Origin of the sequence: Bacillus sp. L_1B0_5, assembly GCF_000836715.1 — a bacterium.
GTDB classification, from domain to species: Bacteria; Bacillota; Bacilli; order Bacillales; family Bacillaceae_G; genus Bacillus_A; species Bacillus_A thuringiensis_S.
In genome coordinates, this window is record NZ_JXIS01000012.1 from 1 (window position 1) to 57,671 (window position 57,671).

The window sequence follows — 57,671 nt, forward strand, 5'->3', positions numbered from 1 at the left end:
TGCCACCAGAGCCGTTGCCACCAGAGCCGTTGCCACCGGAACCACTGCCGTCAGAGCCATTGCCGCCAGAGCCATTACCGCCGGAACCACTGCCACCAGAACCGTTACCGCCGGAACCGTTACCACCAGAGCCATTACCGCCGGAACCACTGCCGTCAGAGCCACTGCCACCAGAACCACTATCGTCCTGAGAACCGTTATTTCCTGGAGGTTTATTATTATCCTTTAAATTTCCTTCTGCAAAATGATCGCTATTTTGTACAATAGCGTTTGTTAATGGTTGGAAGTTTTCAGTTGCAGCATTACCGATATTTAAACCGCTAAAAAAAGATAAAGAGAGTGTTGATGCTAAAATGAAGATTTTCGTCATGGTTTTCCTCCTAAGAAATTAATATTCCATCTAAAATACATCCCTTTGTAATATTTCTTAGGAAAAAGAGTTTTATGCAAAAAAAACTATATATAGAAAAAGGTGGTGTATTTGTCAAAGCAGAAAAGAGTTAATGTAGATTTCCTACAAATAGTAGAGGCGGAGAATTTACATTCATAACGGTAGAGGAAGTGGCAGTAGATGAAAGAGTACATAGCGTTTGATATTGGCGGTACGCAAATTAAGTATGGCATTGTTTCAGAAATAGGGAGAGTATTAAAGTGTAAAACAGTTGCAACAGAAATTCATTTAGGCGGAGAACAAATTATTCAAAAACTTATATATGTATCCAAAAAAATAATGAATGAACATACTATTGCAGGAATTGGTATTAGCACTGCGGGAATTGTTGATATTAATAAAGGAATTGTGACGGGAGGTGCGGATCATATTCCGGGATATAGTACTATTCCTATTATTGATAGGTTGCAAGAGATATTAAAAGTTCCAGTATCGATTGACAATGATGTGAATTGTGCAGCGTTTGGAGAAAAGTGGAATGGTAGTGGAAGAGAGAAAGCGAACTTTATTATGCTCACCCTTGGAACAGGGATTGGGGGAGCGATTTTTATAGATGGAGAATTGTACCGAGGCCATTCATTTAGTGCTGGTGAATGGGGGAATATGTTAATAGAAGGAAAACCGTTTGAAGAGGTTTCCTCGATTTCAGGATTAATTCGTCTTGTCAGAAAATATAAAGGCAAAGGCGAGTGGAATGGGAAAAGAATTTTCGAGTTGTATGATAAAGGAGATCGGGAAGTTGCTCAAGCAGTTGGGATCTTCTTTAAACATTTGGCAATCGGAATTAGTAATCTTGCTTATATTTTCAATCCAGAAACGATTATTATTGGTGGAGGAATTACTGATAGAGGAAATGAGTTTTTAAAAGAAGTAAAAGAAGAGATCAGTAAATACTTAAATCAAGAGATTTATAATAATTGTGAGATTGAACTTGCACAAAACGGTAATTGTGCAGGAATGATTGGTGCTATTTACCACTTCTTACATCATCATAAGTAAATTATATGAATGTTTTCATATAACTGAGAATTTATCCTTTTTATCGCTAGGTAAATAATGCTACAATATAAGAGAAGAATACAATATTTTCCGATTTGGAAAATGCTTTGTAGAAAGGGAGAAACTTCATGCCTATTATTTTAGAAAAAGGTCAAAAGATCGATTTAACGAAAGGACAACCAAAAGTAGCAAAACTACAGGTTGGCTTAGGCTGGGATCCAATTGGGCAATCAGGTGGATTTCTGTCTTCATTATTTGGAAGTAAACCAAATGTAGATTGTGATGCATCTGTTGTTATGTTAGAAGGAGATCGTTTTTTAAACAAAAATGATTTAGTTTACTTCGGAAATAAACTTTCTACTTGTGGTAGTATTATTCATTCAGGAGATAATTTAACAGGCGAAGGCGCTGGTGATGACGAAACAATTTTCGTAGAATTACATAAAGTTCCAAGCCGTATTAATCGTTTAGTATTCGTTGTAAATATTTATGACTGTGTAAATCGTCGTCAAGATTTCGGGATGATTCGTAATGCATATATTCGTATTCAAAACCCGCAAACTGGTGAAGAATTAGCACGCTATAATTTATCGGATAATTATGCTGGCAAAACGACTCTAATTGCAGGTGAAATGTATCGTCACGGAAGTGAATGGAAGTTTTCAGCAGTTGGAGAAGGAACACAAGATAAAAACTTAAGTGAGATTGTATCACGTTATCAATAAAATAACCGAGGAGGAATTGTATATGGCATCAATTTCATTGAAAAAAGGACAAAAGGTAGACTTAACAAAAACGAATCCAGGTCTTTCGAAAGTTCTTGTAGGACTTGGTTGGGATACGAATCGTTATGACGGACAAAACGATTTCGACTTAGATGTTAGTATTTTCTTAGTAGGTGCGAATGGTAAAGTTTCAGGAGCTGAAGATTTCGTCTTCTATAATAATCCAAAAGGTGCGAATGGTTCTGTAGAGCATTTAGGAGATAACCGCACTGGCGAAGGTGAAGGCGATGACGAAGCGATTAAAGTAGATTTGAAAAATGTTCCTGCTCACATCGAACGTATTTGTTTTACAATTACAATTTATGATGGAGAAGGCCGTAGCCAAAACTTCGGACAAGTTTCTAATTCTTTCGTACGTATTCTTGATGAAGAAAAGAATGCAGAATTAATTCGTTACGATTTAGGAGAAGATTTCTCTATTGAAACAGCCGTAGTAGTAGGTGAATTATACCGTCATGCAGGTGACTGGAAATTCAATGCAATCGGAAGTGGATTCCAAGGTGGATTAGCGTCTCTATGTAATAACTTTGGTTTAGATGTAGAGTAATAGATTTGATTTATATATCCATCGGTGAAATGCGTGTTTACCGATGGATATATTTTTAAAGATAAAAATATAGAGGTGAATATAGATGGTTATTCAATTACAAAAAGGACAGAAAATCGATTTAGGCAAGACAAGCCCTGGTTTAACAAAAGCAGTAATTGGTCTTGGATGGGATATTAAATCTTATGACGGTGGATCAGATTTCGATTTAGATGCATCTGCCTTTTTATTAGATGCAAACGGAAAATGTACGAAGGAAACTGATTTTATTTTCTATAATAATTTACAGTCTCCTTGTGGATCTGTTTTACATACAGGAGATAACCGTACAGGCGAAGGCGAAGGCGACGATGAGCAACTTGTTGTAGATTTGAAGAAGGTTCCAGCAGACGTTCATAAAATTGCTATTACAGTTACGATTTATGATGCAGAAGGCCGTAGTCAAAACTTTGGGCAAGTAGGAAATGCATTTGTTCGTTTAGCAAATGAAGAGACGAATGAAGAAGTTCTTCGTTTTGATTTAGGGGAAGATTTCTCCATCGAAACAGCAGTTGTCTTTTGTGAATTATACCGTCATAATGGACAGTGGAAGTTTAATGCAGTAGGAAGTGGATTCCAAGGTGGTTTAGGTGCGCTTGTAAGAGCGTATGGCTTGGATGCATAGAAAGGAAACGATATTCGTTTCCTTTTTTTGACCTTTCTATAAATCTAGCAAAGAATAGGGGATAAAGGTAAGATGAGTATTTTGCAAGGAATCCTTGATACGTATGCTCAGTTTTTCGACTTGGACATGTGGATTAAAGTGTTGCAAGATCCAGTATCTTGGGGATTAATAGGTACACTTGTTGTACTTGAAGGGTTGTTATCTGCTGATAACGCACTTGTGTTAGCGGTAATGGTAAAACACCTTCCGGAAGAAAAACGTAAAAAAGCATTATTCTATGGACTTATTGGAGCTTATGTGTTCCGCTTTATTGCGATTGGAATCGGGATGTTCTTAATTAAATTAGCATGGGTAAAAGTGTTAGGTGCACTTTACTTAGCGTGGCTTTCAGTTAAATACTTCATTGATAAAAGAAAAGGTAATGCAGAAGAAGAGGAATCTCATGGTATGAACCAAAATAGTATTCTCTTCAGAATGTTCGGTGTCTTCTGGGGAACAGTTGCGATGGTTGAATTAATGGATATCGCATTCTCTGTAGATAGCGTACTTGCTGCATTTGGTGTATCTAATGAAGTTTGGATTTTACTATTAGGCGGAATGCTAGGTATTTTAATGATGCGTGGTATCGCTGGTGTATTCTTAAAATTGTTAGAGCGTATTCCAGAACTTGAAACGACAGCATATATTTTAATTTTAATTATTGCAGCAAAAATGTTATTGTCTGTTATTCATATTGAAATAAGCCATACAGTGTTCTTCATTATTTTAGTTGTAGCATTTGGAGCAACATTTATACTTCACTACATGAAGAATTCTGGACAAGCTAAAGAAGAAGTTGCAGTTACTAAAGAAGACAATAAATAATTGAAATGGGTTTGCTCGTTTTGCGAGCGCCCATTTTTTATAACCAAAAATAGTTTATAATAGAAGAAGGACTTAGAAAAAACGTAAATGTTTTTGGAGGTGAACTGTTGTGTTTTCACGTTTTACACTTCAACCATATGCATTAAAAGATGAATCAGATTTAAAGCAATTTGAAGCGCTTTTAGAAAAACGCCCACAATATGAGCTGACAGAGAATGAGATGAAATTTAGTTGTATAGCATGTCGAATCCTTGGCGTTCCTAATGATGTAGATGAATATTTTAATGAACTGTTTGATTATAGTGAAGCGAAAGGAATCGAAGTTTTACACGAACAAAATTTAAACAAAGTGATTGATTCAGAAAAGCTTCGTCATATTCAAGAAGTGTTCGTATTACATCAAGAAGCACCAAATGGTCTGACAGTAAATAGGTTAGTTGCACACTTATCTGGGAAACAACTTTTACCGAAAGTAGACAATCCTGATTTACAGCATTACATACATACGACGTTTATTTCAGTATTGAAATTATATGAGAAACAACATAATCAGTCGTTAAAGACAGAAGGCTTCCGTCGTTTCTTAATCGACATAATTAAACTAAGCGAAAATTACGTAGCGAAGTGGTTTTCTACGATTAATTATAAGAAACAGATGCCGCGTATCGTTTGGTATGGTGATGCACAGGAAAGCCGTATATATTTCTTATATTTTCTTATTATGCTCGGTTGTGATGTGCTTTATTATCACCCCGAAGGAAAAGATGGATTTGAAAATATTGATGAAGAGGGAAGAACTTTTATTGTGTCTCATCCGGGTCGCATTTCTCTTGAACCATTCCCTGATCGCCGCCGCGAGCGTGTTGCAACAGTAGCGTATCAAGCTTCGAAAGAAATTGAACAAGTACTTCACCACGATAATTCACTATTATATAAACCGTGGCAATTCCGTTCGTATACACCTGTAGCACGTACGTTAAAAACGACATATGATGAACTCTTTTTAATTACGAAAGAAAAGGCATTTGTACGTCCAACATTCTTTGTTGAAAATAAACATATTTATATTCCTTCTTTATTTGCGAAAATATCAGGCGTTTCAAAGAATGATAAAGAATATTTTCAACGATTAAAGGCTGTTACATCATTTGATAATAGTTTATTAATTAATACATTCCCGTTTACGAAAGAGCAGAAAGCAAATTTCCAATATCATTATCGAGATGCATTGGACCGAGCTGGGAAATTACATCCTGATCTAATTATGAATAGCCATTGGTGGCCGCATAAGCGTTTACCGGAAGGTTTACAACATGGGATTGCAGAGGCGATTATCCATACGTGCGAAAGTGAAATGTGCAAACCAATTGCGAAAGAAACGAAACAAGAGGTAGCGCTGTATGTTTTTGCACAACTTTCTCAAATACCACCCAATATTTTAGAACAGCTTGAGAAATTTGATTATTCACAAGATGTACCGAAAATTGTTATATTTAATAATGAGAAGAGCGGAGAATTAACTCGTTCTGACGCTGTTTTATTACTATTTTTGAATCAAATTGGAGTAGATGTATTCCATTTCAATCCTACGGGCAGAAACGATATTGAACCGTATGTTGAAGCAGGAGCATTTGATTCCCATTGGCTTGAAGAAGTTAATTTCGATCTTGAGTTTCATGGTTCATCAGCCTATAAAAATTTATCACAAACAATAAAAGGACTATTTCGTCCATTTTTATAAGGAAAGGGAGAATACCATATGAATAACCCAGTCGTACTAGATTCGAAAACTGAATTGAATGAGCAAACCGCACAAGATGTTCGCTTGCAACTTAGACAAGATGCAGATGTGCAACGTATTTATAACGCAGTAGATATTAAAGATCAACTGGAATTAATTGAACTTGGAAAAGAACCTTCTATGGAAATTTCACGTTTCGCTGATCAAATTTTACATACAATGTCTCTATCAAAGATAGAAGATTCTGGTGAATTGTTAAAGCAACTTGGTAAAATTATGGACAGATTTGATAGTAAAGACTTTGCGGAAGAGAAAAGTGGTTTCTTCTCGCGCATGTTCAAAAAAGCGGATAAAATGATAGAACAAATCTTTAGTAAATATCAAACGATGGGCCGCGAAATTGATAAAGTTTATGTGGAAATTACGAAGTACCAAGATGAGATGAAAAAATCAATTGGTACGTTAGATGGCTTATATGAGCAAAACTTAAAATATTATTTAGACTTAGAGAAGTACGTAGTAGCAGGAGAAATGTTATTAGAGCGTTTAAATACAGAATTAGTTCCGATGTATGAAGAACGCGTGCGTAATAATGATCAATTAGCAGGTATTGAATTAGAGTCGCTTAAAAACTCGGTTGAAATTTTAGAGCAACGTATTGATGATTTAGAAAAAGCACGTATGGTTGCGCTACTTACAGCGCCGCAAATTCGCATGATTCAACGTGGAAATAATAAATTAATTGGTAAAATCAATACAGCATTTATTACGACGATTCCTATCTTTAAAAATGGTATCATTCAAGCAGTAAATGCGAAACGTCAAAAGCTTGTTGCAGATTCTATGGCTGAACTTGATCGCCGTACAAATGAATTACTTAAGAAAAATGCACAAAATATCGCAACGCAAAGTGTAGAAGTAGCGAGATTATCAGGTTCTTCTAGTATTAAAATGGAAACACTTGAGGAAACTTGGAACATTATTTCAAGAGGTATGCAAGAAACACAACAAATTGAAGAACAAAATAAACGTGAGCGTGAAGAAAGCCGCAAGCGTATGGCTACATTAACAGAGAATATCAAAAAAGAATTACAAGGATAAATGAAAAGGCAATGAGGAATAGTCCTCATTGCCTTTTAGTTTCTCTTCACTAATTTAATAATCTCATTGACAACAAGTGGAATGATACTTAATAAGAGAACGAATCCCCAATCTCGCATTGTTAATGCATGTACACCGAATATATTTGCAAGGGGCGGGATGGAGATGATACAAACTTGCATAAGAACACCGATAAGAAGGGAGAAGACTAAATATTTATTTGTAAAGATCCCAATTGAAAAAATCGATTTCGTTCTTGAACGCAAGTTAAATGAATGAACGAGCTGAGAAAAACTAAGAACGACAAATGCCATCGTTTGGGCATGTAATAGAGCATCGTCATCAATTCGTTCAGGGAAAAGAGGGAATAAATTTGTATCTCCAGTATAGAATTTTGCTCCGGCGATAAAAGCTATTAGCGTTAAAAGTCCAATGACAAGTCCATTGAAAACAAGAAAAGGAACGCTACCACTAAATAAGCTTTCTTTCGCATGTCGTGGTTTTTCCTTCATCACATCTGGATCTTCAGGATCAACCCCAAGTGATAATGCAGGCAGTGTATCTGTAATTAAATTCACCCACAAAATATGAATAGGTCGTAGTGGTGTTGCCCAGCCGAGTAAAATGGCTAAAAATAAAGCGATAATTTCTCCGAAGTTACAAGAGAGTAGGAAGAGAATTGATTTTTTTATGTTACGATAAATATTTCTACCTTCCTCAACAGCTTTCACGATAGATGAGAAATTATCATCTGTTAACACAACATCTGCTGCCCCTTTTGCAACGTCTGTTCCTGTAATGCCCATCGCTACGCCGACATCGGCTTGCTTTAAAGATGGTGCATCATTGACGCCATCACCAGTCATAGAAACGATATTTCCTTTCGCGCGTAATGCCTTTACAATTTTCACTTTATGCTCTGGAGAGACTCTAGCGAATACATTTAAATGATTAATTTTGCTAGCTAGTTCTGTATCAGCAATGTTATCTAATTCAGTTCCAATCATAATTTCAGATATTTCTTCAGCAATGCCGAGTTCTTTAGCAATTGCAAAGGCGGTATCTTTATGGTCACCAGTAATCATAACTGTGCGAATGCCGGCTTTTTTACATTCTGTAATTGAATCTTTCACTTCAGTTCTTGGCGGATCAATCATACCGACAAGACCGATAAAGATGAGATTTTCTTCAAGATGATTTATATCCACATCGTTTGAATTGAATTGTTTAAAGGCGAATGAAAGTACTCTTAAAGCTTCTTGAGACATTGCCCTGGCAGCTTCTAATATTTGATTTTTATCAACCTCTGTTAGACCCTCGATTTTACCGTTTTTAAATATGTGGGTACATCGAGGTAAGAGCTTATCAATAGCGCCTTTCGTCATGCTATAGTAGTTTTCATCGTATGTATGCACGGTTGACATCATTTTACGATCTGAGTCGAAAGGCAGCTCGTTAACACGTTCATGTATCGTTTCTAAATGATCTTTTTGCATATTAAAAGTGCTTCCGGCCACGAGAAGAGCAATTTCAGTCGGGTCTCCGGTTTGTGATTCGTTATTGTAAGACGCATCATTACATAGCACCATATTTTCTAACAATAGACGTTGTGCATCATTATTTACATTTAAATTTTCTAAGTGATCGTATGTGTTATCACTATAAAAGTGAGTAACGGTCATTTTATTTTGCGTTAACGTACCTGTTTTATCTGAACAAATAATTGTGACAGAACCGAGAGCTTCAACAGCTGGTAGTTTTCGAATGATAACGTTTTGTTTAATCATACGTTGTACACCAATTGCAAGAACGATGGAAACGATAGCTGGCAAGCCTTCTGGAATAGCTGCAACAGCTAAACTAATAGCAGTCATAAACATTTCTAACGTATCCCGGCCTTGTAAAAATCCGATGAGGAACATAACGATACAAATAGCTACAGCGACAAAGCCTAAATATTTTCCGACTTGTGCTAAGCTTTTTTGAAGTGGTGTCATATCATCGTCTGCTTCATGTAAAAGGGTAGCAATCTTACCAATTTGTGAGTTCATTCCAGTTTCAACAGCAACACCGACGCCTCTTCCATATGTCACAAGAGTAGACATAAAGGCCATGTTTTTTTGATCGCCAAGTGGTACTTGCTCATCACTTTGCATAGAAGCGTGGTAGATTGCATCTTTATCAACAGGGACAGATTCACCAGTTAGAGCAGATTCTTCAACTTTTAAATTTGCGGTTTCGATAAGGCGTAAATCGCATGGGATATATCGTCCGGCGTCGAGCATAACAATATCCCCTGGAACGACGTGCTCAGATGGAATTTCTTTTAGTTCACCATTTCTCTTGACGATAGCTTTTGGTGTTGCCATTTTTTTCAATGCCTCTAAAGCTTGTTCTGCTTTCGATTCTTGAACAACACCGATAACAGCATTTAAAACTACAACGAGCGCGATAATACTGGCATCCGCCCATTCACCTACAAAGGCAGAAATAAGGGCAGCTATAATAAGGACATATACGAGGACGTCATTAATTTGGGCGAAAATACGCTGCCATAAAGTGCGTTTTTGTTTTGTAGCTAATTCATTAGAACCGTATTGCTTTAAACGTTCACTTACAATCTCATCTGTTAAACCGTGTTGTTCGTTTGTTTCTAGGTCAATTAATGTTTGATCTTTCGTCTTACTGTACCAATTGCTCATAAGTAAGCACCTCCAGTAAAAACAGTTAGCAATGGTAGTGTTGCTATTATTTGTGAGTAGTATGTATGGAGAAAAAATCTAAGGTGAGGTTCTACTTCTATTGTACAATATTTTACAGTTGGTTGAGGGAAAGAGAAGAGTTGTCATGAATTTGTTGGAAATAAAAAAGAGCCTCATATAAGAGAGGCTTTTTTACTTTTTAATTAATGTACCTAATTCTTCTGTAATAGCTTGCATTTCACTAATGCTGAATGTTTCACGTTTCATAACATGATCATAAATGTCACGTAAATCTTCGTACATTTCTTCGTTAAAACTAGCAGCTCTCATCGCTCCAGCATTAACCATACGTAATTTTTCTTTAATAGCTTCGACCATGTATTCAACGTTTTCTTCTGACTTTACGGATAAATCCACCGAAGTGTCCCCCTTTAAAATAACATAAGGCTATCTTAACATTTTTTATCATTTTCGTTAATGAATCTTTTCAATCCTATTAAATTAGTAGGGATTTCCTTTATATTTCATAATTGGTTGTTTATACTATAAGTATATATGAAGAAATGCACCAAGAAGGGAAGAAACAAAGACATGGTTCAAGTATTGTTTGTTTGTCTTGGGAACATTTGCCGTTCTCCGATGGCAGAAGCAATTTTTCGAAATCTTGTCGTAAAAGAGGGACTTGAAGAGAAAATTGTCATTGATTCTGCAGGAACAGGAGATTGGCATGTTGGTCATCCGCCACATAAAGGAACACAAAAAATTTTAAAAGAAAATGCAGTCACTTTTGAAGGAATTAAAGCAAGGCAAGTAGAAAAAGAAGACTTAACAAAGTTTGATTATATTATTGCCATGGACAACAAGAATATAGCAGATTTAAAAAGTTTAGGTAAAACTGGAGGCTATATTGGTAGGCTGTCCGACTTTGTTCCAGACGGTGGCTGGACAGACGTTCCTGACCCTTACTATACAGGGAATTTCCAAGAAGTATATGACCTTGTAACAGAAGGGTGTGCAAAGCTATTAGCTTTCATTCGAAATGAACAAGGAATATGAGGAAGCTTAGAAAGAAATACTTTCTAACATAAGAAATGAAAGGGTGAAGGAATATGGCAAAGAAAAATAATATTGCTCGAAACATTGCGATTGGTGTAGCTGCAGGTGTAGCGGTATCCATGTTAAAGAAAGAAAACCGTGAAAAAGTAAAAAATACAGCAGAAAAAGCAAAAACAAAGATGATTGAAATTGGTGAAAATGCAAAGATCAAAGAAAAAGTGCAAACTGTTACAGATAAAGGACGCGAACTTGCTGATTTCAATGTGGTAAAAGCGAAAGTAGCAGAAATTAAAAAATTAACGCCATCTGTTGTAGAGACGTTAAAAGAAACGAAAGAAATTTTTAGTAAGAAAAAAGTTGAGCCAGAAGAAAAGCCAGAAACGATTGAAATTCAAGCTGTATCTCCAAAGGTAGATGAGCTGAAAGCAGAAGAAGAGCCAGTAGTTGCTGAAGATGGTGGTATGAAAGAAGCGCGTGAATTATTTATGAAAGACTCAAATGCAGTGGAAAAAAAAACTGAAGCGTACATTGAGTTAAAGCAAGATAAAGAAGAGAAGAAAAGCGTTTAAACATATATGAAAAAAATTTTAGAAAAGGTGAGAAGAAATCGTACTTATTCGTTTGGTAAAGATTTATATGACCGGACGATGCGCGATGATGTAGCGGGCTTGGCAGCACAGCTCGCTTATTTCTTCTTGCTTGCAATTTTTCCTGGGCTCGTTTTCTTAATTACGCTTCTTGGATTTATTCCCATTCAAACAGAGGATGTGCTTAGTTTATTAGAGGTTTATGTACCAGATGATGCAATGAACTTAATTGAGGTAAATGTAGATAAAGTTGTAAACCAGCAAAATGGTGGTTTATTATCATTTGGTTTATTATCCATGTTATGGTTTGCCTCAAATGGTGTTAATGCGGTTATGAATGCTTTTAACCGCGCTTATGACGTGAAGGAAACACGTTCTTTTATTACAACAAGAGCGTTATCAATTGTGTTTACATTAGCTATTATTTTTATGATTGTCTTTGCGTTAATTGTTCCGGTATTCGGACAAGTTATTGGAGCAGCAGTGTTTAAAGCACTCGGTTTATCAGATAGTTTTTCTTTCGTATGGAGCATTACACGATTAGTAGCGAGTTTCTTCGTACTATTTGCTTTGTTTAGTTTCTTATATACATTTGCACCAGATCGAAAGTTAAAAAGAAGAGAAGTTATTTCAGGGGCGTTATTTGCTACTGTAGGATGGATTGTGGTATCTTACTCATTTGCTTATTATGTAGATAAGTTTGCGAATTACGCCAATACATATGGTGGTCTCGGTGGTATCATTATTTTAATGTTATGGTTTTATTTAACTGGATGGGTAATTTTACTTGGCGGTGAAATTAATGGTTTACTCCACCATTATAGAACCGGTGACAATAATTCCCGTAATGAATAATGAGCTCTTGTTCCATAATAAAAAGGAACAGGGGGGATATTTCATGAGTAATAATAAAAAGAACCATAATAATAAAAGTAATAATAAACAAAAGAGCAGTTCGCATCCAAAGCATAAAACGAGTAGCAGTGCGAACGGTCATAATAGCTATCATTAAAAAAAACGGGTCCTCTATGAGGGACCCGTTTTATTTGCTTCCTTTTAATAATCGTAAGCCATTTAAAATGACAAGAATCGTACTTCCTTCGTGGCCAATAACACCGAATGGAAGAGCTAAAAATTGCAAGAAGTTTGAACAAATTAGCATCGCAATAACAGCTAGCGAAAAGATTACGTTTTGCTTCACAATACGGTTCATTCGTTTTGATAGACGGATCGCTTGAGAAAGACGAGATAGTTCGTTCTTCATCAGTACAACATCCGCCGTTTCTAAAGCTACATCTGTTCCTTCTCCCATTGCGACACCAATGCTAGCAGTAGCGAGTGCAGGTGCATCATTTATACCGTCTCCGACCATTGCTACTGTACCGTATTTTTCTTTTAACTTTTTAATCGTTTCAACTTTTGTTTCTGGTAAACATGATGCGTAATATTCCTTTATATTACTTTCAGAGGCAATTGCTTTTGCCGTTTCTTCATTATCTCCAGTAATCATAATTGCTTCGACACCAATGTTTTGTAAATCGCGAATGGCAGCTATTGTTTCTTGGCGAAGCGTATCTTTTAAAGCGATAAGTCCAAGAATGCCTCCTTCATCACTAATATAAACGACAGTTTTACCTTCCTTTTCAAGTGAGGCAGAAATACCATTATGAAATGTCTTTGTTTCTTCACCGATAAAATCAGCTTTACCTATTTTATAAGCGTTGTTTTCGAATACTCCTTTTAGCCCAAAACCAGTTACATCTTCAACCTTTTCTGGTTTTATTAATGTAATGTCGTACGCATGTTGTGCATATTTAACAATGGATTCAGTTAAAGGATGTGTAGAGTGACTTTCAATTGATGCTGTAATGGAAAGCACTTCTTTTTCTGTCATATTTTCTCGAACATATACATCTGTTACGGTAGGTTTTCCTTCTGTTAATGTTCCTGTTTTATCAAAGGCGATTGCTTTTACTGAAGCGAGGCGTTCTAAATGAATGCCACCTTTAAAGAGAATTCCATTTCTCGCTCCGTTAGAAATTGCAGATAACGTTGCTGGTGTAATGGCAGCAACGAGTGCACAAGGAGATGCGACTACAAGTAAGATCATAGCGCGATAAAACGTTTCATTCCAGCTCCAGTCAAGTAAGAAATGAGGAACGAACATCATAAGCGCAACAACGAGTAGTACACCTTTTACGTATGTTCCTTCAAACTTTTCGATGAATAGTTGTGATGGTGATTTTTCACTTTGTGCACTTTGGACGAGACGGATAATCTTTTGGAATAAGGTTTGATCGCTCGGCTTCGTAATTTTAACTTCGATAGCACCACGTAAATTTACAGTACCTGCAAATACTTCATCGCCATGTCTTTTCTCATTTGGAATAGGTTCTCCTGTGATTGCTGCCTCATCGATATTTGTTTCACCGTTATGAATCGTACCGTCAGCAGGAACACGTTCACCTGGTTTAATTAAAATAATGTCGTTAATTTGTAACTCTCCAACAGGAACACGTTCCTCAGTTCCGGTGGAAATACGTAATGCTTCTTCAGGTTGTAAGTCAAGAAGAGCAGAAATTTCTTTTTGGCTCTTACTTAACGTATAAGATTCCATAGCACCGCTGAGTGCAAAGATGAAGATTAAAATAGCCCCTTCTGCCCAGTAGCCAATAATTGCAGCACCAATAGCTGCAAAGAGCATTAGCATTTCAACATTTAGCTCTTTTTCTTCAATCGTATCTTCAATTCCTTCTTTTGCTTTTGCATATCCACCAACTATATAAGCAAGGATATAGCAAGTAATACCTACATTCATTGCATCGTTCTTTGTGAATAACCAACCAACTAAAATAAAAATACCAGATGCTACTGCAAATACAAGTTCATAATGTTTTTTTAATGTGTCCCATAGAGAGGGATGAGAAATTGTTTCTTTTGCGTGTAACGTTTTTACTTCTGAGTTCATTACTACTCGCTCCTTCCGAATTCTTATTGAGAAAAATAATCAAAATCGAAACCCCTATAAAACGACGAAAGCTGCCATCCATAATGGATAGCAGCATTTCTGTTGAATCTGTTTTTAATAGTTATTATGTTGTAATTATTCTATAGTATATCATAGGTTTTTATGAGATGGTACGGTTTTGTTTTAAGTATAAACGGAAAACTTGTGTTTTCGCAATTCCTCTGGTATATATGAATATTGTTCATAAAAAGGTCGGAAAGGAAGACAACAAGTGAAGACAGAGAAATTTTTTACCCATCCGATTGGCGTATTTATTGCTGCAATAGTAGCAACTTTTTTATGGGGAAGCGCATTTCCTTTTATTAAATTAAGTTATGTTGAACTTGGAATTCAACCACAAGAAGTTGGAGAGCAAATATTATTTGCTGGTTATCGTTTCTTGTTATCTGGGGTAATGCTTGTATTCTTTTTTAAAGTGTTAGGGAAAGATATGAGTTTCAAAAAAGGAACGGGGAAACAGTTAATACAAATTGGTTTATTCCAAACGTTTCTTCAATATATCTGTTTTTATATTGGAATGAGTTATAGTTCAGGAATTGAAGGAGCTATCATTTCAGGGACATCATCATTCTTTCAAATTTTACTCGCCCATTTTTTATATAAAGATGATGCTCTCAATATGAGAAAAATAATTGGGGTATTGATTGGTTTTTGTGGTGTCATTTTAGTGAATGTGCCGAGTGATGGTAGCTTATCATTTCATTTTGGAATCGGAAGTTTATTACTTCTTAGTGCAGCAATGCTGTATTCATATGGAAACATATTAGCGAAAGAAGGTAGTAAAACATTAGATGTTGGTTATATGACAGCATACCAAATGATTTTTGGTTCTATAGGATTATTATTTATAGGGGCTTTGCAAGTTGGAGTAATGCCATTTACATTTAGTCTAGATGCACTACTTATGCTGATTTATTTATCTTTCTTATCTGCAGCTGGTTTTTGCATTTGGAATACAATTATGAAGTACAATAAGGTTGGAAAAGTATCTATGTATATGTTCTTTATACCCGTATTTGGTGTGTTATTATCAAGCATGATTTTAGGTGAAGCAATTCATTCATTTGTGTTACTCGGTTTAGCATGTGTAGCCGCAGGAATTATTGTGGTAAATCGGACGCCAGCTAAGCAAAAAATAGAGCAAGAAAAACAAGTAGCATAGAATGCAGAAAAGCGATTACAATGGAAGAACAGTACTGTTCTTCTTTTTTTATAGAAAAAGGATAATAGACTAAGTGTAACGAAAAAAGATACAAAAAGCATTTATTGAGGAGAACATATTATGAATCTACTTTATGTGGTGTTAATTGGGCAAATACTTCTTTTTTTTATTGGTGCAATTTATGCAATGCGACAGACAAAAAGAACGAAAGATAATATGCCGTTACCTTTAGCAATCCGTCTTATTCTTAGTTTTTCTTTAACAGGTAGTGCAATTTGGATATGGTTACAAGATCCATCTGTAGAGTATAGTACGTGGGTTGCACTTGGTATGACTTTATCGACTGTGGGAGATTTGTTTATGGCTGGGCTGATTCCAATTGGTCATCGATTAATTGGTGGGATGGTTACTTTCGCCCTTGCTCATTGTTTTTATGTAAAAGCATTTTTGCAAACAGGAATTTCATGGAATGGTTTTTGGATTGGCTTACTCGTATATGGGCTCTTTCTAATTGTAGGATGGTTCTTCTTTATCCGAAATGATAAACAGGATAAATTGTTTACGATAGGAGCTCTAATTTATGGATTGTGGGTTGGAGGAATGGCTTGCTTTGCATTCGCCTTATATTATGAAAATACAGGAATATGGTGGATACCAGCGTTTGGTGGCTTACTGTTTGTAATTTCTGATTTCATTATTGGCGTGACAGATATCGGAGGGCGTAAATTGAAGTATGAGCCACTTTGGATTTGGTTTACATATGTAGCCGCTCAAATGTGTATTGTATATGTGGGATTATAAAAAGATACTCTCAAAAATAGTGGATAGACTATTTTGAGAGTATCTTTTTTGCTTGTTTAATTTAATCAGTATTTCTATTTTGAAATTTCTAATATTATAATTTTATAATTCAGAATTTTGTAGAAAAATATCAGTCGTATTATTTATAATAAAAGTAAAAAGATGATGAGATGGTGAAATGATGCAAAAGAAAAAACGTTGGCGTGAATTCTTTGGAACTATTGCAATTGCATGTTTATTGGTGTTTTTGGCGAAAATTTTTGTGTTCTTTCCTACGACTGTAAAAGGAGCATCCATGAGACCAACGTTGCAAGATGGAGATAAGGTGATTGTTAACAAGTTAGCAAAACAATTTGAAAGCTATGGGAGAGAAGACATTATTGTTGTGAAAACAGATAATTTTTATGTCAAAAGAGTGATTGGATTGCCAGGGGATATTATTGAGATGAGAAATGATCAATTATATGTGAATTCTGAAGTGAAAGATGAAGAGTATTTGGATAGTAATAAAAAACAAGCAGAAAAAAACTTCTGAATTTAACAGAGGACTTTGGACCGATTACAGTTCCTAAAAATAAGATTTTTGTTATGGGAGATAATCGCTTAATAAGTAAAGATAGTAGAAATGGTTTAGGTTTTATTGATAGAGAAGATGTGTTAGGAAAGTTAGCAGGCATTTATTATCCGTTTGAACATATGAAAATAATAAAGTGAAAAAACCAAGCAAATTTTAGTTTGCTTGGTTTTTTTGTTAAACAGTAGGAGATTCGTTAGATACAAAGATATCTTCATGTTTCTTTGTAGTACTTAAAACGAATTTATGTTGTAGCAATTGTAGTTTAAATAAAGCTAAAGGATCATGATATGTTTCTGGATTGCTTCTTAGCGTTGCTAATGTTTGTTCATCTTCCTGTATCTCAAGTTGAGCTGCATCCACATTTTGTTTCAATATGCTAAGTGGATCTTTAAAGAACATCATGATATCACGTTCTAATGCCCCTTCAAATACTTCAAATTGTAGGAAGAATTGTTTTGAAATTGTGTGAGCAATTTCTGTATAGTCTTCTGTTTCAATGTATTGTTTATATTTGTTGGCGAGCATAGATTGGTTTTTTTGCATATTACCAAATAATTTCCCGGCACTTTTTAAGAAAAACTGTGTCGGTGTAAAGCGCAATAAAATATTGATGTTCGTTACTGTAATTCGATTTGTCATTCGTACAACATCTCGATTCCAATCATCTAATAATTTGAAATCGCAAGGAAGTTTCATACGTTCTTCTTTATATAATTTATTAAATGTTTCACTCATTTCATCTAAATAAGCTTGAGCTTGAATAAATTCATTATGTGCTGTTTCAATCCATTCTTGAATAGACCCAGTAAATTTAGGAAGAAGTACCTGTTGTACATGCTTTTGAACTCGTTCATTCATTGCAGCATTTAATTCTTCATGAACTAGTTTGAAATCACTATCTTCTTGAACAAGATCAGAGCAACTCTGTAATAATTCAGGAATTTGAGAATGTATATCTCGTGTAATTTCTTCTTTCGTTAAAAGATAGGATTCGGTAATAGAGCGAATTTTATCTTTTTCAAGAGCAGTAAGGTTATTAATAAATCCAGTAAGTTTCACTGAGATGTGTTTATTCCAGCGTACGGATTTTACTAATGTATTTTCTAATTCCACACGTTCATTTATTAGATAAGCAATTGTTTTTTGCGTAAACCATATTAGCTTTTCTATACGTTCTTTTTCTATGTCGCGTTTTGCAAGATTAGAGAGAATAGATTCTGTTACATCTCCAAGTTGCTGGCTACTCTCTTGCGAAGGAGAGTATGGGAAGAATTGTGCATCTGGAAAATGTACTTTAAGCTTACTAATTAGTTTTTCATTAGTAGTCGTATTATTTGTATGTAATACGAAGTGAATTTGTAAGTTTGGTACTTGTTCACGTAAATAAATTAACGTATCAATTTCTTCACTATGCAATGGTGAAGAAGAATTTAATACGTAAACAAGGCTATCTGCTGTTTGTAAGTATTCAAAGTATGCATTGTTTTTATCCAATTGTCCTTGAATGGCTGGTGTAATAAGAAATGTAAACTTATTTTTTCTTAAAAATCTACTTGGTAGCTTAATTTCTATACATTTTTTCTCAAGTTCTGACTGAGCAGATGTAGCCGTTATTTGATGGAATTCATCAAGGTTAGGGATATTACGTATATCTAACTCGGTAAATTCTGTTATTTCAGTTTGACTAGCGTCTTTAAATAGAATAGGAGTTGTTAAAGTTTCAGTTAAGATGTTCTCTCCTAATATTGAATTGACAAATGACGTTTTATCATAGTCACTAGTTCCAGCTATTAGTAGTGGTGTGACATTTAAATCACATAGTTCATGGACGAGTAGCGTAAATTGATGACTTAAATCTACATCATTTTTCTCAGCCCACACAGCGATTGTTTCGAATAAATGAGAAACTGTTTCCATATTTACATCTGCTTCAGCTGATGTATTAGAAAGTAAGGATCCAGCACTTTTTACGAGTAATGATTCTAAAGTTGTAGGTGAGACTTCATTCCATGCTAACACTGCTGCAGAGACAACTAGAGAATCTTTTGCTTTCGTTAAACTGAACCAATTTGTTAATAGATTTGGTACAAGTCCGTTTAATTCATGCATAAAATGATTTCCGGTAATTAATGCAAAGTATGTTTCTTGATAGCGAGTAGAAATTTCATTCCAATCGTCATTATTGTCTGTTTCAATATGCAAGAATAAATGATTAATACTTTGAATCCAAGGAAGGTATAAGGATTCATGTTGGTAGCTATTCCAAAGAGCAATAACAAGTTCTTTAAACTGAGCTTGATCAACAGCATATAGAGCTTTTAAAGACTCATAGAAATATTCAGGCTTAATATTTCTAGTAAATCCTTTGTTTATGTAATTTATTAACGTATCAAACCAGTGTAAAGATTGTGTTCGAATACCTTCTTGAACAGCTAGTTCGATAGCATTGTTCCAATCTTCTTGTTTTTCATAGAAAGAACGTGCAATTGCAGTAATATTTGGGTAATCCGGTTGGAATGCAACAGCTTCACTAATCGTCTTAAAAGCAAGTCCTAAACGATCTTGTTCGATATAAAGAGAAAGAAGTTGTAATGAAACCTCCATCGTAAGAGTTGTATCTTCTGTTTGAATAGATTGATAAATTTCTTCTGCCTTTGGTAAGAATCCTAGTTCAAAATAAGCATCTGCAATATTTTTTGTTGCCCAAAGTGCAAGAGCATTATTAACTTTTTCCCATTTAAATATAGCTGCTTCAAAATCTTTATTTTGATAATAAAATTCACCTTGAGCAAATCGAATATTAGAAATGTTGGAGAATTCATTTTTAGATTCATTTATATATGCTTCACCGAGTACTTCCGATGCAGGAGTAGAAGTTTCTTCTGTTAAAAATGTTTTATAGTAAACTTTTTGAATAAATTGATTTTCAATGGTCATGTTCGTTCCCCCCTGTATAATTTAGAAAAATGATGTTGTATGTAAAAGGGTTCATGTTCTTTTAATAGGTAGAATTTGTATTATATAGACCAAACTATGTTTTTGCTAGATATATCATTTTTCTTGAGAGTTAAACCGTTGCGAAAAGTAACTTTCCTTTATTGTAACAAAAAAACACGCATGTGAATTTTTATTTTTTATCAGGACATTTGCAGGCAGTAAGAATCTAATCTCAAAATTAGTGAATGTAAGTGAATTATGTCGGAGGCGAGATACCTGTAGAAGCCTGATTGAAGTAAGCTAATAATCAGTAGAGGATGAAGAAAACCCACGCGGATTGAAGTTTAATTTTATCTCTGTTAAAGGAACGAATAGAAGTAGAGTTCATTATAAAAACAATGTATAGTGAATATGTATACCATGTTTGCCTTAAAGATAGAACGGGTACAATGTGGAATAACGATCGTGCATAGGATGTGTCTTCCGAATGGAACAACATATTGGCGAGTTAATCGCGCATTATGGGTATTTTGGAATTGTTATAGCCTTGGCTGGTGGGATTGTCGGATTACCGATACCAGACGAGTTTTTATTGACCTTTGTTGGTTATAATGTTTCAAAAGGAGTTATGTCAGGAACCGCTGCTTTTTTAAGTGGGATGGCTGGTGCGATGTTAGGGATTACGTTAAGCTACATATTAGGTTTAAAACTTGGGCTCCCTGTTTTAAAGAAATATGGGCCGAAAATTAGAATTAAAGAACATCACATTGAAAAAACACATATTTTATTTGAAAAATATGGGCCATTTCTTTTAATGATTGGTTATTTTATACCGGGAGTACGTCATTTAACAGCATATTTTGCTGGGGTATCAAATTTGACACTTTGGCGTTTTTGTTTGTACGCTTACGGTGGTGCGCTCATTTGGATAAGTGTTTTTATTGGGCTTGGCTGGAAGTTAGGCGAGAAGTGGCGCTTCGTTGAGTATAGTTTACATCATTATGGAATATGGATTTTATTAATTTCAGCAGTTGTTACATGTGTTGTATGGTTTTATATAAAGAAAAAGAAAAACCGCTAATAGCGGTTTTTTTAGCTGAAAGCAATAAATAATACACCAGCTGTAATAAAGACTACACCAACGCCGGTCATAAAGTTTAACTTTTCACCGAGTATAATCATAGCGAGAATGATAGAAAATACGACGCTTAATTTATCGACAGGAGCTACTTGTGAAACCTTTCCTGTTTTGAGGGCAAGAAAATAAAATAGCCATGACGAAGCACCTGCAATCCCACTTAATGTGATAAATAGCAGTGCTTTTTTATTTAGCAGTACGTCGCCGATATTTTGAAATTTACCTTGTATGATAATAACGCCTATCATAAATAATGCCATAATAATAGATCGAATTGTTGTTGCAACGTTTGCATCGATTCCGTCTAAACCAAACTTTCCAAAAATCGATACAAGGGCAGCAGCAATTGCTGATAATAGTGCAAATAAGAGCCACGAACTCATAGTAAAATTCCTCCAATCTTACAGTATTATACATGAAAATGATTCTCATGTATAAAGTTGAAGCAATTGAGATTTATAGGAAGCACGACTTCAACTTAACTTCTTGCTCCACCTGAATTTTAAGGTGGGAGTTTTAACGTCCGCAAATAGTGGGCTAAATAACGAAATAATCCCCACCTTATATTTTTTATAAGGTGGGGATTATTATACTACTCTGCAATTTCCTCATATAAAAAGTACGTTACATTATAAATATGTTCTACTTCATCGTCTGTCATAAACAGTAATTCGTCACGCTCAATCCCTTTTTTCTTTTCAATAAACTCAATCATGTTTTTGCGTTCTTCTCTCTTCATCAATTTTATTTCTCCTCTCAATCTGTTTTAATACAGTTTATTTAAGTTACTTCTATTATATAACAGAATCTTTAGAAAGTTCCACCTATTTTATTGTTTTTTTCAAAAGAACTTTTCGACAAAACAAGCCCACCTAAAGGGGGGCTTGTTTTATTTTATAGTCGTAAAAACTCAGGCTCCGTCGTACCGGCACCATCGATGTAATAAATTGTGTCGGGATTGATTTTTATCAATACGTAATTAGGGTCTTCAGGACCGAGTAACCAACGTTTTAAGCTATTATTCCAAAACTTATTTTTTAATGTCGAGTCTTCCTCGATTGAAGCTAACCCTTCAACTTCAATATAATCTTCATCTAATTTTTTACCTTCTCGTCCGAGTAATACATGGACATTAGGATTGTTTTCAATATCTGTTATCTTTTTTGATTTCCGATCTGTTGCAATATATAACACAAAATCTTCGTGGAAAAACATCATAAAGGCACTATGAGGTTTGTTTTCACGTACAGTAGATAATACACCAGTTCGTTGACCGCATATAATAGTTTCAATTTTTTCTTTTAAATGCATGCTTTTAGCCTCTTTTCATACTTTGTAGTTTTCTTCGTCTAAATAAGAATGAAGTATCTTTCATACTCTTTTCATCAACATGATTTTTTAAACGTAATTGTGATGAAATCGGACAAGTTAGGAGAAGAATAATAATAATATTGAGGAGAAATACATACGATGGAAGGATGAAAAGCATGTTTAATAAAATATTTCTTATAGTAGCGCTTATAGGTGTACCACTGTCTGTACTTGGAAAAACACTTCATTGGCCAGAAACAATTATGTTCGCTGTGTATTGTATTACGATTATCGCATTGGCTGGTTTTATGGGGAGAGCAACAGAGAGTTTAGCAATTGTTTCTGGTCCTAGAATAGGTGGATTATTAAATGCTACTTTCGGTAATGCTGTTGAACTTATCATTTCAATTTTTGCACTTCAAGCAGGGTTAATTGAAGTGGTGTTAGCTTCTTTAACGGGTTCGGTACTTGGAAATTTATTATTAGTAGGAGGACTATCCTTCTTTGTAGGAGGACTTAAATATAAAAGGCAAAGCTTTAACGTTTACGATGCAAGGCATAATTCAGCTTTATTAATATTTGCTGTTGTCGTGGCCTTTGTTATTCCAGAGATTTTTTCAATGAAGATGGACGCTGGCAAGACGTATCAATTAAGTATAGGTGTTTCTATTATTATGATTATCATGTACATTGCTGCATTACTATTTAAGTTAGTTACACACCGTGGTGTATATCAACACAAAAGTGACGAAGTAGCGCATGAAGAAGAGCCAGAGTGGTCGAAAGGGAAGGCACTCCTTATTTTAGCGATAGCAACACTGGCGGTAGCTTATGTATCAGAGGCGCTCGTGCATACTTTTGAAACTGTTGCAAAATCATTTGGTTGGTCAGAGTTATTTATAGGGGTTATTATCGTTGCAATTGTTGGAAATGCAGCGGAACATGCATCTGCAATTATTATGGCTTATAAAAATAAAGTAAATATTGCAGTCGAAATTGCAATAGGGTCTACATTACAAATCGCCATGTTTGTTGCTCCTGTATTAGTATTGCTATCTATGTTCTTCGCGCAGAGGATGCCTTTAGTATTTACCATACCAGAACTTGTGTCTATGATTACAGCCGTTTTCTTAACGATTGCGATTTCCAATGATGGAGATACAAACTGGTTTGAAGGCGGCACTTTACTAGCGGCGTATGTCATTATGGGAATTGGTTTTTATTTATTATGAAAAATAGGCATAACAATTGTGCTCAGAGAAAACAATAAATGAAGTAGTATATATACCTTTACATAGGAAGGAGCCAGACAGGTGAAACGAGTATACAGCATATGTCTTTCAACTATGGTCTCGTTTATTTTATTATTTCCTAACATGAGTTTTGCAAAGACAACAGTAGGAACAAAAATGCCTTCATCTGTTTTAAATATTTCAAAAGACAATACATTCCCAAATGATGCGCAAGATTTGCCACGTTTACAGCCGAGTAAGTTTGCTCAAGAACTATTGAAAACAGCTAATATTAAAATTGAAAATCCAGACTTAATTCGGATGTTTAATGAAACGACAATTTCAAATGCGCCGCTTGCAGTAGGGTATCGGGCAAAAATTTATTTAGGTCAATGGGCTTTACATTATGAATCAGTAGACACATCGATTAATTGGGAATATAAACAAGTGAATCGAAATGTGTATGATAATCGCGGAGGAGACCGTTTGTATTCACTTCGCTATAAGCAAGAAACACAAAAGACGGTTGAAGGCGATTTAACAGCAGATATGAAAGATGCTGCAGATGTGAAAAAAATGATGCTTCTCAAAGCGCTTGAAAAAGTACAATTGCCCCTTTCGTTTAAAACAACTATTGGTTATGGTACTGGACATGAGCGTGTGTATAATATTAGTCCGAGTCAACTCGGATATTTATACGCTTATACACCAGCAGTAAATGAAAAGGGAAAAGTAACATTTGGAGAAGTGTATCTTGTATTAAAGGGAAATCAAAAAAGACTTGTTGTGAAAAATATTACTTCTCAAGGAATTGGAGCGGCGATTCCAATTCATGATCATTTATTTTTTAAATTCATTTCTTCTTCCCACTCGCAATAACATAAAAAAACGTCAGCTTATAAGCTGACGTTTTTTTATAATGTAATGTTTGCTGTTTTTGATAAGAAATCTTCTGTCGGATAGTAGCTGTTTTTTACAAGAACATTTGGTCCAAGACATTTTACTGCAGGACAGTGACAGCTTAATGATTTTGCTGTTTTTGAAGCACTCCATTTGTCATATGCTTCTTGTAATGTGTTTGTTTGTATGTTTCCTAGAAGTGGAACATCACCAAAGTCCGTCACAATAATATTTCCATCGAAAATATTTACATTTAAACGAGAACGGCCATCTGGATCATTACGAACAGTGACATTTTTGCTCTCTTGTAATTTTTTAAATGTGGCAATGTCTCGCTCGTCATCGCTACAAGCATAGAAAGGTAACGTTCCAAATAACATCCATACATTTTCATCGCGAATTTCTAGTAAATGCTCAATTGCATTACGAATTTCAGCTTTTGTTAAAATCTCTAGATTACTCGCGAAGTCACTTGGATACATTGGGTGAACTTCATGACGTTTACAGCCCATCTCTTCGACGATTTGACGGTGAATATGTTCAATATGTGGTAGAGTTCTTTTGTTTAACATTGTTTCGGCCGATACAAGTACACCTGCATCTGATAGAGCCTTACTATTTGTAATCATTCTTTCGAATAATTTTGCACGTTGTTCGTAAGTAGGTTTACGCTCCATCATTGCAAATCCGCCTTCAACGAAGTCATCAATTGTTCCCCAGTTATGAGAGATATGCAACACGTCTAAATAAGGAATAATTTGTTCGTAACGTGCTAAATCTATAGTTAAGTTAGAGTTGATTTGAGTGCGAACGCCTCGTTCATGGGCGTATTTTAAGAGTGGTGTTACATAGTTGTCGACGGATTTCTTTGAAAGCATAGGTTCTCCGCCAGTAATACTTAAAGAACGTAAATGAGGAATCTCATCTAATCGTTTTAATAAAAGATCCATCGGAAGCGGATTTGGGTCTTTCGGCTGTAACGTGTAACCAACAGCGCAATGCTCACAGCGCATATTGCATAACGTCGTCGTTGTAAATTCAACATTTGTTAATAGTAGTTTGCCGTACTCTTCAAGGTCCATATACGCTTCCCATGGATCGTAAGAAGGAGTAATCGGCTTCATTTTTTGTGATATCGTCATATGAAATACTCCTTTGACTATTGAAATAACAATTTGTCCATTCTCTATAATAGAAGAATATGTGCTTTTTATAAAGTGAAACTTTTTAGCGTGAAAAGAGAGAGGGCTTACATTATAGTGGAGGACTGTGACAAAATTGATGAAATTTCATGCCCATAGCAATCATTTTTGCGGTATAATAAAAGCAACTCGAATTAAAAGGAGAGTGCCTTCATGGGAAAAGCAATTCAAGATAAAGATACACAATTAGTATATTTAAAAGAACGTTTAAATATGTTCATTGAAGTAATTGATACAATTGAACCTGAAGAAGTAGAGTTAGAAGATGTAGATCGTCTTCTTGCGATGTTAGATGAATTAGAATTAAAATGTGAGCAATTTAAAAAAGACGAATAATATATTAAAAAGGCTGCCAATACAAAATTGGTAGCCTTTTTCTGTACGGATAATAGAAGGACGGTAGAAAAAAAGGTATAATCAAGTTGTGAAAAATTTCATTTATCCTTTAATAGCATGAAATAAATAAAAAGCTGAAGAGTATAACAATGGAATTTTCATCTCATAACGTTTTGGTAGCGTTCACAATTGAGGGGGAAGTAACAATGGAAAAGCTTCAAGAAAGCATGTATCAACTAATTGTTGAAACGTCAACGAATTTACCGAAAGATGTTCGTCGTGCGATTCAACAAGCGAAAGAACGAGAAAATGCAGGGACTCGTTCAGCGATGGCACTTGGCACAATTACGAATAATATTAAAATGGCTGATGATAATATCTCGCCTATTTGCCAAGATACAGGGATGCCAACATTTAAAATTTATACACCAGTTGGTGTGAATCAACTAAAACTGAAGGAAGCTATCTATAGTGCGCTTGAGCGGGCGACAAAAGATGGTAAACTTCGTCCAAACTCTGTTGATTCTCTTTTTGGTGACAATAGCGGAAATAACTTAGGACCAGGTACACCTGTTATTAAGTTTGAGCAATGGGAAAAAGATTATATTGATGCACGTTTAATTTTAAAGGGCGGCGGCTGTGAGAATAAAAATATTCAGTATAGCTTGCCATGTGAATTAGAAGGACTTGGACGCGCAGGACGCGATTTAGAAGGAATTCGTAAATGTCTTCTTCATGCAGTATATCAAGCGCAAGGTCAAGGATGTAGCGCAGGTGTAATCGGCGTCGGTATCGGGGGAGACCGCACATCAGGTTACGAATTAGCAAAAAATCAATTATTCCGTACATTAGATGACATCAATCCAGTACCAGAGTTAAAACAGCTAGAAGAGTACGTATTAGAAAATGCAAATAAGCTTGGTATTGGTACGATGGGATTCGGCGGAGAAACAACTTTACTTGGTTGTAAAATTGGCGTATATAACCGTTTGCCAGCTAGCTTCTATGTATCTGTTGCATATAATTGCTGGGCATATCGTCGCCTAGGTGTGAAAATCCATCCTGAAACAGGAGAAATTATGGATTGGTTATATCAAGAAGGTGAAGATACACTTCAGCAAGAAGCACAAGAAAAAACAGAGCAACGTGAGATTGTATTACAAGCACCAATTACAGAAGAGCAAATTCGTGAACTTCGTGTTGGTGATGTTGTAACGATTAATGGCATGATGTATACAGGTCGTGACGCAATTCATAAGCATTTAATGGATAATGATTGTCCTGTAGATTTAAATGGACAAATTATTTATCATTGTGGTCCGGTTGTTGTGAAAGATGAAAATGACAACTGGCAAATTAAAGCGGCGGGTCCAACGACAAGTATTCGTGAAGAACCATACCAAGGCGACATTATGAAGAAGTTCGGTATTCGTGCTGTAATTGGTAAAGGCGGAATGGGTGCAAAAACATTAGCTGCATTAGAAGAACACGGCGGCGTGTACTTAAATGCAATTGGTGGTGCAGCACAATATTATGCTGAATGTATTAAAGAAGTGAAAGATGTTGATTTCTTACAGTTCGGTATTCCAGAAGCAATGTGGCATTTACATATCGATGGGTTTAAAGCAGTTGTAACGATGGACTCTCATGGTAACAGCTTACATGCAGAGGTGGATAAAACATCACTTGAAAAATTAGCGAGCTTTAAAGAGCCAGTATTTAAGTAAACAAAAATGCATCTCGAATCTTTCGAGATGCATTTTTTTGGTATATATAGAAAAACATGTTCAGCATGAAAGAATGCACAGCAACAGAAACTACAGGTACGATTATATATGGAAAGGAGACTATTTATGAAATATAAATGGTTATATATAGGTCTCATTTTTTCAATTATGATGGCACTTGTTCCAGTTTCGGCATTGGCTTATACAAATACTCCACACAACTGGGGAATCCCACGTCCTAAAAATGAAACAGTACCAGATGCAGGGAAATTATATACAGATTTACTACAAAAGAATGGTGGATTTTATTTAGGGGATACAAAGAAAAAAGATATTTATTTAACGTTCGATAATGGATATGAGAATGGATACACAGGCCAAATTTTAGATGTATTAAAAGAGAAAAAAGTACCGGCAACTTTCTTTGTAACAGGGCATTACATTAAAACGCAAAAAGATTTGCTATTAAGAATGAAGGATGAAGGACACATTATTGGAAATCATTCGTGGAGTCATCCTGATTTCACAGCGGTAAATAATGAGAAACTTCGCGAAGAATTAACGAGTGTAACGGAAGAAATCAAAAAAGTAACTGGACAAAAAGAAGTGAAATATGTACGCCCTCCGCGCGGCGTATTTAGTGAAAGAACATTGGCTCTTACGAAAGAAATGGGCTATTATAATGTGTTTTGGTCACTCGCATTTCTAGATTGGAAAGTGGATCAACAAAGAGGATGGCAATACGCACATAATAATGTAATGACGATGATTCATCCAGGATCTATTTTATTACTTCATGCAATATCAAAAGATAATGCAGAAGCACTTGCAAAAATCATTGATGATTTGCGCGAGAAAGGGTATCATTTTAAAAGTCTAGATGACTTAGTAAAAGGCAATCAACCGTAAGCATGTATGCTTGCGGTTTTCTCATGCTATAATGATGTGTAAAAAGGATGGGGAAAACGTATGTGGAGCGAACATGTTACGTTAGAGTATCCGTACCATTTTGAAGAAGTGTTAAAGCGTTTATCTTTTGATCCACTAAACGTCATTCAATTAGATGAGAAAGTCATGTATGTCCCGCTTTGTATAGACGAGGAACAGATTGTTGTCCGTTTGCAAGGGATTGGTACTGTTCAAAATCCACAATTTTGGATTTCTAGTCAGGCAGGAGATCCGGAGAAAGTCATGAAACGAATGAGGGCCATTTTTCATTGGGATGAACCGTTTCAAGATATACAAAATCATTTTTTAAACACATCATTACGTCCACTATTTGAAACATATGCTTATACTCCAATTATTTTAGAATTCGATTATTTTGCGTGTTTACTTCGCTGCATTATTCATCAACAAATAAATTTGAAATTTGCTACTGTGCTGACAGAGCAATTTGTAAAACGATATGGAACAGAGAAGAACGGTGTATTCTTTTTCCCTACTCCAGAAATAGTAGCAAATATTTCAATTGAAGAATTGAGAGAGCAAAAATTTAGTCAGCGAAAAGCTGAATATATGGTAGGATTAGCAAAGTGTATTATAGGTGGTAAGTTAGATTTAACTAGAATAGAAAACGAAACAGAAGAAGGGGTTGCAGCACAATTGTTACCAATTAGGGGGATTGGTGCATGGACAGTGCAAAACTTTTTAATGTTTGGGCTTGGACGGAAAAATATGTTTCCGAAAGCAGACATCGGGATTCAGCGTGCAGTACAAGGTGTATTTCAATTAGATGATAAACCGAGTGATGCGTTTTTAGAAAACGTGAAACAAGAATGTGAACCATACTGCAGTTATGCAGCGTTATATTTATGGAAAAGTATAGAGTAGAGGTGTAATAATGATACAAAAACAACATGAGAGTAAGTTGGAAGTTGGTCAAACATTTCCTGTGACAATTAAACGTCTTGGGATTAACGGAGAAGGCGTTGGTTATTTTAAGAGACAAGTTGTCTTCATTCCAGGAGCATTACCAGGAGAAGAAGTTGTTGCTGAAACAACGAAAATTCAGCGTGGCTTCGCTGAAGCAAAAGTGAAAAAAGTTCGTAAAGCTTCACCACATCGTGTGAAAGCACCATGTCCAGTATACGAGGAGTGTGGTGGCTGTCAGCTACAACATTTAGATTATAAAGAACAATTAAATCAAAAACGTGATATTGTTGTACAAGCATTTGAGAAGTACATGAATAACAGTTTGGAAGAAAAAATTCGTCCGACACTTGGCATGGAAAATCCATGGCATTATCGTAATAAGAGTCAATTACAAGTGGGGCGTAAAGACGAGAAGGTTATTACAGGGCTATATAAACAAAATTCACATCAGTTAATTGATATTGCCCATTGTATGATTCAACATAAAGCAACGAATGAAGCGACAAAAGTTGTAAGACGTATATTAGAAAAATTAAATGTTTCTATTTACAATGAGAAAAAACAAAAAGGTTTAGTACGCACAATTGTGACACGTACTGCAGTTCAAACAGGGGAAGTACAAGTTACACTTATTACAACAAAAGAAGAATTACCAAATAAAGAACAATTTATTGCAGAAGTACAAAAACAGATGCCAGCGGTTAAATCAATTATGCAAAATGTAAACTGGCGTAAAACATCTGTTATTTTTGGCGACAAAACATTTAAATTAGCTGGAAAAGAAGTAATTCAAGAAACACTTGGTGATTTATCATTCGAATTATCAGCACGTGCATTCTTCCAGTTGAATCCAGAACAAACTGTTGTTTTATATGATGAAGCGAAAAAAGCAGCTGCGTTAACAGGAAACGAGAAGATTGTGGATGCGTACTGTGGTGTTGGTACAATCGGTCTTTGGCTTGCAAATGATGCAGCGGAAGTACGTGGTATGGATGTAATTCCAGAAGCGATTGCAGATGCAAGAAAAAATGCGAAGCGTCACGGATTTACAAATACGAAATATGAAGCAGGTAAAGCTGAACAATGGTTACCGAAATGGGTAAAAGAAGGATGGCGTCCAGATGTAATTGTTGTCGATCCACCACGTACAGGTTGCGATGATAAATTACTGGAAACAATTTTAAAGGTGAAGCCGAAACAAGTTGTGTATGTGTCTTGTAATCCTTCTTCATTAGCACGTGATGTACAAGCATTAATGAAGAGCTATGAAGTGGAGTATGTGCAACCAGTTGATATGTTCCCGCATACTGCGCATGTTGAGAATGTAGTTAGATTAAAGTTGAAATAAGAAGGATTAGAAATGTTGATGTAGTTAACTACATCAACATTTTTTGTTATGTTAGCAGCTAAATCACCTTACGTAATCAACATACACACTTTCTGTATGGAGTATATGAAATGTCTTTCTGCATTCGAAAAGAATTTGTAAAAATATACAGTATTCAGATTGTATAGACCACTTTGTATTAATAAATTACAATATGGATGTAACATAGCAATTTTGCTATAGAAAATAAGCTAAAAGGGAGAAGATGTATGAAAAAATGGTTGGCATTATTTGTTTTTGGGATGGTTTCTTTATTTGCAACTTCTGCACATGCGGAATCATATGAAATAACAAAAACATTAAAAGTATATGAAAGCCGCAGTTTTAATTCGCCTGTGAAAAAAGAACTGCAGCCAGGAGAAAGGGTTTATGTTACAAATCAACATCCTAGTGGATGGTGGAAGATAAGTGGCGGATTTATTGCACCAGAGGGCGCGAAAGTAGAAATTAATCGAAATTTTGAAGCTTTTGATTGGATTAATATGGACAGTGCGAAGTACGTATTTGGTCCTCAAACTGTTATTGCACGTGATGGTACACTAAGAGGTGAAATTTTGATTGATACATATTTGGGGCAGAAGTGGACAAGTGTAAATGGAATGCCACAAATAATGAAGCAGAATTTTGCAGCATACAGTAGCCCTGAAGCTAAAAATCCAGATGCTTGGTTCGCTCCACAAACGGTTAATATTTTGCAGACAAAAGAAAACGGTTGGTCTTTAATTAACACGTATTTAGGGCCAAAGTGGATTGTTCGTTATCCACACGTGGAACATATTAATCGTGATTTTTATGCATACAATGAACCTAAGTACATGCATCACGGTGTGAAATTCTCAGCCCAATCTGTAAGAGTACTTCAACAAGGAGAAAATGGTTGGAAGAAAATTAAGGCTGGAGTTGGAGAAAAATGGATTGCGCCACAAGGATCTTATTACCATGTCCCAAATGTATTTACGGCATTTGATCAACCTTTCGGTAGAGCAATCGGCACTTTTGCACCACAAACGGTATTTGTAGTTGAAGAATCTACAACGTCATTTGGTTGGTTGAAAATTAGAACATACTTAGGAGATTCCTGGATTCGAACGAATCGTAATTAGTAAATAGATTACTTTATTCCTTTTAGAATGAAGTAACAATATGTTATAGTTCCCTCATATGGAAAAGCTGTATGAGGGATTATATTTTTAGTCCATTAAGACAAGGAGAATACGATGAATAATTATAAATTAACGATTCAGTACGACGGCGCACGTTTTAAAGGATGGCAACGTCTCGGTAATAACGATAATACGATTCAAGGAAAAATCGAAAGTGTCATATCTGAAATGGTCGGAAAAGAAATTGAAATTATCGGTTGTAGTAGAACAGACGCTGGTGTACATGCTTTGAATCAAGTTGCTAACTTTCAAAGTGATGAGAAGTTAGTGGAACATAAAGTGAAAAAATATTTAAATCAATATTTACCCAATGATATTAGCATTACGGATGTGGAAGAAGTACATGATCGCTTCCATGCTCGTTACAACTCTAAAGCAAAAACATATCTGTATAAAATTTGGAATGAAGAGCATACAAATCCATTTATGCGTAAATACAGCATGCATGTGAATAAAAAATTAAATGTGAAAAGCATGAAAGCAGCTGCAAAACATTTAGTTGGTTCACATGACTTTACTGCTTTTTCAAATGCGAAATCAAAGAAAAAATCTATGGTTCGAGAAGTATATACACTTGATGTGATGGAAGAGGCAGGGTTTGTACAAATTAGAGTAAGTGGTAACGGCTTCCTTCATAATATGGTAAGAAAAATTGTTGGGGCATTAATTGAAGTTGGATTAGGACAATTAGATGCTGAAGCAATTCCAAACATTTTAGAAGAAAAGCAGCGCAATCAAATTAATTGTCTTGCTGAGGCAAGTGGATTGTATTTAGAGAATGTTGAGTTTTAATGGCAAATAAAAAAATCGGGCTAAGTAGCTCGATTTTTTTAGTATTACGAAGATTTATCGTTTTTTATACGTAGCTTCAAATTCCAAAAAGCAGCAAGCATAATAGCTGCAAAGGAGCCAAAAATTGTTCCTAATAGCTTTGCATAAGGAGAGCTGCTTACATCGGCATTAATGAATAACATCATACAGAGCATGGCAGGGAAAAAGTATAAGTATTGTAATAACTTTAATTTTTTATCATTACCCATATATATAGCCCCTTTCTAGCATGTTATATGTTTATTATAACATATTTTACCAAGTTGTTTTTATACTTGGAGACATGTTTATTTCATATGTGTAAATGCAGTTTTTTAATCCGATATTGTAAGTTTTGCCTACTTAATCCTAAAAATTTTGCAGCTTGTGAGATGTTGCCATGATTCTCTTTAAGAATTTGGTTAATGTAGTTCTTTTCCATTTTTTCTATTGTGTGTTTTAAAGTTTTAGGTGCATCAGTATTGTGATTAGTTAGTGCATGTTGCATATTGAATTCTGTTTTTATTCGTTCACGAAAGCGAGTAGGCATATGAAACGCTGTAATGATGGTTTCATCTTCTATCAAGTTCATGGAACCTTCAATTATATGTTCCAACTCCCGTACGTTTCCAGGCCAATCGTATGCATAGAAAAATTCTCTTACATTTACATCTACATCGGTTACGTTGAGCCCGAATTGAGTATTATATTTTTCAATAAAGTGCTGAACAAGAGCTGGAATATCTTCTTTTCTTTCACGTAAAGGCGGAAGACATAAAGTAACGACGCTTAATCGGTAATATAAGTCTTCTCTTAATCGATTATGTGCGATGGCTTCGAAAGGATCTTCATTGATAGTTGCTATAATACGAACATCAATTTCTTTTTCGTGTGTGCCTCCGATTCTTCGTATTGTTTTTTCTTGTATAGCTCGTAGTAACTTCGCTTGAAGTGCTGGACTTAATGAGTTGATTTCATCTAATAACAAAGTTCCTCCGTTCGCTTCTTCAAATAAACCAGCTTTATCGATAGCTCCTGTAAATGCACCTCGGTTTGTACCGAATAATAAGCTTTCCATGAGTGTATCAGGTATAGCGGCACAGTTCTGTGAAATAAAGGGTTTTGTTGAACGCTGACTTTCATTATGGATGCTTTGTGCAAATAGCTCTTTCCCAGTTCCTGTTTCTCCTACTAGAAGTATGGAGGAAGATGTACGAATTACTCTTTTTCCTTCAGTAATGATTGATTGAATAGCTTCAGAATCACCAATTATGTGATCAAAGGTAAATTTAGTGCTTTGTTTTCGAGAAGGGCCCATTCTTATTGTTTGCTTTAAGTTACTAATTTCTTTTGATATTTCAATAGCGCCTTTAATTTTTCCATTTTCTATTATAGGGAAAGTATCGTTAATCGTTGTAATTTCTTGTCCTTTATTGTTAAAATACGTTTGTTTTATATTTTTGTTTGTTTTTCCTAATTTTAATGCCTCTATAAGAGTACTATTTTTATTTTCTTCAAATGCAAATATTTCTAAAGGACTTTTATATAATACATCTGAGCGTTCCATTGATTCAATTTCCATCATTTTGCGGTTATAGATAATCGTTTTACTTTCCTCATTAATAATATGAATCCCGATATCGAGTTCATTGAGTAAAGTTTCATATAGCATATTCATTTCAATGATCTGTTTAAAATTAATGTCTTCTGTACGCATAGATTATCTTCTCCTCATTTCACCCTATGAAGACTGACTTTTTATAATTTTATTAAAATTCTTATAAAATCGCAAAATTTTTTTGCTATTTTCCTTTTAAAACTTTTCAAATGATAGAAAAATTTTGCGGTTGTGCACGCTTTTTTGTGTAAAACGCTCATTTAATATATGAATTAGAGACTTGGTACGCATTTTGCATAAATAATATTCGAAATCTCTAGAGGGGAGAATATGAATTTTTATAGGATATACAACGTTTCAGTGTCAATTAATAAGAGGGAGGAATTTATAAAGTGAAGACAGTTATAGAAGGTGTGTATAGTCCTTGTTATGGAAAAGTAGAGAAGTTATTTGTTACGGAAAGTTCTTACGTATACGAGTGGGAGAAATTAGCGTTAATTGAAACGATAGATAAACAGAAAGTAGAAATTAAGATAGGAATCAGTGGTTATATTGAATCATTAGAAGTAGTAGAAGGACAAGCTATTGCTGATCAAAAGTTATTAATAACAGTAAGGGATGATCTTTTAGTAACAGGCAGTGATTAATGTAAGTGATGTGTATTTTTGCTCTTTTAAATCATTATTTTTACGGTGAATAATTTTAAAAGCGCTTACATTAAATGGATTGGCAAAGTGAAAAGGGGGGATTTATATGATGGATCAAAACCAAGGATTAAAAAGAGAATTGAAAAGCAGGCACATATTTATGATTGCACTCGGTGGAGTTATTGGTACAGGACTTTTTTTAGGATCAGGTTATACGATTCATGAAGCTGGACCTGGAGGAGCAATTGTAGCGTATCTTGTCGGTGGATTTGTAATGTATTTAACGATGCTCTGTCTGGGAGAGTTAGCGGTTGCGATGCCTGACGCAGGGTCTTATCAAACGTATGCGACAAAGCATATTTCTCCTGCAGCAGGTTATGTAGTGGGATGGATGTCGTGGTTAAACTGGTCTGCTACGATAGGTATTGAATTAATTGCAGTTAGTATTTTGATGAAACGTTGGTTTCCTGATGTACCGTCATGGATTTGGTGTGTAGTTTTCGCGGTACTGCTCTTTGCTATTAATGCGTTATCTTCAAGAAGTTTTGCGGAAGTGGAATTTTGGTTTGCAAGTATTAAAGTAATTACAATTATTGCATTTATTATTTTGGGCGGGGCAGCAATGTTTGGTTTTCTAGATATGAAAGGAAATGAACCAGCGCCAATGTTCTCTAGCTTTACTGATTATGGTGGATTGTTTCCAAATGGATTATCAGCCATTTTAATTACAATGATTGCAGTTAATTTTTCTTTCCAAGGAACAGAATTAGTTGGTATTGCAGCAGGTGAGAGTGAAAATCCAGAGAAAACGATCCCGAAGGCAATTAACAATACAGTTTGGCGTATACTTGTTTTCTTTGTACTATCTATTTTTATTCTTGCTGGACTATTCCCTTGGCAGCAAGCAGGAGTAATAGAAAGTCCATTCGTAGTTGTATTTGATAAAATTGGTATTCCTTATGCAGCAGATATTATAAATTTCGTTATTATTACAGCAGTACTATCCGTTGCGAATTCAGGATTATATGCAACTTCGCGTATGCTATGGTCTATGTCTAATCAAGGAATGATTAGTCCGATTTTTGGCAAGTTATCTAAAAACGGTGTTCCCATTTATGCATTGATTGTAAGCACAATTGTAGGTTGTCTCTCACTACTATCAGGTATTTATGCGGAAGATACAGTTTATTTATGGCTGCTTTCTATCGCTGGATTCGGAGCGATACTAGTTTGGGCATCTATTGCTTTATCAAATTTATTAGCTAGAAGGTCATACATGAAGCGGGGCGGGGATGTTAAGGACTTGAAATTTAAAACACCGCTGTATCCATTTGTACCACTTCTTGCGTTAGTATTAAATTTAACAGTAATCGTTGGCATGGCCTTTATTCCAGAACAAAGAATGGCATTGTATTGTGGTATTCCATTTATGATTGTTTGTTTACTGTTTTATCGTGCTACAAGAAATAAGGGAAATAATGTGGAGCATATTGAAAAGACAAATACAACGGAAGTAGAGAGTTTATAATAGTGATTAATTAGGAGACTGTAAAATTGTAAACAGTCTCTTTTTTTGTGAAAATAAAGCTGGAAACATACTATGTATGCAAAGGGGAGTTAGCGATGAATCCAGAAGTTTCGCAGTTGTTAAAACAAATAGATTCAAGGAAAGAGGAATTGTTGGAACTTACAAAAACATTAATTCGTTTTGAAACACCAGCACCGCCAGCGAGAAATACAAATGAAGCGCAAGAATTTGTTGCAGAGTTTTTAAGCAAACGAAATTTTAGTATTGATAAATGGGATGTATATCCGAATGATCCGAATGTTGTTGGGGTAAAAAAAGGGATAAAAAGTGACTCATATAAAAGTCTTATTATTAATGGACATATGGATGTAGCCGAAGTGTCAGCAGATGAGGCGTGGGAAACAAATCCATTTGATCCATTTATAAAAGATGGCTGGTTAGTTGGACGTGGCGCAGCAGATATGAAAGGTGGGCTGGCTGGAGCGCTATTTGCCATTCAACTTTTACAAGAAGCTGGTATTGAATTACCTGGAGATTTAACTTTTCAATCGGTAATTGGAGAAGAAGTTGGAGAAGCAGGTACACTTCAATGCTGCAAAAGGGGTTACGATGCTGATTTTGCAGTAGTAGTGGATACGAGCGATTTACATATGCAAGGACAAGGCGGTGTCATTACTGGATGGATTACAGTGAAAAGTCCGCAAACGTTTCATGATGCAACGCGCAGACAAATGATCCATGCTGGAGGACGTCTATTTGGAGCGAGTGCGATTGAAAAAATGATGAAAATTGTACAAAGCTTACAAGAATTAGAGCGCCACTGGGCAGTTATGAAAACATATGAAGGCTATCCATCTGGAACAACAACAATTAATCCAGCTGTTATTGAGGGAGGAAGGCATGCGGCGTTTATTGCGGATGAGTGCCGATTGTGGATAACAGTGCACTTCTATCCGAATGAAACACATGAACAAATAATAAACGAAATTGAAGAGTATATTGGAAAGGTGGCAGCTGCCGATCCATGGTTAAGTGAAAATCCGCCACAATTTAAGTGGGGCGGAGAATCAATGATTGTAGATCGTGGTGAAATTTTCCCTTCATTAGAAGTAGATAGTGAACATAAAGCTGTAAAAAAACTTAGCTCAGTACACGAGTCTATTCTATCAAAAAATGCAATTTTAGATATGTCTGCAACGGTAACTGATGGCGGTTGGTTTAGTGAGTTTCATATTCCAGCGATTATATATGGACCAGGTACATTAGAAGAAGCACATTCTGTAAATGAGAAAGTTGAAGTTGAACAGTTAATTGAATTTACAAAAGTGATAACAGCATTTATATATGAATGGTGCCACACGAAAAAATAGAGTTGTATAGTAAAATCGTACGAGTATGTATACTTGTACGATTTTCTAGTGAACTATTTCAGAGTTGAATATAAACAACTGAAATAGTTCTTTATTTTGCTATGTCTTTCGTTTCATTTCAAGTAATTTCTCTTTTGCTAATTCAACGGCAATCGCATCATCTAAATAGCCAATTGGAAAGAGATAGTCGGGAATAATATCTGTCGATAAAATGAAATAAAGTAATGCGCTCCCAAGAACTGCACGTTCTTCCTTTGAAATGGTTTCATTGCAAAATTGTTGATACATATCTGTTAATTGTTCAATAAAAGGACCAGCACTATCAATTTGCTCTAATTTGCTTGCGAAACTGTCACGAATACGTTTTTCGCCTTCTGTTGTCTGGGCATAGCGTTCGTAATTTTCGAGTTCTTGTTTTACGCGAGTTGTAGTGTAATCGAAATCGAATAAGTTAGAGGATTGTAAAGTTTGCTGAATGGTATCAAGAGATGTGTACATATCCGTTTTTTCTTTATTTATGTGAGGAGAATCAGGGTACATTTCATCAAATAACAATTGGGGTGGAACTTGAAGACATTCTGCAAATTTTTGTAGATGTTTTTGTTTTGGCGGTTGTTTGCCATTAATAATTCTTGAGACTGTTGCAGGATCAATATTTGTAAGTATTCCTAGTTGGCGCATAGACAGGGCGCGTTCTTTTAAAAGTTTTTTTATTAATTTACCAAGCCGATCATTCGGGTTTTCATTAGCCATAGTGTAGGCACTCCTTTTTTCGTGTTGAAAAAATGTTGAGCATTTATTACAAGTATATGAAACAGACAGGCACAGTTGCTCAACATTTTCATAATATGCATTGAAAAGTGAGAAAAAGGGGTGACTATTTATGAGTACGGCAGGCTTATTTTCAATTTTTTTAATCGGGATCGCTTCTAATTTAGATAATGCAGGTGTTGGAATTGCGTATGGCATTCGTAAAATTCGTATTTCGTGGTTTAACAATTTTATCATCGCATTCTTTGGGTTTTTATTTACTTTACTAGCTGGATTTTTTGGGAACTGGATTGCGTTATTTATTTCAGAGTTTACAGCAAACCTGATTGGAGCAATCGTTTTAGGGATAATCGGGGTGTTTATTTTATGTCAGCCTTTTTTGAGTCAAAAAAATACTGCAGGTTCTAAAGATGATAATATACTTATGGGAATTTTACGTGATCCAGAAAAAGCAGATTTTGATGGCTCTAAAACAATTAGTTTTTCTGAAGCACTTGTTTTAGGAGTTGCATTATCTATTAATAATATTGCAGGTGGGTTTGATGCAGGGGTAACAAATTTAAATCTTTGGCTTACAGCGACTATTTCTGGGGTGTTTAGTTTTATTTGCATAAGCGGTTTTGCGTATGTAGGAAAACGATATTTAGCAGCATACTTAGGGAAATGGGCTACGGTTATTGCAGGAGTGTTATTAATACTTATTGGGATTGATCAGTTGTTGTGAAAATAGAAAAGCAATGTTCGAGCATTTCCTCGGAAATACTTGAATAAGTTGCATATATCGACATCGGATATTTACTTCTTAATAAATAAAAAGCACCTACATACTACATAGGTGCTTTTTAGCGTATGTCTTCAATTAATTGTTCTGATTCTTCATGCATACTGTATTCACTTAACACTTGGATGCAAAGCCACTTTAATTCCTCAATCGTGTGCTCAAGTTCTTCAGGAAGCACATGATGAATGTCTTCAAGTCCCATCCCGAAATGAATAAGTTCAAGTACTTGATCATCGATGTTCCGATCCATTAATAATTCAAGTACTTCTAAATTGAATATGTATCGGTGAGCTTCGTCGAGTGAAACAACTTTTAACTTCAAGCTTTCTACAATACTCAATATAAAAAGAAGGATTGTTTTTTCAAGAACAGGTTGTTTTCCCATTTGAAATATTAGTTTCATCTTTCACACCTCCACATATAGCGCTAGGTTGTACTATATTATTCAGGAGGGGGGAACAAATATGCATGATATAGAGAAACTTTCAGCACTGTTTTTGTAAGAGGATTGATAACTGACAAAAGTGAGGTTTTGGTGAAATAAAAAATCCTGCTAGTATAGCAGGATAACTCGCGATTAAAAAATACTCCAGCCTTCTTGAGCAGAAAGAAGTTCAAGAATTTTAAAACCAGCAATACTATTTCCGTTTGCATCTAAAGCCGGTCCGAAAATGCCGATTCCCATATCGCCTTTTACGCAGCCGAAAATACCACCCGCTACACCACTTTTTGCAGGGATACCAACACGAATTGCAAATTCACCAGATTCGTTATACATACCACATGTGACCATAAATGTTTTGCAAATTTTTGTAATATGTTTAGGGATAATTTGTTTTTTCTTATATGGATCATATCCATCCATTGCAAAAATTAAGCCGATACGTGCTAAATCGATGCAGTTTATTTCAACTGCGCATTGACGAGTATATAAATCCATAAGTTCTTCAATATCACAATCGATAATACCGTTTTGTTTCATATAATAGCAAAGCGAACGATTTAGATAAGCTGTCTCTAATTCTGAATCGGCAACTTTAGAGGAATAATTAATAGTAGGGTTATCTGTTATTTCACGTACAAAATGAAGAATACGTTCCATTTTTTCCTCGTTATCTTTTCCTGCTAACATGCTTGTAATAGCTAATGCTCCTGCATTAATCATTGGATTAAGGGGTTTGGACGGACTTGTCGTTTCTAATTTAATAATAGAATTAAATGGGTCACCCGTTGGTTCCATTCCAACTTTAGAAAATACATATTCTTCACCACGGTCTAAAAGGGCAAGGGCAAGTGTAATTACTTTAGAAATACTTTGAAGAGTAAATAGTGTTTGTGAGTTGCCAGCATGGATATATTCTGTTTCTTTATGGAAAATGGCAATCCCTAAATCGTCTGGATTTGCATTTCCTAGTTCGGGGATATAAGTAGCAAGTTTTCCTTTTTTCGTATATGGTTTTACTTGTTCTAACAACTGTTGTAAGTTGTTTGTTTCAATGCACTGCATAGTACCAACGCTCCTATTTTGAATTAACTAAGTTTACTTTTCCCGATATGCTCGGAAATAAATAATAACATGAAAAAGTGGAATGATAAAACGAAAGTTCAATGTGCTATAATAGGTCTTTCGTTTCGAGTATTCTGTATTTTAAAAAGGAGAATTTCCCTTTTATATAATAGTTTGGAAATAGGAGATTTATCCATAAAAAATTCAAAAATAAAAACTACACATCTATACAACTATATGTTATTATGGTTATGTAAATAGAAAGCGTTTTCTAAGGCGTACTTATAATGATAACGATTTCATAAATTTGATAGGGGGAATTAAAATGTTGCAGTTTTTACAACGTATTGGTAAAGCGTTAATGCTTCCAATCGCCGTACTACCAGCAGCAGGATTATTGCTTCGTTTAGGGCAACCAGATGTATTTGATATTCCTGTTATGGCACAGGCCGGTGCAGCAGTTTTTGATAATTTAGCACTCATTTTTGCAATTGGTATTGCAATCGGTCTTTCAGTTGATGGTAGTGGTGCAGCAGGTCTTGCAGGTGCAATTGGTTATCTAGTTATGAAAAACAGTATTGATGCACTTAGTAAGGGATATTCTACTGTAGAATTACAAGATAAATTAGGCAAAGTCCAAGATTTAATAGGTAATAGCGCTAATGTAGATCCATCTAAGCTTGCAGATACAATGACACAAGTATCTAAGGCAGCCGAATTATCGACTAAAGTGGATATGAAAGTTTTAGGTGGTATCATTGTCGGTGTTATAGCGGGACTTCTTTATAATAAATTCCATAAGATTAAACTTCCAGAATGGTTAGGGTTCTTTGCTGGAAAACGTTTCGTCCCAATTGTTACATCGGTTGTGATGTTACTATTAGGAATTCTATTCGCACAAATTTGGCCAGCAATTCAAAATGCTATCGATGCATTAGCTCATGGAATTGTTAATCTAGGGGCAGTTGGTTCAGGTCTATTTGGTTTATTAAACCGTCTATTAATTCCAATCGGTTTACATCACGTAATGAACACATACTTCTGGTTCGTACTTGGTGACTTTACAAATGCAGCAGGTAATGTTGTAAATGGTGATATTGCTCGCTTCCTTGCAGGAGATAAAACAGCGGGTATGTTTATGACTGGTTTCTTCCCAGTTATGATGTTCGGTTTACCAGCAGCATGTTTCGCAATGATTGCGGCTGCTAAACCAGAAAAACGTAAAATGGTTACAGGTATGTTAGGTGGTCTAGCATTAACTTCATTCTTAACTGGTATTACAGAACCAATTGAATTCTCATTCATGTTCTTATCACCAGTATTATATGGTATTCATGCTGTATTAACAGGTCTGTCTCTATTCATTACAACAACACTTGGCATTCACGATGGTTTCACATTTAGTGCCGGTGCAATCGATTACTTCTTAAACTTCGGTATTGCAACAAAACCAGTATTACTTGCGGGAGTCGGTTTAATTTACGCAGTAATTTATTTCGTTGTATTCTACTTCTTAATTAAGAAGTTCGATTTAAAAACTCCTGGTCGTGAAGACGAAGAGGAAGTAGCTGAAGGTGAAGAAGCTCCAGTTGCAGGTTCAATTGGTGAAACTTACGTAGCGGCTTTAGGTGGAAAAGAAAACTTAACAGTTATTGATAACTGTGCAACACGTCTACGCTTACAAGTAAAAGATGCTGGTCAAGTAAATGAAGCAGCATTAAAACGTGCTGGTGCAAAAGGTGTTATGAAATTAAGTAATACAAGTGTACAAGTTATTGTAGGTACAAATGTTGAATCTGTTGCCGATGATATGAAAAAACACGTATAAATAATGAGATAAGAGGATGTCCAAAAAGATTGATAACATCAATTTTTTAGAGGATATCCTCTTTTTTTTGTTAACAATTTAACGGGAATCTTACTTTTGTAAATTTTCTTTTTCTTTTTTGTATATATAGGTTGGTAATATGTGCAGTGCGTGATAAAGTAGGGATGATATAGAATGGTTTATCCATAATCTACTAAAAAAAATCTTTAGTAGAGGAATTAAATTATTGGTGAGTAAGGGGAAAAAAGCAATTATGGATCAGGAAAAAAATAATGCGAATGGGAAAGCACGTCGGCCGATTGTATACATAAAAAGAACAATCATTCTCGTCTTACTATTATCACTTGTATATTTTATGTATACAAAAATTGTTGCGCATAATAAGAAAGAAGAAACTTTAAAAGCGGCAGCAGAAATGAAGAAACAAGAAGAGCTAAAAAAGAAAGAAGAAAAAAAGAAACAAGAAGTACAGAAGCAAAAACAAAAAGAGCAGGAAGAACAAGTGAAGCAAGCGCAAGCTGCGGAACAGCCTGCTGAAGGACCACCTCAAGAAATTAATGAAAACGCTCAATTGGACCAGTATTTACAAAACACAGGATTTAGCGGGACAGCTGTTATTGTGAAGAACGGAAAAGTTCTTCTGAATAAAGGGTACGGTATGGCAAATAAAGAGCAGCAAGTACCGAATAATTCAGAGACGACTTTTTATATTGGTTCTATTTCAAAGGCGTTTGTAGCAACTGCTATTATGCAATTGAAAGATCAAAATAAATTACAAGTAGAAGATACTGTTGCAAAGTATATTCCAGATTTTCCACAAGGTAATAGTATTCAGCTAAAACATCTATTAACACATACATCAGGGATTCCAGAATATGAGCAAGGAAAAGAAGATATTTCTCATGAAGAACTGATCAAAAGGATAGGAAATCAAAAGCGTATTGGTGGTCCAGGAGAGAAGTGGAAGTATTCCGATTCGAACTACTCTATACTTGCATACATTGCCGAGAAGGTAAGTGGACAGTCGCTTGAAGAATATATTAAACAACATATTTTTGCTACTGCCGGTATGAAACATTCTGGTTTTGGCACAGCGTTAGAACAAACAAGATTCCCATCAACGGGTTATAAAATAGTAAATAATAATATGACAACACCTAATATTCCGAGCATGTCGCAACTATATGGTTGTGGTGATATATATACGAGTGCACATGATTTATATTTATTTAACGAAGCGTTATACTCTGGAAAGTTAATTTCAAAAGCGAGTTACGATCAAATGTTTACAGCTGTGAAAAAGGATTACGGATTTGGCTGGTACGTAGACCCAGGAAGCTATTCGAATCACGGTGTAATGCCAGGTTGGAATTGTTTAAATGGATTTAGTAAAAATGGTAGTGTGTATGTTGTTTTATTATCTAACATTCAAAACAACATTAAATCATTTGGTAAAGTGAATAATGACATTTATACGATGTTGCGAAATATTGAAGTGTAAAAAACTATCCTTTTGGATAGTTTTTTTTTGCCCTGAAACAAATATTTCTTTTAGAAAATGTATGCCTTACCTATCACAAAAATATCTATTTTGTATACATTAAGATGTATGGATGTAAAATTTTATAATCTAAAAATAATAGGAGGAGAAGTGTATGTGTCTGTTCAGAAAATATTGGCATAAATTATCAAGATTGTTTAATAGACAATTAGGCTATTTTTTAGATGATAAATTATTGCCCGCTGTGGAACGACTTTTATTTTCGCAAAACTTTGCAAGGTTTATTCAAAGAAACTCTAAGCAAGCTACGGAAGAATTTATAAAATCAAGTCAATTTCAATCTATTATTTGTAACATTTTAAAAGAATGCAATACATCACCTTTTAAAGAAATTGCAAAGCAGTATTTAGGTAAAAACGTAGAAATTACGGTGACTGTTGGACAATTAACAGGCGTTATTGTAGCAGTCGGTGATGATTTCTTAACATTGCAAGAAGGAATAGGAACTGAAGTTTTATTACCATTTACAAGCATTATATCAATTAAAGAAGTGTAAGAAAGGAGAGTTATATATGTTATTTACTGATGAATTACGTAACCATGTTGGTGAATTAGTGCAAGTTGTGACAGCTGTAGAAATTGTTACAGGCATTCTTTTATCTGTGACAGATGGGGCGGTAAGTGTTCGTACTTCTCCTTCTTATGGACCACCGGAAGATGTAATTGTGCGTACTCCTATTATTGCTTATGTTCGCTTGGAAGGGTAAGCGTGATACAAGTATGAGAGTATCAGTTGTTATTCCAGCGCACAATGAAGCGAGTACTTTATCACAAGTTTTAGTAGAAGTGGAGAAGCTCAAGCCTTACGAAATTATTGTAGTAGATAATGGCTCGACAGATGGAACGAAAGACATAGCGTTACAACATCATTGTCACGTGATTTATTATAAACATTCTCTTGGCAATGATGTTGGACGGGCTATTGGAGCTAGAGAAGCAAAAGGTGAAATTGTTTTGTTTTTAGATGGTGATATTGTTATTGATAGTAAAGAGTTACAACGTTTCGTGAAAGGAATTCGACAAGGGCATCAAATTGTTGTGAATAATTTAACATGGTCGGTTTATTTAAAGATGAGACCACATTATACGACAGTTGGAAAGTTCATGTTGAATCGCTATTTGAATAAAAAAGAGCTTGTTGTTGGATCTTTAATCGCAATTCCACACGCAATGAGTAGGGAAGTTATTCAGAAATTTGGTTGGTGGAATTTAGCAGATCCAGCACTATTTCAAGCGATAGCGATGTCTAGAGGAGTAGATATTGTTGATACGGCTTCGGTCGATGTAATTCACACAAATAAGGTTCGTCCTGTGCATACAGGAACATCACCTGGTTCTCCTTATCCGAAAGCGACTAGCCGTATTATGGGTGATCATTTACGTGCTTTGCAATATGTAATCGAAACATATGGTAAACGCGGCGGTTTTTCGGAGGGAAACAGGGATAGGGAGTTTATAGGGAACTATAAACCAGTTGTATTAAAGAAGGAAAAAGCGAAATATAGTGCGATTATACCAGTGTCAGAAGAAAAAATGACGATAAGATCTGTTATACAAGAAGTGAAAAAAGCAGGGGTAGATGAAATTATTGTTGTCGCGAATGGAGCAGATTTTGAGACTGTTAAACAGGCAAAGCTAGAGAATGTTATTGTTGTTGAATTCGGGGAGGCGCTTGGACATAATGTAGCACGAGCGATAGGTGCCATGCATGCTACGGCAGATATTTGTTTATTCGTTGATGGTGATTTTGTTATTCCAGCAAAAAAACTCACTCCATTTTTGCAAGCTGTTGAAGATGGAAGTGACGTGGTTTTAAATGATTTACAATGCTTATTAGATATGTTTCATCCTGCAGATCCAATTAGTATGGGGAAATATTTTGTGAATTTAGTAGCGAAAAGACCGGATTTATGGAATAACTCATTAACGGCAGTACCACATGCTATGCATAAAAGGGTAATAGAGAAAATAGGATATGACTCGCTTGTTATTCCGCCATTAGCTCAAATGAAAGCTATTTTGGAGGTTTTTTCTATTACAGCAGTAGAATTTGTAGATGTTATAAAAACCAATCGGGTACGCCCGGAGCAACATGGATTTGTAAATGGACGTATTCCGGCATTTGACCGTATTTTCGGTGATCAACTTGAGGCGATTGCTTATCTATTACAATATACAGACGAACGTGGGAGTTTTACAGATGGAGATCGCGATAGAGACACTATTCAACAATTGAGAAAGGAAGAAAAGAATACAGATGAATGCTAGTAGTAAAGTAGCTATTATTGGATTAGGGTATGTTGGTCTTCCTTTAGCAGTCCATTTTGCAGAAAGAGGACATACCGTACTTGGATTAGATAAAGATACTAGAAAAATAGAATCGATTAAAAAAGGAGAAAGTTATATTCCAGATGTTTCTTCTAAAGTGTTGCAAAGTTTATTGACTAAAAATAAATTAATAGTAAATACACCAGATAAAGGTATTACTGATTTCCAAAATAATGATTATGTTATTGTTACTGTTCCAACTCCAATTAATGAACGAAGAGAACCAGATTTAAGTGCCCTCATTTCAGCTTCGCATTATATACAACAAAATCTCCAAAAAGGACAAACCTTCATTTTTGAAAGTTCCACATATCCAGGCACACTTGAGGAAGTTATTATTCCTATTATTTCTCAAGCTGGCCAAAAGGTAGGAGAAGATTTCTATATCGGATATTCTCCTGAGAGAATTGATCCAGCAAATAGCCAATATTCAGTTCAATCTATTCCAAAAGTTATTAGTGGACAAACAGAAAAGTGTAAACAAAAAGTACAGGATTTATATAGTACCATTTTTGACGTAGTTGTACCTGTTAGTTCGCCGAAAGTAGCAGAGATGTGTAAGCTATTTGAAAATATTCAGCGCTTAGTTAACATCTCTTTAGTAAATGAGTTAAACACATTATGTGAAAGTTTAGGGATTGATTTTTATGAGGCCATTGAAGCGGCATCTACAAAACCGTTTGGATTTACTCCGTATTGGCCAGGACCAGGGATAGGGGGGCACTGTATTCCCGTAGACCCTTTATATTTTCAATGGAGAATAAAAAAGAATGGGGCAATTAGTCAATTAATTGAGGCGGCACATGTAATTAATGAAGAAATGCCAGAGAAAATAGTCCGGAAAGTAAAGGGCATGGTACAATCACCCGGACTAGTTTTAATTGTAGGAATCGCATATAAGAAAGATGTAAATGATTTGAGAGAATCACCGGCTTTGCCAATTATTCAATTACTAATAAAAGAAGGATACGAGATAAAATACCATGATTCATATATTTCTTCCGCGGAAATTGGAGATAAGGTGTATCAATCTGTTGCTTTGGATGAACAAACATTTAAAGAGGCAGGTTGTATTTTAATTTTAACTGACCACTCTAATATCGATTGGAAGCTTTTTAAAGGAATGAACCGAGTAATAGATACACGGGGAATTATAAAGAAGGTGAGTGTATGAGTAAGAAATGTTTAATTACAGGTGGGGCCGGATTTATTGGATCTCATTTAGCTGAAGAGTTGGTGAGAAGGGGTTATGAAGTCACGATTGTGGATAACTTCTATAAAGGGAAAAATAAGTATCATAATGAGCTAATGAAAGAGATTCGGGTTATTCCAATAAGTGTTTTAGACAAAAACTCTATTTATGAATTAGTAAATCAACATGATGTAGTGTTTCATTTAGCAGCAATTTTAGGTGTTAAAACGACAATGGAAAAAAGTATAGAGCTCATTGAAACGAATTTTGATGGAACGAGAAACATTTTACAAGCAGCATTAAAAGGAAAGAAGAAAGTAGTTTTTGCATCTACTTCAGAAGTATATGGTAAAGGCAAACCGCCTTTCGCTGAAGAAGGAGATCGATTGTACGGGGCAACTTCTAAAATTCGTTGGAGTTATGCAGTTTGTAAAACGTTAGAAGAAACATTATGTTTAGGATACGCATTAGAAGGCTTACCTGTAACGATTGTTCGTTATTTTAATATTTATGGTCCAAGAGCGAAAGATGGTCCATATGCAGGGGTAATCCCACGATTTATCCGTGCAGCTTTGCAAGGAGAAGACATTCTCGTATATGGAGATGGAAAGCAGACACGTTGCTTTACGTATGTGAGTGATGCGGTAGAAGCAACAATTCGGGCAATGGATGAGAAGGTAAATGGTGAGATTATTAATATAGGTTCTGAGAATGAACAGAGTATAAAAGAAGTAGCAGAAACAATTAAAAAACTAACGAAATCTTCTTCGAAAATTGTACAAGTTCCTTTTGAGGAAGTATATCCACATGGCTTTGAAGAAATTCCAAATAGAAGGCCGAACGTAACGAAGTTAAGAGAACTTGTTCAATTTCAAGCGACAGTAACGTGGGAACAAGGATTGAAAGAAACTATTAAATGGTTTCGTGAAGAAAACAATGGCTAAGTCGCTATCAGTTATTATTCCTGCAAGTAATGAAGTAGATACGATTTCAGACGTTATTCAATCGGTAAAACCGTTAAATCCAGTAGAGATTATTGTAATAGCAAATGGTTGTAACGATGGTACAGAAGAGGTTGCTGATCGGTTAGGATGTAAAATAATTAGGCATAAAGAACTATTAGGAAACGATGTTGGGCGTGCAGTTGGCGCAAAACATGCAATAGGTGATGTATTACTATTTATAGATGGGGACTTTGCTATTCCAACTTCAAAATTACAATTATTTCTTAATCCAATTTTACATGATCAGACTGACATCGTTTTAAATAATTTGGACGCATTATTTTTAAAGAATCAAAAACCACATTCTATTACAGTATGGCGCCAAATATTAAATGCAATGTTAGAGCGCGAAGAATTAAAAATAGATTCTTTATTATCTGTACCTCATGCGTTGACGAAAGAAGTCGTCCAAAGTATTGGATATGAATGTTTAGTTAATCCTATTGTAGCTCATTTACGTATAGCACAAAGTAAATGGAGAATTAGCCGTCATTGTGCTATTGATGTTATCACGCCAAATAAATTTCGACCGATTGAACATGCTGCATATGGCACGAGCCTTTCTCAATCTGAAAAACGAATGATAGGTGATCATATAGAAGCAGTTGCAGAACGAATAGTAAGTAGTGATACACGCGGAGGATATTATGATGGAAATAGGAAAAGGAATAGCGTCTATCATACTTTAAGTTTTGAAGATTTTTATCAAGGCTGGGGCGTTACATCCAATTTGTATAAAGGAAAGCAACTATCGGTTGTTATTCCTGTACAAAATGAAGAGAAAACAATTGGAAACGTTATAGAAGAGCTTCGTAAAATTGAACCTTTTGAAATCATCGTAGTCGTAAATGGTTCGTCAGATAAAACAGCAACGATTGCAAAAGACAAAGGCGCAACAACAATTGTATATAAAGAAGCCCTTGGAAACGATGTAGGGCGTTCACTTGGAACTTATTTTGCAAAAGGAGAAATTGTGTTATTTATAGATGGTGATTTTGTTATTCCAGCTAGTGAGTTATATCCTTTTACAAAAGCTATAGCAGATGGAAAGGACGTCGCATTAAATGATTTAAATCATTATTTAGATTTAAGAGTACCACTTCATCTTGTAACTGCATTTAAGTATGCACTAAATTTAGCTTGTGATAGAAAGGATTTAGGGGTAGGCTCACTTATTGCGGTACCTAATGCATTTAGCCACAAGTGTTTGAAAGCAATTGGATATAAATCTTTATTGTCACCTTGTGTAGCACAAGTGAAGGCTCTTCTTTCTGGATTTGAAATTGCATGTGTATGTCGTGTTGAGGTTGATAAGATGAACCGTATTCGTCCCAGTGAACATTTTGCAAAAATAGGTCATCCTCCAGCTGTACTTCGAATTATAGGTGATCATATAGAAGGACTAGAGCAAATAATTGCATTAACAGACAATCGTGGCGGATTCTATGATGGCAATAGAAAAAGAGATGTTTTATAGAAGTAACAAAAAAAGTGTACAACATGTGTACACTTTTTTGTTCTGTTATAAAAACTATAACAGATTAGGAGATAAGAGTATTACAGCTCTACAATGGGTATTGTTCTTATATTACAAAATAGGACTCGTATATAAGGATACCAAAAAAATACAATTAAGGAAAGGGTTAATTTTAAAGACTTTTAAATGAAGTTAACACTATATATATAGTAGTTTGCTCAACATTTCACAAACATGTCACAACTAATTCGTTCACTTTCGTAAAAAAGTAGTATTCTAAGTGTGTAAGCTGTTATATAAAAAATCTTAGTCCTGTACTAATCAAAAATGGAGGAGATTAGGATGACTCAAGTATTAGAAAATGTTAAAAACGCATGGGAAAACTTTAAAGGTGAAAAATGGAAAGCAGAGATTGATGTTCGCGATTTCATTTTAAATAATGTAAACGTTTTCGAAGGAGACGAATCTTTCTTAGCAGAAGCAACTGAAGCAACGAAACAACTTTGGGATCAAGTAATGGATTTAACAACAAAAGAACGTGAAAACGGTGGCGTTCTTGATATGGATACAAAAATTGTTTCTTCTATTACATCACATGACCCAGGATACTTAAATAAAGATATTGAAAAAGTAGTCGGTTTCCAGACTGATAAACCATTCAAACGTTCTTTACAACCATATGGTGGTATTCGTATGGCAGAACAAGCTTGTGAATCTTATGGATACGAAATGGATAAAGAACTTAGTCGTATTTTTAGAGATTGGAGAAAAACTCATAACCAAGGTGTATTTGATGCTTATACACCAGAAATGAGAAATGCACGTAAATCAGGTGTTATTACTGGTCTTCCAGATGCATACGGTCGTGGACGCATTATCGGTGACTATCGACGCGTAGCATTATATGGTATTGATCATTTAATTGAAGCGAAAAAAGCTGATTTGAATTTAACTGGTGGTGTAATGAGCGAAGATACAATGCGTTTACGCGAAGAGTTATCTGAGCAAATGCGTGCACTTCAAGAACTAAAACAAATGGCTGCTTCTCATGGTTTCGATATTTCTAAACCAGCAACAAATGCAAAAGAAGCATTCCAGTGGTTATACTTCGCATATCTTGCAGCGATTAAAGAGCAAAACGGAGCTGCAATGAGTCTTGGACGTACTTCTACATTCTTAGATATTTACATTGAAAGAGATTTAGCAAATGGTACTTTAACAGAAGAAGAAGTACAAGAAATTGTAGATCACTTCATTATGAAATTACGTCTTGTGAAATTCGCAAGAACACCTGATTATAATGAATTATTCTCTGGTGACCCAACTTGGGTAACTGAATCTATCGGTGGTATGGCATTAGATGGTCGTCCATTAGTAACAAAGAACTCATTCCGTTTCTTGCATACATTAGATAATTTAGGACCAGCTCCAGAACCGAATTTAACAGTTCTTTGGTCTAAACAATTACCAGAGAACTTTAAAAACTACTGTGCGAAAATGTCCATCAAAACATCAGCAATTCAATATGAAAATGATGACATTATGCGTGCTGATTACGGCGATGATTATGGAATTGCTTGTTGTGTATCTGCAATGAGAATCGGTAAACAAATGCAGTTCTTTGGAGCTCGTGCAAACTTAGCGAAAGCATTATTATATGCGATTAACGGTGGTAAAGATGAAAAATCAAAAGCACAAGTTGGTCCTGAGTACGCACCAATTACTTCTGAAGTATTAAATTATGAAGAAGTTATGCATAAGTTTGATATGACAATGGAATGGTTAGCGGGTCTATATTTAAATACATTAAATGTTATCCATTACATGCATGATAAATATAGCTATGAACGTATTGAAATGGCACTTCATGATACAAATGTTCTTCGTACAATGGCAACAGGTATCGCGGGTCTATCTGTAGTAGCAGACTCATTAAGTGCAATTAAATACGCACAAGTAAAACCAATCCGTGATGAAAATGGTATTGCGGTGGACTTCGAAATTGAAGGAGACTTCCCTAAATACGGTAACAATGATGATCGTGTAGATGAGATCGCTGTAAATCTCGTGAAAACATTTATGAATAAACTTCGTAAACATAAAACATATCGTAATTCCGTTCATACAATGTCAATTTTAACTATTACATCTAACGTTGTATACGGTAAGAAAACTGGTAACACTCCAGATGGACGCCGTACTGGAGAACCATTTGCACCAGGTGCAAATCCAATGCATGGACGTGATACAAAAGGTGCATTAGCTTCATTATTATCTGTAGCTAAATTACCATATGAAGATGCACAAGATGGTATTTCTAATACATTCTCTATCATTCCAAAAGCACTTGGTAAAGAAGATGATGTACAAGTACGTAACTTAGTATCTATGCTTGATGGCTATGCAGTAAAAGAAGGCCATCACTTAAATATTAACGTATTTAATCGTGAAACATTAATGGATGCAATGGAACATCCTGAGAAATATCCACAATTAACAATTCGCGTATCTGGTTACGCTGTAAACTTTATTAAATTAACTCGTGAACAACAAATTGATGTAATTAACCGTACAATGCATGAAAGCATGTAAATGAAAAAAGTATCCCTTCGCTTTTAATATATAGCGAAGGGAGGCTGTTTCAATAAAGGAGGAAGTAACATGGTAAAAGGAAGAATACATTCTGTAGAGTCTTGTGGTACTGTTGATGGCCCAGGGATTCGTTATGTCATATTTACACAAGGGTGTTTATTACGTTGTCAATATTGTCATAATGCGGATACGTGGGAAATCGGTAAAGGTAAAGAAATAACAGTTGAAGAAGTGATGCAGGATGTGACATGTTACCTTCCATTTATTGAAGCCTCCGGAGGCGGTATAACAGTTAGCGGTGGAGAACCATTATTACAGCTAGACTTTTTAATTGAGTTGTTTAAAAAGTGTAAAGAGGCTGGTATCCATACAACAATCGACTCTTCTGGTGGTTGTTATTCTGAGGAACCAGAATTCCAAAATAAGCTAGATATTTTAATGGATTATACAGATTTAGTTTTATTGGATTTGAAACATATTGATTCCAAAAAGCATCGTAAATTAACAGGGAAACCAAATGAACATATTTTACAATTTGCTCGTTATTTATCGGATAAGAATAAACCGATTTGGGTACGACACGTATTAGTTCCCGGTGTTACGGATAATGAAGAGGATCTACAAAAACTATCTAGCTTTATTCAAAGTCTGTCTAATGTTCAAAAAGTTGAAGTGTTACCATATCATAAGCTTGGTGTATATAAATGGGAGGCGCTTGGACACAAGTACCCACTCGCAAATGTAGAACCACCTACTGAGAAAAATGTAGAACATGCTAAACATATTTTACAAGCGGTCTAATCCAAATATTGGATTAGGCTTTTTGCTTTCTTTACAATAAAATCTAGAGTATATATTGATAAAAGAGTATACTGAAAGTAGAATATCCATAATTTTGTACGGAATAAGTGGAGAAATTTACATAATTGTAAAGGGAAATCAAAATAGTAAAAAGAATTAAGAAGTAAAAGAGTGAGTATCATGGAATAGAGAACATTTGTAAGTTATTGCGAAAGCTCTTATAGGAAAGTATAATGTAAAGATATGAGCACAGATAGGATTAAGGGGTCAATCTTATATGCTTTGCATATCCACGACAGGTACATAGCTGAAAAGGGAATTATTAGAATCTGTTTATGTAATTTTTAAGGAAAATGTTTTTCCTATTGTCGTATATGCAATATGGAGAAACAAAAAGCTAGGAGTGGATTTGTTTGATAAAAAACCCCAAGGTTTTAATATTAACTGCACATTACGGTAATGGTCATGTGCAAGTAGCAAAAACATTAGAACAAACATTTCGCCAAAAAGGAATTGAAGATGTTATTGTATGCGACTTGTTTGGAGAATCACATCCATTTATAACTGACATTACAAAATATCTATATTTAAAAAGTTATACAATAGGAAAAGAATTATATCGTTTGTTTTATTACGGGGTAGAAAAAATTTATGATAAGAAAATAGCATCTTGGTATGCGAACTTTGGAAGAAAACGTTTGAAAACACTGTTACAGGTGGAGAAACCAGATATTGTAATTAATACATTTCCAATTATCGCGGTACCAGAATTGAAGAAACAAACAGGGATTTCAATTCCTGTCTATAACGTATTAACGGATTTTTGCGTGCACAAAATATGGATTCATCGAGAAGTAGATCGTTATTTTGTTGCAACGGATCACGTGAAAGAATTGATGGTTGATATCGGTGTACCTGCGGAACAAATTGTTGAAACAGGAATTCCAATTCGGAGTAGTTTTGAGTTAAAGGTAAATTCAGACATCATATATAATAAATATCAGTTATGTAAGAATAAAAAGATTTTACTAATTGTAGCAGGTGCTCATGGGGTATTAGGAAATGTAAAAGAACTATGCCAATCATTTATGTCAGTGCCCAATTTACAAGTAGTTGTCGTTTGTGGAAAAAATGAAGCTTTAAAACAGGATTTATTAAGTTTACAGAAGCAAAATTCCGATGCATTAAAAGTGTTTGGGTATGTTGAAAATATTGATGAATTATTCCGTGTTACTTCTTGTATGATTACGAAGCCAGGCGGAATAACATTAAGTGAAGCAGCAGCGTTGCAAGTACCTGTCATTTTATATAAGCCTGTTCCAGGACAAGAAAATGAAAATGCGATGTACTTTGAAAAAAAAGGAGCAGCAGTTGTCATTCGCGATGATAGTGAGGTTTTTGCAAAAACAGAGGCATTATTACAAGATGATGTGAAGCTTCTTCAAATGAAAGAAGCAATGAAAAGCATCTATCTTCCAGAGCCAGCTGGTCATATTGTAGATGCAATTTTGGCAGAAAATCATGCAGAACCGCGCCATATACCTATTAAATCACCTGCTCTTGCACAATCTTTTACTTAATATGAAACCCTCTTTGTATATATAAAGAGGGTTCTTTATTATTTTCAAAGAAAATTTAGCCACTTATCCACAAAAGGATTGCGCTTTCATTAAACAGTAAAGTCGGAATATTAACAACTATATCCACATTGTCCACAATTTTTAGAAAAATATCCACAATTAAAACAGTCGATATATGCTTGAATATAGAAAGATATTAAATGTTTTCGAAAATTATTAACAATTCCATCAGTTTTGTGGATAAAGTTGTCCACAGCAAAAAGTACCCTAATGCATAAGGGTACTTTTTGCTTACTTCTATCAGTCGAGAAAATTATGTAATGAAAATGAATAATTAGGGGGGAAACTTCTAATTATTCATTTTCACTTTAAATGCTTTTCGAGCGATATCCTGCTGCACGATCTGCTTTTTGAAATTCGCGTTGATAGAGAACTTCTTGTGTACTAGATAATGTATTTTTTGCTTTATCACGTTTCTTTTTATCCATTACAAATCACCTCGTGTCTTAAAGTTACTATTTATCGTTTCCAAAGACATGAGGGAATATACGCATATGGAAAAATGTTAATGATTGATTATCATTTCAGAAAATTTAGATTATGCTTCTTTTAATTGATGAGCATCTTGGAAGGTTGTATCTCGCATTGTAGCAAGTGTGTATTGATCTTTTGGAATTTCATATAAGTTATAGACTTCTTCGTTTGCGTTAATTTCATCATATACGGCTTTTCTTGTTTCATTTGCTAGATTTACATATTGCAGTTTTTCTGCAGCTTTAATAGAACGAATATTTATTTTACGAATACGCATGAAGATTGTTTCAATATCTAATTCATAGAAAAGTTCACTAAAAAATGAATCTTTCGCTAATTTATTATAGCCTTTTCCATGATATGGTTTGCCAAGCCATGTCCCGAGAAATCCAGCTTTTTCTTGCACATCAAATAAAGTAATTGTTCCGATAGGGTTACCCCATTCATCTAAAATTGTGCGTGAAATTAATTCACCACGCTCTTCAGCTTCAATCGTTTGTTTCGTTAAGAATAAATATTCTTCATAAGAATAAGCCTTTTGACGCACAAAAGGGAAGACAGCTGGGTCCACCATTAACTCGTATAGAACGTGGCTGTCGTGTAAGTCGCGTTTTTTCAACATACTAACTCCTCCTCACACGAGGGTAGCATGACGAAAAAACACCCCACCCTCGAAATTTTTATATCAATCTTTAAAAAATTTCGGGGTGGGAATCGAACCCACTAGAACCAGTTTCTAACGCTGGTGGCGCACCATTTGCCTTCCCCATTCATCAATTTGAAAATGATAATCACGACACAAATTGATTATGGTTTCATTCAGTTTATAATCGTATAATACTTTATCTAGTCAAAAAAATAAACTAGTTTTTTTTATTTTTTTTGTAAATTATTTTTCCATCAATCATAGTTAGTACAGGCTTGGCTAAATAATGGAAAGGATGATGAGTCCATAACACGAGATCGGCGTCTTTTCCAACCTCGATGCTTCCAATTCTATCCTCTAAACGCAAATTTCGCGCTGGGAATATGGTGATTCCTTCTAGTGCTGTTTTCTCGTCTAATCCTTCTCTTACTGCGACAGCAGCACAAATATTTAAATATTGAATGGGTGTATAAGGATGGTCTGTTGTTATAGAAACTTCCACACCATTTTTGGATAATATATGGTAAGTATCCCATGTCTTGTTTTTTAGTTCGATTTTAGAACGGCGTGTCAGAGTGGGACCAACTGAAACCTTCAAATTGTGTTTCGAAAGCTCTTCAACAAGAAAGTGTCCTTCTGTACAATGTTCAATACGTAGATCGAGGTTGAATTCCGTTGCAAAGCGTAGCGCAGAACTAATATCATCTGCTCTGTGAGCGTGGATACGTACGGGTATTTCACGACGTAATGCTTTTAAAATAGGAAGCATTCGAAAATCAGCTTCGTGCCCGTAGTGTTGTGCTTCATAGAATGATTCCCGAAG

The 57,671-nt window shown here is 35.1% G+C and carries 54 protein-coding genes and 3 pseudogenes (1 of these 57 running past the window's edge); 40 read left to right on the forward strand and 17 right to left on the reverse strand.

What is annotated here, in order from left to right; genetic code table 11:
* A pseudogene (locus RT27_RS03670) lies at window positions 1-370 on the reverse strand (cell wall anchor protein); the annotation flags it as partial.
* Between the two features lie 201 nt (window positions 371-571).
* On the opposite strand from RT27_RS03670, the gene RT27_RS03675 reads away from it, so the two are divergent.
* The 7 genes from RT27_RS03675 to RT27_RS03705 all read left to right on the forward strand — a co-directional run bounded on the left by RT27_RS03675 (window position 572) and on the right by RT27_RS03705 (window position 7,152).
* Complete coding sequence (locus RT27_RS03675) at window positions 572-1,450, forward strand: ROK family protein (protein ID WP_016083658.1); 879 nt, start codon at window positions 572-574, stop codon at window positions 1,448-1,450.
* Window positions 1,451-1,578: 128 nt separating this feature from the next.
* Window positions 1,579-2,175, forward strand: coding sequence for a TerD family protein (locus tag RT27_RS03680; protein ID WP_001121586.1), 597 nt, complete (start codon window positions 1,579-1,581; stop codon window positions 2,173-2,175).
* Window positions 2,176-2,197: 22 nt separating this feature from the next.
* Window positions 2,198-2,782 carry a TerD family protein gene (locus tag RT27_RS03685; RefSeq protein WP_016083657.1) on the forward strand — a complete coding sequence of 195 codons (585 nt, stop codon included), beginning with the start codon at window positions 2,198-2,200 and terminating at the stop codon, window positions 2,780-2,782.
* Window positions 2,783-2,867: 85 nt separating this feature from the next.
* Window positions 2,868-3,446, forward strand: coding sequence for a TerD family protein (locus RT27_RS03690; RefSeq protein ID WP_000236649.1), 579 nt, complete (start codon window positions 2,868-2,870; stop codon window positions 3,444-3,446).
* A gap of 72 nt (window positions 3,447-3,518) precedes the next feature.
* Window positions 3,519-4,310 carry a TerC family protein gene (locus RT27_RS03695; protein ID WP_016083656.1) on the forward strand — a complete coding sequence of 264 codons (792 nt, stop codon included), beginning with the start codon at window positions 3,519-3,521 and terminating at the stop codon, window positions 4,308-4,310.
* Window positions 4,311-4,419: 109 nt separating this feature from the next.
* The gene (locus tag RT27_RS03700) at window positions 4,420-6,051 is read left to right on the forward strand and encodes a YceG family protein (RefSeq protein WP_016083655.1); all 1,632 of its coding nucleotides are present in this window, start codon (window positions 4,420-4,422) and stop codon (window positions 6,049-6,051) included.
* A gap of 18 nt (window positions 6,052-6,069) precedes the next feature.
* A complete protein-coding gene (locus RT27_RS03705) occupies window positions 6,070-7,152 on the forward strand; it encodes a toxic anion resistance protein (protein WP_001064413.1) in 1,083 nt (360 codons plus the stop codon).
* Window positions 7,153-7,187: 35 nt separating this feature from the next.
* Here the strand turns inward: RT27_RS03705 and RT27_RS03710 are convergent, their stop codons facing one another.
* The gene (locus RT27_RS03710; protein ID WP_016083654.1) at window positions 7,188-9,854 is read right to left on the reverse strand and encodes a cation-translocating P-type ATPase; all 2,667 of its coding nucleotides are present in this window, start codon (window positions 9,852-9,854) and stop codon (window positions 7,188-7,190) included.
* 192 nt (window positions 9,855-10,046) lie between these two features.
* Window positions 10,047-10,271, reverse strand: coding sequence for a DUF1128 domain-containing protein (locus tag RT27_RS03715; protein WP_000366196.1), 225 nt, complete (start codon window positions 10,269-10,271; stop codon window positions 10,047-10,049).
* Between the two features lie 174 nt (window positions 10,272-10,445).
* Here RT27_RS03715 and RT27_RS03720 point away from each other — a divergent pair, with 174 nt between their 5' ends.
* From RT27_RS03720 to RT27_RS03730, 3 genes are read left to right on the forward strand one after another with little or no spacing between them, the layout of a single operon-like run.
* Window positions 10,446-10,910, forward strand: a complete 465-nt coding sequence (locus RT27_RS03720; protein WP_000250916.1) for a low molecular weight protein-tyrosine-phosphatase — start codon at window positions 10,446-10,448, stop codon at window positions 10,908-10,910.
* A 53-nt stretch (window positions 10,911-10,963) separates the two neighbouring features.
* Window positions 10,964-11,479 (forward strand): DUF4075 domain-containing protein, encoded by a 516-nt coding sequence (locus tag RT27_RS03725; protein WP_001085388.1) that lies wholly within the window; start codon window positions 10,964-10,966, stop codon window positions 11,477-11,479.
* 6 nt (window positions 11,480-11,485) lie between these two features.
* Entirely contained in the window at window positions 11,486-12,352 is an 867-nt protein-coding gene (locus tag RT27_RS03730; protein ID WP_016083653.1) for a YihY/virulence factor BrkB family protein, read from the forward strand.
* A gap of 187 nt (window positions 12,353-12,539) precedes the next feature.
* Here the strand turns inward: RT27_RS03730 and RT27_RS03735 are convergent, their stop codons facing one another.
* Window positions 12,540-14,465, reverse strand: a complete 1,926-nt coding sequence (locus RT27_RS03735; protein ID WP_043935344.1) for a heavy metal translocating P-type ATPase — start codon at window positions 14,463-14,465, stop codon at window positions 12,540-12,542.
* A 271-nt stretch (window positions 14,466-14,736) separates the two neighbouring features.
* Here RT27_RS03735 and RT27_RS03740 point away from each other — a divergent pair, with 271 nt between their 5' ends.
* The 3 genes and pseudogenes from RT27_RS03740 (at window position 14,737) to lepB (ending at window position 17,202) form a co-directional block, all read left to right on the forward strand.
* Window positions 14,737-15,687 (forward strand): DMT family transporter, encoded by a 951-nt coding sequence (locus RT27_RS03740; RefSeq protein WP_043935345.1) that lies wholly within the window; start codon window positions 14,737-14,739, stop codon window positions 15,685-15,687.
* 120 nt (window positions 15,688-15,807) lie between these two features.
* Window positions 15,808-16,488: a lysoplasmalogenase gene (locus RT27_RS03745; RefSeq protein ID WP_016083650.1), complete on the forward strand. Its 681-nt coding sequence runs from the start codon at window positions 15,808-15,810 to the stop codon at window positions 16,486-16,488.
* A gap of 178 nt (window positions 16,489-16,666) precedes the next feature.
* Window positions 16,667-17,202 (forward strand): annotated as a pseudogene (lepB, locus tag RT27_RS03750) (signal peptidase I).
* 37 nt (window positions 17,203-17,239) lie between these two features.
* Here lepB and RT27_RS03755 read toward each other — a convergent pair.
* Window positions 17,240-20,002, reverse strand: coding sequence for a hypothetical protein (locus tag RT27_RS03755; protein WP_016083648.1), 2,763 nt, complete (start codon window positions 20,000-20,002; stop codon window positions 17,240-17,242).
* Window positions 20,003-20,489: 487 nt separating this feature from the next.
* On the opposite strand from RT27_RS03755, the gene RT27_RS03760 reads away from it, so the two are divergent.
* Window positions 20,490-21,083 carry a DedA family protein gene (locus tag RT27_RS03760; protein WP_000434876.1) on the forward strand — a complete coding sequence of 198 codons (594 nt, stop codon included), beginning with the start codon at window positions 20,490-20,492 and terminating at the stop codon, window positions 21,081-21,083.
* Between the two features lie 11 nt (window positions 21,084-21,094).
* On the opposite strand, the gene RT27_RS03765 is transcribed toward RT27_RS03760, so the two are convergent.
* The 3 genes from RT27_RS03765 to RT27_RS03775 all read right to left on the reverse strand — a co-directional run bounded on the left by RT27_RS03765 (window position 21,095) and on the right by RT27_RS03775 (window position 22,451).
* The gene (locus RT27_RS03765; protein WP_000100295.1) at window positions 21,095-21,523 is read right to left on the reverse strand and encodes an EamA family transporter; all 429 of its coding nucleotides are present in this window, start codon (window positions 21,521-21,523) and stop codon (window positions 21,095-21,097) included.
* A gap of 209 nt (window positions 21,524-21,732) precedes the next feature.
* On the reverse strand, window positions 21,733-21,879 hold the full coding sequence (locus RT27_RS03770) for a BH0509 family protein (RefSeq protein WP_000817786.1): 147 nt from the start codon (window positions 21,877-21,879) through the stop codon (window positions 21,733-21,735).
* A gap of 155 nt (window positions 21,880-22,034) precedes the next feature.
* Window positions 22,035-22,451 carry a pyridoxamine 5'-phosphate oxidase family protein gene (locus RT27_RS03775; RefSeq protein WP_016083647.1) on the reverse strand — a complete coding sequence of 139 codons (417 nt, stop codon included), beginning with the start codon at window positions 22,449-22,451 and terminating at the stop codon, window positions 22,035-22,037.
* A gap of 176 nt (window positions 22,452-22,627) precedes the next feature.
* Here RT27_RS03775 and cax point away from each other — a divergent pair, with 176 nt between their 5' ends.
* Both cax and RT27_RS03785 read left to right on the forward strand, forming a co-directional pair.
* On the forward strand, window positions 22,628-23,683 hold the full coding sequence (gene cax / locus RT27_RS03780; RefSeq protein ID WP_000482131.1) for a calcium/proton exchanger: 1,056 nt from the start codon (window positions 22,628-22,630) through the stop codon (window positions 23,681-23,683).
* A gap of 81 nt (window positions 23,684-23,764) precedes the next feature.
* Window positions 23,765-24,562, forward strand: coding sequence for a YfkD famly protein (locus tag RT27_RS03785; protein ID WP_043935346.1), 798 nt, complete (start codon window positions 23,765-23,767; stop codon window positions 24,560-24,562).
* A 35-nt stretch (window positions 24,563-24,597) separates the two neighbouring features.
* Here RT27_RS03785 and yfkAB read toward each other — a convergent pair whose 3' ends face one another.
* Complete coding sequence (gene yfkAB, locus RT27_RS03790) at window positions 24,598-25,725, reverse strand: radical SAM/CxCxxxxC motif protein YfkAB (protein ID WP_000156025.1); 1,128 nt, start codon at window positions 25,723-25,725, stop codon at window positions 24,598-24,600.
* A 213-nt stretch (window positions 25,726-25,938) separates the two neighbouring features.
* Here yfkAB and RT27_RS03795 point away from each other — a divergent pair, with 213 nt between their 5' ends.
* From RT27_RS03795 to truA, 7 genes are all read left to right on the forward strand, one after another.
* Window positions 25,939-26,121, forward strand: coding sequence for an SE1561 family protein (locus RT27_RS03795; protein ID WP_000513558.1), 183 nt, complete (start codon window positions 25,939-25,941; stop codon window positions 26,119-26,121).
* Between the two features lie 206 nt (window positions 26,122-26,327).
* The gene (gene fumA, locus RT27_RS03800; RefSeq protein ID WP_082044940.1) at window positions 26,328-27,848 is read left to right on the forward strand and encodes a class I fumarate hydratase; all 1,521 of its coding nucleotides are present in this window, start codon (window positions 26,328-26,330) and stop codon (window positions 27,846-27,848) included.
* A 126-nt stretch (window positions 27,849-27,974) separates the two neighbouring features.
* Complete coding sequence (gene pdaA, locus RT27_RS03805; protein ID WP_043935348.1) at window positions 27,975-28,757, forward strand: delta-lactam-biosynthetic de-N-acetylase; 783 nt, start codon at window positions 27,975-27,977, stop codon at window positions 28,755-28,757.
* A 60-nt stretch (window positions 28,758-28,817) separates the two neighbouring features.
* Window positions 28,818-29,681 (forward strand): DNA-3-methyladenine glycosylase, encoded by an 864-nt coding sequence (locus tag RT27_RS03810; RefSeq protein ID WP_043935349.1) that lies wholly within the window; start codon window positions 28,818-28,820, stop codon window positions 29,679-29,681.
* Window positions 29,682-29,691: 10 nt separating this feature from the next.
* Entirely contained in the window at window positions 29,692-31,071 is a 1,380-nt protein-coding gene (rlmD, locus tag RT27_RS03815; protein ID WP_043935350.1) for a 23S rRNA (uracil(1939)-C(5))-methyltransferase RlmD, read from the forward strand.
* Window positions 31,072-31,319: 248 nt separating this feature from the next.
* A complete protein-coding gene (locus tag RT27_RS03820; protein ID WP_016083642.1) occupies window positions 31,320-32,213 on the forward strand; it encodes a hypothetical protein in 894 nt (297 codons plus the stop codon).
* A 114-nt stretch (window positions 32,214-32,327) separates the two neighbouring features.
* Window positions 32,328-33,065, forward strand: coding sequence for a tRNA pseudouridine(38-40) synthase TruA (gene truA, locus RT27_RS03825; RefSeq protein WP_016083641.1), 738 nt, complete (start codon window positions 32,328-32,330; stop codon window positions 33,063-33,065).
* Window positions 33,066-33,109: 44 nt separating this feature from the next.
* Here truA and RT27_RS03830 read toward each other — a convergent pair whose 3' ends face one another.
* Both RT27_RS03830 and RT27_RS03835 read right to left on the reverse strand, forming a co-directional pair.
* Window positions 33,110-33,313, reverse strand: coding sequence for a hypothetical protein (locus tag RT27_RS03830; protein ID WP_016083640.1), 204 nt, complete (start codon window positions 33,311-33,313; stop codon window positions 33,110-33,112).
* Between the two features lie 83 nt (window positions 33,314-33,396).
* Window positions 33,397-34,800: a sigma 54-interacting transcriptional regulator gene (locus tag RT27_RS03835; protein ID WP_016083639.1), complete on the reverse strand. Its 1,404-nt coding sequence runs from the start codon at window positions 34,798-34,800 to the stop codon at window positions 33,397-33,399.
* A gap of 293 nt (window positions 34,801-35,093) precedes the next feature.
* Here RT27_RS03835 and RT27_RS03840 point away from each other — a divergent pair, with 293 nt between their 5' ends.
* The 3 genes from RT27_RS03840 to RT27_RS03850 all read left to right on the forward strand — a co-directional run bounded on the left by RT27_RS03840 (window position 35,094) and on the right by RT27_RS03850 (window position 38,246).
* A complete protein-coding gene (locus RT27_RS03840) occupies window positions 35,094-35,348 on the forward strand; it encodes a biotin/lipoyl-containing protein (RefSeq protein WP_000859489.1) in 255 nt (84 codons plus the stop codon).
* 106 nt (window positions 35,349-35,454) lie between these two features.
* Entirely contained in the window at window positions 35,455-36,876 is a 1,422-nt protein-coding gene (locus tag RT27_RS03845; RefSeq protein ID WP_016083638.1) for an amino acid permease, read from the forward strand.
* A gap of 95 nt (window positions 36,877-36,971) precedes the next feature.
* On the forward strand, window positions 36,972-38,246 hold the full coding sequence (locus RT27_RS03850) for an acetylornithine deacetylase (protein WP_043935351.1): 1,275 nt from the start codon (window positions 36,972-36,974) through the stop codon (window positions 38,244-38,246).
* A 99-nt stretch (window positions 38,247-38,345) separates the two neighbouring features.
* On the opposite strand, the gene RT27_RS03855 is transcribed toward RT27_RS03850, so the two are convergent.
* Entirely contained in the window at window positions 38,346-38,999 is a 654-nt protein-coding gene (locus RT27_RS03855) for a DUF1232 domain-containing protein (RefSeq protein WP_016083636.1), read from the reverse strand.
* A gap of 130 nt (window positions 39,000-39,129) precedes the next feature.
* Between RT27_RS03855 and ytaF the strand changes: the two genes are divergently transcribed.
* Window positions 39,130-39,741 (forward strand): sporulation membrane protein YtaF, encoded by a 612-nt coding sequence (ytaF, locus tag RT27_RS03860; RefSeq protein ID WP_043935352.1) that lies wholly within the window; start codon window positions 39,130-39,132, stop codon window positions 39,739-39,741.
* A gap of 118 nt (window positions 39,742-39,859) precedes the next feature.
* Here the strand turns inward: ytaF and RT27_RS03865 are convergent, their stop codons facing one another.
* Window positions 39,860-40,201, reverse strand: coding sequence for a DUF3969 family protein (locus RT27_RS03865; protein ID WP_000766603.1), 342 nt, complete (start codon window positions 40,199-40,201; stop codon window positions 39,860-39,862).
* Between the two features lie 174 nt (window positions 40,202-40,375).
* A complete protein-coding gene (gene glsA, locus RT27_RS03870) occupies window positions 40,376-41,305 on the reverse strand; it encodes a glutaminase A (RefSeq protein ID WP_016083634.1) in 930 nt (309 codons plus the stop codon).
* A gap of 69 nt (window positions 41,306-41,374) precedes the next feature.
* On the opposite strand from glsA, the pseudogene RT27_RS36200 reads away from it, so the two are divergent.
* The 13 genes and pseudogenes from RT27_RS36200 to RT27_RS03930 all read left to right on the forward strand — a co-directional run bounded on the left by RT27_RS36200 (window position 41,375) and on the right by RT27_RS03930 (window position 55,668).
* Window positions 41,375-41,489: pseudogene (locus RT27_RS36200) on the forward strand (transcriptional regulator).
* 141 nt (window positions 41,490-41,630) lie between these two features.
* On the forward strand, window positions 41,631-43,133 hold the full coding sequence (nagE, locus tag RT27_RS03875) for an N-acetylglucosamine-specific PTS transporter subunit IIBC (protein WP_043935353.1): 1,503 nt from the start codon (window positions 41,631-41,633) through the stop codon (window positions 43,131-43,133).
* Window positions 43,134-43,386: 253 nt separating this feature from the next.
* Entirely contained in the window at window positions 43,387-44,634 is a 1,248-nt protein-coding gene (locus tag RT27_RS03880; protein ID WP_043315048.1) for a serine hydrolase domain-containing protein, read from the forward strand.
* A 154-nt stretch (window positions 44,635-44,788) separates the two neighbouring features.
* Window positions 44,789-45,190, forward strand: coding sequence for a hypothetical protein (locus tag RT27_RS03885; RefSeq protein ID WP_000335538.1), 402 nt, complete (start codon window positions 44,789-44,791; stop codon window positions 45,188-45,190).
* A 16-nt stretch (window positions 45,191-45,206) separates the two neighbouring features.
* Window positions 45,207-45,401, forward strand: coding sequence for a hypothetical protein (locus tag RT27_RS03890; RefSeq protein WP_000899476.1), 195 nt, complete (start codon window positions 45,207-45,209; stop codon window positions 45,399-45,401).
* A gap of 13 nt (window positions 45,402-45,414) precedes the next feature.
* Window positions 45,415-46,962 (forward strand): glycosyltransferase family 2 protein, encoded by a 1,548-nt coding sequence (locus tag RT27_RS03895; RefSeq protein WP_050844802.1) that lies wholly within the window; start codon window positions 45,415-45,417, stop codon window positions 46,960-46,962.
* Window positions 46,952-48,196: a nucleotide sugar dehydrogenase gene (locus RT27_RS03900; protein ID WP_016083630.1), complete on the forward strand. Its 1,245-nt coding sequence runs from the start codon at window positions 46,952-46,954 to the stop codon at window positions 48,194-48,196. The genes RT27_RS03895 and RT27_RS03900 overlap by 11 nt, the downstream gene beginning before the upstream one ends.
* Window positions 48,193-49,158 (forward strand): NAD-dependent epimerase/dehydratase family protein, encoded by a 966-nt coding sequence (locus RT27_RS03905; protein WP_043935358.1) that lies wholly within the window; start codon window positions 48,193-48,195, stop codon window positions 49,156-49,158. Before RT27_RS03900 ends, RT27_RS03905 begins: the two co-directional genes overlap by 4 nt.
* Window positions 49,151-50,695: a glycosyltransferase gene (locus RT27_RS03910; RefSeq protein ID WP_043935359.1), complete on the forward strand. Its 1,545-nt coding sequence runs from the start codon at window positions 49,151-49,153 to the stop codon at window positions 50,693-50,695. The genes RT27_RS03905 and RT27_RS03910 overlap by 8 nt, the downstream gene beginning before the upstream one ends.
* Window positions 50,664-50,885, forward strand: a complete 222-nt coding sequence (locus tag RT27_RS03915; RefSeq protein ID WP_002094217.1) for a hypothetical protein — start codon at window positions 50,664-50,666, stop codon at window positions 50,883-50,885. Before RT27_RS03910 ends, RT27_RS03915 begins: the two co-directional genes overlap by 32 nt.
* A 152-nt stretch (window positions 50,886-51,037) precedes the next feature.
* The gene (pflB, locus tag RT27_RS03920) at window positions 51,038-53,287 is read left to right on the forward strand and encodes a formate C-acetyltransferase (protein ID WP_043935360.1); all 2,250 of its coding nucleotides are present in this window, start codon (window positions 51,038-51,040) and stop codon (window positions 53,285-53,287) included.
* Window positions 53,288-53,356: 69 nt separating this feature from the next.
* Entirely contained in the window at window positions 53,357-54,088 is a 732-nt protein-coding gene (gene pflA / locus RT27_RS03925) for a pyruvate formate-lyase-activating protein (RefSeq protein ID WP_000238466.1), read from the forward strand.
* Between the two features lie 413 nt (window positions 54,089-54,501).
* Window positions 54,502-55,668 (forward strand): diglucosyl diacylglycerol synthase, encoded by a 1,167-nt coding sequence (locus RT27_RS03930; protein ID WP_016083627.1) that lies wholly within the window; start codon window positions 54,502-54,504, stop codon window positions 55,666-55,668.
* Window positions 55,669-56,036: 368 nt separating this feature from the next.
* On the opposite strand, the gene RT27_RS32290 is transcribed toward RT27_RS03930, so the two are convergent.
* The 3 genes from RT27_RS32290 to RT27_RS03940 all read right to left on the reverse strand — a co-directional run.
* Window positions 56,037-56,156, reverse strand: coding sequence for a YfhE family protein (locus RT27_RS32290; protein ID WP_000358482.1), 120 nt, complete (start codon window positions 56,154-56,156; stop codon window positions 56,037-56,039).
* Between the two features lie 110 nt (window positions 56,157-56,266).
* Window positions 56,267-56,824 carry a GNAT family N-acetyltransferase gene (locus tag RT27_RS03935; protein ID WP_000914737.1) on the reverse strand — a complete coding sequence of 186 codons (558 nt, stop codon included), beginning with the start codon at window positions 56,822-56,824 and terminating at the stop codon, window positions 56,267-56,269.
* A 241-nt stretch (window positions 56,825-57,065) separates the two neighbouring features.
* A protein-coding gene (locus RT27_RS03940) for an amidohydrolase (protein WP_000698297.1) crosses the window boundary here: on the reverse strand, window positions 57,066-57,671 show its 3' portion. The gene runs 525 nt beyond the window's last position; only the last 606 of its 1,131 coding nucleotides appear in the window; the start codon falls outside the window, past its right edge — the gene reads right to left on this strand; it ends in the stop codon at window positions 57,066-57,068.

What these genes read in the sequence shown, in the direction of transcription:
- RT27_RS03710 (WP_016083654.1), bottom strand. Translation starts at nt 9,854, where the DNA reads ATGAGCAATTGGTACAGTAAGACGAAAGATCAAACATTAATTGACCTA.
- pflA (WP_000238466.1), top strand. Translation starts at nt 53,357, where the DNA reads ATGGTAAAAGGAAGAATACATTCTGTAGAGTCTTGTGGTACTGTTGAT.
- ytaF (WP_043935352.1), top strand. Translation starts at nt 39,130, where the DNA reads ATGAGTACGGCAGGCTTATTTTCAATTTTTTTAATCGGGATCGCTTCT.
- RT27_RS03775 (WP_016083647.1), bottom strand. Translation starts at nt 22,451, where the DNA reads ATGCATTTAAAAGAAAAAATTGAAACTATTATATGCGGTCAACGAACT.
- RT27_RS03765 (WP_000100295.1), bottom strand. Translation starts at nt 21,523, where the DNA reads ATGAGTTCGTGGCTCTTATTTGCACTATTATCAGCAATTGCTGCTGCC.
- RT27_RS03865 (WP_000766603.1), bottom strand. Translation starts at nt 40,201, where the DNA reads ATGAAACTAATATTTCAAATGGGAAAACAACCTGTTCTTGAAAAAACA.
- RT27_RS03900 (WP_016083630.1), top strand. Translation starts at nt 46,952, where the DNA reads ATGAATGCTAGTAGTAAAGTAGCTATTATTGGATTAGGGTATGTTGGT.
- rlmD (WP_043935350.1), top strand. Translation starts at nt 29,692, where the DNA reads ATGATACAAAAACAACATGAGAGTAAGTTGGAAGTTGGTCAAACATTT.
- truA (WP_016083641.1), top strand. Translation starts at nt 32,328, where the DNA reads ATGAATAATTATAAATTAACGATTCAGTACGACGGCGCACGTTTTAAA.
- pflB (WP_043935360.1), top strand. Translation starts at nt 51,038, where the DNA reads ATGACTCAAGTATTAGAAAATGTTAAAAACGCATGGGAAAACTTTAAA.
- RT27_RS03675 (WP_016083658.1), top strand. Translation starts at nt 572, where the DNA reads ATGAAAGAGTACATAGCGTTTGATATTGGCGGTACGCAAATTAAGTAT.
- RT27_RS03890 (WP_000899476.1), top strand. Translation starts at nt 45,207, where the DNA reads ATGTTATTTACTGATGAATTACGTAACCATGTTGGTGAATTAGTGCAA.
- RT27_RS03910 (WP_043935359.1), top strand. Translation starts at nt 49,151, where the DNA reads ATGGCTAAGTCGCTATCAGTTATTATTCCTGCAAGTAATGAAGTAGAT.
- RT27_RS03720 (WP_000250916.1), top strand. Translation starts at nt 10,446, where the DNA reads ATGGTTCAAGTATTGTTTGTTTGTCTTGGGAACATTTGCCGTTCTCCG.
- RT27_RS03810 (WP_043935349.1), top strand. Translation starts at nt 28,818, where the DNA reads ATGTGGAGCGAACATGTTACGTTAGAGTATCCGTACCATTTTGAAGAA.
- RT27_RS03850 (WP_043935351.1), top strand. Translation starts at nt 36,972, where the DNA reads ATGAATCCAGAAGTTTCGCAGTTGTTAAAACAAATAGATTCAAGGAAA.
- fumA (WP_082044940.1), top strand. Translation starts at nt 26,328, where the DNA reads ATGGAAAAGCTTCAAGAAAGCATGTATCAACTAATTGTTGAAACGTCA.
- RT27_RS03725 (WP_001085388.1), top strand. Translation starts at nt 10,964, where the DNA reads ATGGCAAAGAAAAATAATATTGCTCGAAACATTGCGATTGGTGTAGCT.
- RT27_RS03845 (WP_016083638.1), top strand. Translation starts at nt 35,455, where the DNA reads ATGATGGATCAAAACCAAGGATTAAAAAGAGAATTGAAAAGCAGGCAC.
- RT27_RS03690 (WP_000236649.1), top strand. Translation starts at nt 2,868, where the DNA reads ATGGTTATTCAATTACAAAAAGGACAGAAAATCGATTTAGGCAAGACA.
- RT27_RS03835 (WP_016083639.1), bottom strand. Translation starts at nt 34,800, where the DNA reads ATGCGTACAGAAGACATTAATTTTAAACAGATCATTGAAATGAATATG.
- RT27_RS03730 (WP_016083653.1), top strand. Translation starts at nt 11,486, where the DNA reads ATGAAAAAAATTTTAGAAAAGGTGAGAAGAAATCGTACTTATTCGTTT.
- RT27_RS03855 (WP_016083636.1), bottom strand. Translation starts at nt 38,999, where the DNA reads ATGGCTAATGAAAACCCGAATGATCGGCTTGGTAAATTAATAAAAAAA.
- RT27_RS03820 (WP_016083642.1), top strand. Translation starts at nt 31,320, where the DNA reads ATGAAAAAATGGTTGGCATTATTTGTTTTTGGGATGGTTTCTTTATTT.
- pdaA (WP_043935348.1), top strand. Translation starts at nt 27,975, where the DNA reads ATGAAATATAAATGGTTATATATAGGTCTCATTTTTTCAATTATGATG.
- RT27_RS03885 (WP_000335538.1), top strand. Translation starts at nt 44,789, where the DNA reads ATGTGTCTGTTCAGAAAATATTGGCATAAATTATCAAGATTGTTTAAT.
- RT27_RS03695 (WP_016083656.1), top strand. Translation starts at nt 3,519, where the DNA reads ATGAGTATTTTGCAAGGAATCCTTGATACGTATGCTCAGTTTTTCGAC.
- RT27_RS03680 (WP_001121586.1), top strand. Translation starts at nt 1,579, where the DNA reads ATGCCTATTATTTTAGAAAAAGGTCAAAAGATCGATTTAACGAAAGGA.
- RT27_RS03735 (WP_043935344.1), bottom strand. Translation starts at nt 14,465, where the DNA reads ATGAACTCAGAAGTAAAAACGTTACACGCAAAAGAAACAATTTCTCAT.
- RT27_RS03905 (WP_043935358.1), top strand. Translation starts at nt 48,193, where the DNA reads ATGAGTAAGAAATGTTTAATTACAGGTGGGGCCGGATTTATTGGATCT.
- RT27_RS03770 (WP_000817786.1), bottom strand. Translation starts at nt 21,879, where the DNA reads ATGAAGAGAGAAGAACGCAAAAACATGATTGAGTTTATTGAAAAGAAA.
- RT27_RS03705 (WP_001064413.1), top strand. Translation starts at nt 6,070, where the DNA reads ATGAATAACCCAGTCGTACTAGATTCGAAAACTGAATTGAATGAGCAA.
- glsA (WP_016083634.1), bottom strand. Translation starts at nt 41,305, where the DNA reads ATGCAGTGCATTGAAACAAACAACTTACAACAGTTGTTAGAACAAGTA.
- RT27_RS03745 (WP_016083650.1), top strand. Translation starts at nt 15,808, where the DNA reads ATGAATCTACTTTATGTGGTGTTAATTGGGCAAATACTTCTTTTTTTT.
- RT27_RS03755 (WP_016083648.1), bottom strand. Translation starts at nt 20,002, where the DNA reads ATGACCATTGAAAATCAATTTATTCAAAAAGTTTACTATAAAACATTT.
- yfkAB (WP_000156025.1), bottom strand. Translation starts at nt 25,725, where the DNA reads ATGACGATATCACAAAAAATGAAGCCGATTACTCCTTCTTACGATCCA.
- RT27_RS03935 (WP_000914737.1), bottom strand. Translation starts at nt 56,824, where the DNA reads ATGTTGAAAAAACGCGACTTACACGACAGCCACGTTCTATACGAGTTA.
- RT27_RS03880 (WP_043315048.1), top strand. Translation starts at nt 43,387, where the DNA reads ATGGATCAGGAAAAAAATAATGCGAATGGGAAAGCACGTCGGCCGATT.
- RT27_RS03685 (WP_016083657.1), top strand. Translation starts at nt 2,198, where the DNA reads ATGGCATCAATTTCATTGAAAAAAGGACAAAAGGTAGACTTAACAAAA.
- RT27_RS03915 (WP_002094217.1), top strand. Translation starts at nt 50,664, where the DNA reads ATGATGGCAATAGAAAAAGAGATGTTTTATAGAAGTAACAAAAAAAGT.
- cax (WP_000482131.1), top strand. Translation starts at nt 22,628, where the DNA reads ATGTTTAATAAAATATTTCTTATAGTAGCGCTTATAGGTGTACCACTG.
- RT27_RS32290 (WP_000358482.1), bottom strand. Translation starts at nt 56,156, where the DNA reads ATGGATAAAAAGAAACGTGATAAAGCAAAAAATACATTATCTAGTACA.
- RT27_RS03830 (WP_016083640.1), bottom strand. Translation starts at nt 33,313, where the DNA reads ATGGGTAATGATAAAAAATTAAAGTTATTACAATACTTATACTTTTTC.
- nagE (WP_043935353.1), top strand. Translation starts at nt 41,631, where the DNA reads ATGTTGCAGTTTTTACAACGTATTGGTAAAGCGTTAATGCTTCCAATC.
- RT27_RS03895 (WP_050844802.1), top strand. Translation starts at nt 45,415, where the DNA reads ATGAGAGTATCAGTTGTTATTCCAGCGCACAATGAAGCGAGTACTTTA.
- RT27_RS03760 (WP_000434876.1), top strand. Translation starts at nt 20,490, where the DNA reads ATGGAACAACATATTGGCGAGTTAATCGCGCATTATGGGTATTTTGGA.
- RT27_RS03795 (WP_000513558.1), top strand. Translation starts at nt 25,939, where the DNA reads ATGGGAAAAGCAATTCAAGATAAAGATACACAATTAGTATATTTAAAA.